This is a genomic window from Aliisedimentitalea sp. MJ-SS2, from assembly GCF_032586155.1.
In the GTDB taxonomy this organism is placed as follows: domain Bacteria; phylum Pseudomonadota; class Alphaproteobacteria; order Rhodobacterales; family Rhodobacteraceae; genus JAWHTC01.
Window position 1 is genome coordinate 847,907 of sequence record NZ_JAWHTC010000001.1, and the last position, 53,852, is coordinate 901,758.

The 53,852-nt window shown below is 60.8% G+C and carries 61 protein-coding genes and 2 tRNA genes (2 of these 63 running past the window's edge); 31 read left to right on the top strand and 32 right to left on the bottom strand.

All coding sequences use genetic code 11. From position 1 onward, the window contains the following. The 7 genes from RXV86_RS04120 to RXV86_RS04150 form a co-directional block, all read right to left on the bottom strand. On the bottom strand, positions 1–228 hold the 5' portion of the coding sequence (locus RXV86_RS04120) for an FAD-binding oxidoreductase (RefSeq protein WP_316297686.1). It extends 1,083 nt beyond the left edge of the window; 228 of the gene's 1,311 nt are visible here — the first part of the coding sequence; its start codon is at positions 226–228; its stop codon lies off the left edge, out of view. Then, positions 225–1,595, bottom strand: a complete 1,371-nt coding sequence (locus RXV86_RS04125) for a glutamine synthetase family protein (protein ID WP_316297688.1) — start codon at positions 1,593–1,595, stop codon at positions 225–227. The genes RXV86_RS04120 and RXV86_RS04125 overlap by 4 nt, the downstream gene beginning before the upstream one ends. Next, positions 1,592–2,281, bottom strand: a complete 690-nt coding sequence (locus RXV86_RS04130) for a type 1 glutamine amidotransferase (protein WP_316297690.1) — start codon at positions 2,279–2,281, stop codon at positions 1,592–1,594. Before RXV86_RS04130 ends, RXV86_RS04125 begins: the two co-directional genes overlap by 4 nt. 48 nt (positions 2,282–2,329) lie before the next feature. Then, positions 2,330–3,646 (bottom strand): glutamine synthetase family protein, encoded by a 1,317-nt coding sequence (locus tag RXV86_RS04135; protein WP_316297692.1) that lies wholly within the window; start codon positions 3,644–3,646, stop codon positions 2,330–2,332. Between the two features lie 274 nt (positions 3,647–3,920). Continuing rightward, the gene (locus tag RXV86_RS04140) at positions 3,921–4,499 is read right to left on the bottom strand and encodes a TIGR02281 family clan AA aspartic protease (protein ID WP_316297693.1); all 579 of its coding nucleotides are present in this window, start codon (positions 4,497–4,499) and stop codon (positions 3,921–3,923) included. 18 nt (positions 4,500–4,517) lie between these two features. Continuing rightward, positions 4,518–5,159 carry a MarC family protein gene (locus tag RXV86_RS04145; RefSeq protein WP_316297694.1) on the bottom strand — a complete coding sequence of 214 codons (642 nt, stop codon included), beginning with the start codon at positions 5,157–5,159 and terminating at the stop codon, positions 4,518–4,520. A 66-nt stretch (positions 5,160–5,225) separates the two neighbouring features. Continuing rightward, positions 5,226–7,070: an ABC-F family ATP-binding cassette domain-containing protein gene (locus RXV86_RS04150; protein ID WP_316297695.1), complete on the bottom strand. Its 1,845-nt coding sequence runs from the start codon at positions 7,068–7,070 to the stop codon at positions 5,226–5,228. Between the two features lie 292 nt (positions 7,071–7,362). On the opposite strand from RXV86_RS04150, the gene RXV86_RS04155 reads away from it, so the two are divergent. Together RXV86_RS04155 and ndk are read left to right on the top strand one after the other, a co-directional pair. Then, complete coding sequence (locus tag RXV86_RS04155; RefSeq protein ID WP_316297698.1) at positions 7,363–8,556, top strand: multidrug effflux MFS transporter; 1,194 nt, start codon at positions 7,363–7,365, stop codon at positions 8,554–8,556. A gap of 91 nt (positions 8,557–8,647) precedes the next feature. Further along, positions 8,648–9,070 (top strand): nucleoside-diphosphate kinase, encoded by a 423-nt coding sequence (gene ndk / locus RXV86_RS04160; RefSeq protein ID WP_316297699.1) that lies wholly within the window; start codon positions 8,648–8,650, stop codon positions 9,068–9,070. Positions 9,071–9,135: 65 nt separating this feature from the next. Here the strand turns inward: ndk and RXV86_RS04165 are convergent, their stop codons facing one another. Beyond that, entirely contained in the window at positions 9,136–9,432 is a 297-nt protein-coding gene (locus tag RXV86_RS04165) for a hypothetical protein (RefSeq protein WP_316297700.1), read from the bottom strand. A gap of 173 nt (positions 9,433–9,605) precedes the next feature. Between RXV86_RS04165 and RXV86_RS04170 the strand changes: the two genes are divergently transcribed. The 3 genes from RXV86_RS04170 to RXV86_RS04180 all read left to right on the top strand — a co-directional run bounded on the left by RXV86_RS04170 (position 9,606) and on the right by RXV86_RS04180 (position 10,745). Then, positions 9,606–9,818 carry a hypothetical protein gene (locus tag RXV86_RS04170; protein ID WP_316297702.1) on the top strand — a complete coding sequence of 71 codons (213 nt, stop codon included), beginning with the start codon at positions 9,606–9,608 and terminating at the stop codon, positions 9,816–9,818. Between the two features lie 86 nt (positions 9,819–9,904). Beyond that, positions 9,905–10,435: a hypothetical protein gene (locus tag RXV86_RS04175; protein ID WP_316297704.1), complete on the top strand. Its 531-nt coding sequence runs from the start codon at positions 9,905–9,907 to the stop codon at positions 10,433–10,435. A gap of 10 nt (positions 10,436–10,445) precedes the next feature. After that, complete coding sequence (locus tag RXV86_RS04180; protein WP_316297706.1) at positions 10,446–10,745, top strand: hypothetical protein; 300 nt, start codon at positions 10,446–10,448, stop codon at positions 10,743–10,745. Between the two features lie 16 nt (positions 10,746–10,761). Here RXV86_RS04180 and RXV86_RS04185 read toward each other — a convergent pair whose 3' ends face one another. Then, positions 10,762–11,100: a TfoX/Sxy family protein gene (locus RXV86_RS04185; RefSeq protein ID WP_316297708.1), complete on the bottom strand. Its 339-nt coding sequence runs from the start codon at positions 11,098–11,100 to the stop codon at positions 10,762–10,764. 27 nt (positions 11,101–11,127) lie between these two features. Further along, positions 11,128–11,268 carry a hypothetical protein gene (locus tag RXV86_RS04190; protein WP_316297710.1) on the bottom strand — a complete coding sequence of 47 codons (141 nt, stop codon included), beginning with the start codon at positions 11,266–11,268 and terminating at the stop codon, positions 11,128–11,130. A 282-nt stretch (positions 11,269–11,550) separates the two neighbouring features. Here RXV86_RS04190 and RXV86_RS04195 point away from each other — a divergent pair. After that, positions 11,551–11,627: transfer RNA gene (locus RXV86_RS04195), tRNA-Asp, on the top strand. A 55-nt stretch (positions 11,628–11,682) separates the two neighbouring features. Here the strand turns inward: RXV86_RS04195 and RXV86_RS04200 are convergent. Next, entirely contained in the window at positions 11,683–12,150 is a 468-nt protein-coding gene (locus tag RXV86_RS04200; protein WP_316297712.1) for an Lrp/AsnC family transcriptional regulator, read from the bottom strand. 105 nt (positions 12,151–12,255) lie between these two features. Between RXV86_RS04200 and RXV86_RS04205 the strand changes: the two genes are divergently transcribed. Further along, complete coding sequence (locus RXV86_RS04205) at positions 12,256–13,692, top strand: aminotransferase class V-fold PLP-dependent enzyme (protein ID WP_316297714.1); 1,437 nt, start codon at positions 12,256–12,258, stop codon at positions 13,690–13,692. Positions 13,693–13,849: 157 nt separating this feature from the next. On the opposite strand, the gene RXV86_RS04210 is transcribed toward RXV86_RS04205, so the two are convergent. Continuing rightward, complete coding sequence (locus RXV86_RS04210) at positions 13,850–15,349, bottom strand: mannan-binding lectin (RefSeq protein WP_316297716.1); 1,500 nt, start codon at positions 15,347–15,349, stop codon at positions 13,850–13,852. 369 nt (positions 15,350–15,718) lie between these two features. Here RXV86_RS04210 and RXV86_RS04215 point away from each other — a divergent pair. Continuing rightward, a tRNA-Asp gene (locus RXV86_RS04215) sits at positions 15,719–15,795 on the top strand. A gap of 36 nt (positions 15,796–15,831) precedes the next feature. Next, positions 15,832–16,062 carry an RND transporter gene (locus tag RXV86_RS04220; protein WP_316297718.1) on the top strand — a complete coding sequence of 77 codons (231 nt, stop codon included), beginning with the start codon at positions 15,832–15,834 and terminating at the stop codon, positions 16,060–16,062. On the opposite strand, the gene RXV86_RS04225 is transcribed toward RXV86_RS04220, so the two are convergent. Next, complete coding sequence (locus RXV86_RS04225) at positions 16,047–16,829, bottom strand: hypothetical protein (RefSeq protein ID WP_316297719.1); 783 nt, start codon at positions 16,827–16,829, stop codon at positions 16,047–16,049. The genes RXV86_RS04220 and RXV86_RS04225 overlap by 16 nt on opposite strands. 148 nt (positions 16,830–16,977) lie before the next feature. On the opposite strand from RXV86_RS04225, the gene RXV86_RS04230 reads away from it, so the two are divergent. Beyond that, positions 16,978–17,853 (top strand): glycosyltransferase family 2 protein, encoded by an 876-nt coding sequence (locus tag RXV86_RS04230; protein ID WP_316297721.1) that lies wholly within the window; start codon positions 16,978–16,980, stop codon positions 17,851–17,853. A 124-nt stretch (positions 17,854–17,977) separates the two neighbouring features. Then, positions 17,978–18,550: a DUF3365 domain-containing protein gene (locus tag RXV86_RS04235; protein WP_316297723.1), complete on the top strand. Its 573-nt coding sequence runs from the start codon at positions 17,978–17,980 to the stop codon at positions 18,548–18,550. A gap of 34 nt (positions 18,551–18,584) precedes the next feature. Here the strand turns inward: RXV86_RS04235 and RXV86_RS04240 are convergent, their stop codons facing one another. From RXV86_RS04240 to pdhA, 6 genes are all read right to left on the bottom strand, one after another. Then, positions 18,585–18,779: a hypothetical protein gene (locus RXV86_RS04240; protein ID WP_316297724.1), complete on the bottom strand. Its 195-nt coding sequence runs from the start codon at positions 18,777–18,779 to the stop codon at positions 18,585–18,587. Positions 18,780–18,930: 151 nt separating this feature from the next. Continuing rightward, positions 18,931–20,229, bottom strand: a complete 1,299-nt coding sequence (locus RXV86_RS04245; protein WP_316297725.1) for a pyruvate dehydrogenase complex dihydrolipoamide acetyltransferase — start codon at positions 20,227–20,229, stop codon at positions 18,931–18,933. Further along, positions 20,219–20,644 carry a hypothetical protein gene (locus tag RXV86_RS04250; RefSeq protein ID WP_316297726.1) on the bottom strand — a complete coding sequence of 142 codons (426 nt, stop codon included), beginning with the start codon at positions 20,642–20,644 and terminating at the stop codon, positions 20,219–20,221. Before RXV86_RS04250 ends, RXV86_RS04245 begins: the two co-directional genes overlap by 11 nt. A gap of 6 nt (positions 20,645–20,650) precedes the next feature. After that, entirely contained in the window at positions 20,651–22,018 is a 1,368-nt protein-coding gene (locus RXV86_RS04255; RefSeq protein WP_316297728.1) for a pyruvate dehydrogenase complex E1 component subunit beta, read from the bottom strand. 3 nt (positions 22,019–22,021) lie between these two features. Beyond that, positions 22,022–22,414 carry a VOC family protein gene (locus tag RXV86_RS04260; RefSeq protein ID WP_316297731.1) on the bottom strand — a complete coding sequence of 131 codons (393 nt, stop codon included), beginning with the start codon at positions 22,412–22,414 and terminating at the stop codon, positions 22,022–22,024. 3 nt (positions 22,415–22,417) lie between these two features. Further along, positions 22,418–23,413, bottom strand: a complete 996-nt coding sequence (gene pdhA / locus RXV86_RS04265; protein WP_316297734.1) for a pyruvate dehydrogenase (acetyl-transferring) E1 component subunit alpha — start codon at positions 23,411–23,413, stop codon at positions 22,418–22,420. Between the two features lie 174 nt (positions 23,414–23,587). On the opposite strand from pdhA, the gene RXV86_RS04270 reads away from it, so the two are divergent. Next, positions 23,588–24,283 carry an isoprenylcysteine carboxylmethyltransferase family protein gene (locus tag RXV86_RS04270; RefSeq protein WP_316297736.1) on the top strand — a complete coding sequence of 232 codons (696 nt, stop codon included), beginning with the start codon at positions 23,588–23,590 and terminating at the stop codon, positions 24,281–24,283. A gap of 6 nt (positions 24,284–24,289) precedes the next feature. Here the strand turns inward: RXV86_RS04270 and RXV86_RS04275 are convergent, their stop codons facing one another. Continuing rightward, the gene (locus tag RXV86_RS04275; RefSeq protein WP_316297739.1) at positions 24,290–24,601 is read right to left on the bottom strand and encodes a septum formation initiator family protein; all 312 of its coding nucleotides are present in this window, start codon (positions 24,599–24,601) and stop codon (positions 24,290–24,292) included. A gap of 170 nt (positions 24,602–24,771) precedes the next feature. Between RXV86_RS04275 and RXV86_RS04280 the strand changes: the two genes are divergently transcribed. The 8 genes from RXV86_RS04280 to yidD all read left to right on the top strand — a co-directional run bounded on the left by RXV86_RS04280 (position 24,772) and on the right by yidD (position 30,770). Next, positions 24,772–26,394 (top strand): acyl-CoA dehydrogenase family protein, encoded by a 1,623-nt coding sequence (locus RXV86_RS04280; protein ID WP_316297740.1) that lies wholly within the window; start codon positions 24,772–24,774, stop codon positions 26,392–26,394. After that, on the top strand, positions 26,391–26,828 hold the full coding sequence (locus RXV86_RS04285) for a PaaI family thioesterase (RefSeq protein WP_316297742.1): 438 nt from the start codon (positions 26,391–26,393) through the stop codon (positions 26,826–26,828). The genes RXV86_RS04280 and RXV86_RS04285 overlap by 4 nt, the downstream gene beginning before the upstream one ends. A 207-nt stretch (positions 26,829–27,035) precedes the next feature. Further along, entirely contained in the window at positions 27,036–27,542 is a 507-nt protein-coding gene (locus tag RXV86_RS04290; RefSeq protein WP_316297744.1) for a peptidylprolyl isomerase, read from the top strand. A 145-nt stretch (positions 27,543–27,687) separates the two neighbouring features. Beyond that, positions 27,688–28,176 carry a peptidylprolyl isomerase gene (locus RXV86_RS04295; protein ID WP_316298445.1) on the top strand — a complete coding sequence of 163 codons (489 nt, stop codon included), beginning with the start codon at positions 27,688–27,690 and terminating at the stop codon, positions 28,174–28,176. Between the two features lie 88 nt (positions 28,177–28,264). After that, on the top strand, positions 28,265–29,230 hold the full coding sequence (locus tag RXV86_RS04300) for a DUF3179 domain-containing protein (RefSeq protein ID WP_316297746.1): 966 nt from the start codon (positions 28,265–28,267) through the stop codon (positions 29,228–29,230). Positions 29,231–29,318: 88 nt separating this feature from the next. Then, a complete protein-coding gene (locus tag RXV86_RS04305) occupies positions 29,319–29,651 on the top strand; it encodes a hypothetical protein (RefSeq protein ID WP_316297748.1) in 333 nt (110 codons plus the stop codon). A gap of 574 nt (positions 29,652–30,225) precedes the next feature. Further along, positions 30,226–30,453 (top strand): hypothetical protein, encoded by a 228-nt coding sequence (locus RXV86_RS04310; RefSeq protein ID WP_316297750.1) that lies wholly within the window; start codon positions 30,226–30,228, stop codon positions 30,451–30,453. Further along, the gene (gene yidD / locus RXV86_RS22050; RefSeq protein ID WP_367575552.1) at positions 30,450–30,770 is read left to right on the top strand and encodes a membrane protein insertion efficiency factor YidD; all 321 of its coding nucleotides are present in this window, start codon (positions 30,450–30,452) and stop codon (positions 30,768–30,770) included. Before RXV86_RS04310 ends, yidD begins: the two co-directional genes overlap by 4 nt. A 48-nt stretch (positions 30,771–30,818) precedes the next feature. Here the strand turns inward: yidD and RXV86_RS04315 are convergent, their stop codons facing one another. After that, positions 30,819–32,591: an SLC13 family permease gene (locus RXV86_RS04315; protein ID WP_316297752.1), complete on the bottom strand. Its 1,773-nt coding sequence runs from the start codon at positions 32,589–32,591 to the stop codon at positions 30,819–30,821. A gap of 479 nt (positions 32,592–33,070) precedes the next feature. On the opposite strand from RXV86_RS04315, the gene RXV86_RS04320 reads away from it, so the two are divergent. After that, positions 33,071–33,811: a YebC/PmpR family DNA-binding transcriptional regulator gene (locus tag RXV86_RS04320; RefSeq protein WP_316297754.1), complete on the top strand. Its 741-nt coding sequence runs from the start codon at positions 33,071–33,073 to the stop codon at positions 33,809–33,811. Next, complete coding sequence (locus RXV86_RS04325; RefSeq protein WP_316297755.1) at positions 33,811–35,307, top strand: hypothetical protein; 1,497 nt, start codon at positions 33,811–33,813, stop codon at positions 35,305–35,307. The genes RXV86_RS04320 and RXV86_RS04325 overlap by 1 nt, the downstream gene beginning before the upstream one ends. 6 nt (positions 35,308–35,313) lie before the next feature. On the opposite strand, the gene RXV86_RS04330 is transcribed toward RXV86_RS04325, so the two are convergent. After that, entirely contained in the window at positions 35,314–36,198 is an 885-nt protein-coding gene (locus tag RXV86_RS04330; RefSeq protein WP_316297757.1) for an ArgP/LysG family DNA-binding transcriptional regulator, read from the bottom strand. Positions 36,199–36,297: 99 nt separating this feature from the next. Here RXV86_RS04330 and RXV86_RS04335 point away from each other — a divergent pair, with 99 nt between their 5' ends. Continuing rightward, complete coding sequence (locus RXV86_RS04335) at positions 36,298–36,897, top strand: LysE/ArgO family amino acid transporter (RefSeq protein ID WP_316297759.1); 600 nt, start codon at positions 36,298–36,300, stop codon at positions 36,895–36,897. Between the two features lie 61 nt (positions 36,898–36,958). After that, complete coding sequence (locus RXV86_RS04340; protein WP_316297761.1) at positions 36,959–37,864, top strand: DMT family transporter; 906 nt, start codon at positions 36,959–36,961, stop codon at positions 37,862–37,864. A gap of 210 nt (positions 37,865–38,074) precedes the next feature. On the opposite strand, the gene choV is transcribed toward RXV86_RS04340, so the two are convergent. The 5 genes from choV to choX are packed head-to-tail and all read right to left on the bottom strand — an operon-like array spanning position 38,075 to position 42,132. After that, positions 38,075–39,100 (bottom strand): choline ABC transporter ATP-binding protein, encoded by a 1,026-nt coding sequence (gene choV, locus RXV86_RS04345; protein WP_316297763.1) that lies wholly within the window; start codon positions 39,098–39,100, stop codon positions 38,075–38,077. Then, positions 39,097–39,930 carry a choline ABC transporter permease subunit gene (gene choW, locus RXV86_RS04350; RefSeq protein WP_316297765.1) on the bottom strand — a complete coding sequence of 278 codons (834 nt, stop codon included), beginning with the start codon at positions 39,928–39,930 and terminating at the stop codon, positions 39,097–39,099. Before choW ends, choV begins: the two co-directional genes overlap by 4 nt. 39 nt (positions 39,931–39,969) lie before the next feature. Further along, a complete protein-coding gene (locus RXV86_RS04355; RefSeq protein WP_316297766.1) occupies positions 39,970–40,473 on the bottom strand; it encodes a hypothetical protein in 504 nt (167 codons plus the stop codon). Between the two features lie 42 nt (positions 40,474–40,515). Beyond that, the gene (locus tag RXV86_RS04360; RefSeq protein ID WP_316297767.1) at positions 40,516–41,151 is read right to left on the bottom strand and encodes a hypothetical protein; all 636 of its coding nucleotides are present in this window, start codon (positions 41,149–41,151) and stop codon (positions 40,516–40,518) included. 51 nt (positions 41,152–41,202) lie between these two features. Beyond that, entirely contained in the window at positions 41,203–42,132 is a 930-nt protein-coding gene (gene choX / locus RXV86_RS04365) for a choline ABC transporter substrate-binding protein (RefSeq protein WP_316297769.1), read from the bottom strand. 185 nt (positions 42,133–42,317) lie between these two features. Here choX and betI point away from each other — a divergent pair, with 185 nt between their 5' ends. The 5 genes from betI (at position 42,318) to RXV86_RS04390 (ending at position 47,636) form a co-directional block, all read left to right on the top strand. Then, positions 42,318–42,902, top strand: coding sequence for a transcriptional regulator BetI (betI, locus tag RXV86_RS04370; protein WP_316297771.1), 585 nt, complete (start codon positions 42,318–42,320; stop codon positions 42,900–42,902). After that, positions 42,899–44,407, top strand: coding sequence for a choline-sulfatase (gene betC, locus RXV86_RS04375; protein ID WP_316297773.1), 1,509 nt, complete (start codon positions 42,899–42,901; stop codon positions 44,405–44,407). The genes betI and betC overlap by 4 nt, the downstream gene beginning before the upstream one ends. Before the next feature lie 152 nt (positions 44,408–44,559). Continuing rightward, positions 44,560–46,218, top strand: a complete 1,659-nt coding sequence (gene betA, locus RXV86_RS04380) for a choline dehydrogenase (RefSeq protein ID WP_316297775.1) — start codon at positions 44,560–44,562, stop codon at positions 46,216–46,218. A gap of 65 nt (positions 46,219–46,283) precedes the next feature. Next, entirely contained in the window at positions 46,284–47,291 is a 1,008-nt protein-coding gene (locus tag RXV86_RS04385) for an amidohydrolase family protein (protein WP_316297777.1), read from the top strand. Between the two features lie 96 nt (positions 47,292–47,387). Beyond that, positions 47,388–47,636: a YdcH family protein gene (locus RXV86_RS04390; RefSeq protein ID WP_316297778.1), complete on the top strand. Its 249-nt coding sequence runs from the start codon at positions 47,388–47,390 to the stop codon at positions 47,634–47,636. A gap of 10 nt (positions 47,637–47,646) precedes the next feature. On the opposite strand, the gene RXV86_RS04395 is transcribed toward RXV86_RS04390, so the two are convergent. The 3 genes from RXV86_RS04395 to RXV86_RS04405 all read right to left on the bottom strand — a co-directional run bounded on the left by RXV86_RS04395 (position 47,647) and on the right by RXV86_RS04405 (position 51,166). Next, entirely contained in the window at positions 47,647–48,441 is a 795-nt protein-coding gene (locus RXV86_RS04395) for an alpha/beta hydrolase (protein ID WP_316297780.1), read from the bottom strand. Positions 48,442–48,445: 4 nt separating this feature from the next. Further along, positions 48,446–49,849: a short-chain fatty acyl-CoA regulator family protein gene (locus tag RXV86_RS04400; protein ID WP_316297781.1), complete on the bottom strand. Its 1,404-nt coding sequence runs from the start codon at positions 49,847–49,849 to the stop codon at positions 48,446–48,448. Positions 49,850–49,912: 63 nt separating this feature from the next. Then, a complete protein-coding gene (locus tag RXV86_RS04405) occupies positions 49,913–51,166 on the bottom strand; it encodes a DNA polymerase IV (RefSeq protein WP_316297783.1) in 1,254 nt (417 codons plus the stop codon). A gap of 153 nt (positions 51,167–51,319) precedes the next feature. Here RXV86_RS04405 and RXV86_RS04410 point away from each other — a divergent pair, with 153 nt between their 5' ends. Both RXV86_RS04410 and RXV86_RS04415 read left to right on the top strand, forming a co-directional pair. Next, the gene (locus RXV86_RS04410; protein ID WP_316297784.1) at positions 51,320–52,213 is read left to right on the top strand and encodes an SPFH domain-containing protein; all 894 of its coding nucleotides are present in this window, start codon (positions 51,320–51,322) and stop codon (positions 52,211–52,213) included. Beyond that, positions 52,213–52,500 carry a hypothetical protein gene (locus RXV86_RS04415; RefSeq protein WP_316297785.1) on the top strand — a complete coding sequence of 96 codons (288 nt, stop codon included), beginning with the start codon at positions 52,213–52,215 and terminating at the stop codon, positions 52,498–52,500. Before RXV86_RS04410 ends, RXV86_RS04415 begins: the two co-directional genes overlap by 1 nt. A 66-nt stretch (positions 52,501–52,566) precedes the next feature. On the opposite strand, the gene pyrF is transcribed toward RXV86_RS04415, so the two are convergent. Both pyrF and RXV86_RS04425 read right to left on the bottom strand, forming a co-directional pair. Then, the gene (gene pyrF / locus RXV86_RS04420; RefSeq protein WP_316297786.1) at positions 52,567–53,265 is read right to left on the bottom strand and encodes an orotidine-5'-phosphate decarboxylase; all 699 of its coding nucleotides are present in this window, start codon (positions 53,263–53,265) and stop codon (positions 52,567–52,569) included. A 72-nt stretch (positions 53,266–53,337) separates the two neighbouring features. After that, on the bottom strand, positions 53,338–53,852 hold the 3' portion of the coding sequence (locus RXV86_RS04425; protein ID WP_316297787.1) for a methyltransferase. 205 nt of this gene lie beyond the right edge of the window; only the last 515 of its 720 coding nucleotides appear in the window; its start codon lies beyond the right edge, outside the window; the stop codon is at positions 53,338–53,340.

The following is a 53,852-nucleotide window of genomic DNA, read 5'->3' on the forward strand; positions in this document are numbered from 1 at the left end:
GCCCGAGGCGCCGAAGCCGATGCGGTGGGCATCCAGAAGCGCAACGTCGAGCCCAGCCTCGGCCAGGTGCAGTGCCGCCGAGAGGCCGGTGAAGCCTGCGCCGATGATGGCGACATCTGCCGTCGTCGCGCCCTTGAGCGATGGGTGACGGGGCGCGTCGTGGGCGGTGGCGGCATACCAGCTGTCCGGGTGCTCACCACGTTTGTCGTTTGAAAACAGAAGGTTCATACGTTCAACAGCAGGTGTTCGCGTTCCCAGGGCGAGATCACGTGAAGGAACTCTTCATACTCGCTGCGTTTGACGATGGAGTAGACCCGGGCAAATTCGCGGCCGAGCACCTCGTGCAGGTCGGTGGCCTCGTCAAACAGGTCGAGAGAGGCGCCGAGCTCGCGCGGGAAGGCGTCTTCGCCAGCATAGGCTTCGCCCTTGCGCTGTTTGTCGGGGCGTTCCTGTTCGATCAGGCCGAGATAACCGCAGGCAAGGCTGGCGGCGATGCCGAGATAGGGGTTGCAGTCCATGCCCGCCAGCCGGTTTTCAACCCGCCGCGCCGCAGGCGGCGAGAGCGGCACGCGCAGGCCCGCAGTGCGGTTGTCGCGGGCCCATTCCAGGTTGACCGGAGCGGAATGGTCGCGGACATAGCGGCGGAACGAGTTCACATAGGGCGCGATGACGGCGATCGCGCTTGGGAAATGGTTCTGCAGCCCGCCGATGAAGTGGAAAAACGCATCGGTTTCACCACCTTGCGGGCCGGAGAACAGGTTCTGGCCGGATTCGATGTCGATCACCGAATGGTGGATATGCATGGCCGAGCCGGGCTCTTCGGCGATGGGTTTGGCCATGAAGGTGGCATAGCAGTCGTGACGCAGGGCGGCCTCGCGGATGAGGCGCTTGAAATAGAACACCTCGTCGGCAAGTTTCACCGGGTCGCCGTGGCGCAGGTTGATTTCAAGCTGACCGGCGCCACCTTCCTGGGTGATGCCGTCGATCTCGAAGCCTTGTGCTTCGGCAAAGTCGTAGATGTCGTCGATCACCGGGCCAAATTCGTCGACCGCGGTCATGGAATAGGCCTGGCGGGCGGCGGCGGGGCGGCCCGACCGGCCCATCATCGGTTCGATTTTCTTGGCGGGATCGAGATTGCGGGCAACGAGGTAGAATTCCATCTCGGGGGCAACGACCGGCTCCCAGCCCTTGGTGCGGTAGAGTTCAACCACGCGTTTCAAAACGTTGCGGGGCGCGCTTTGCACCGGCTCGCCGTTGCGATCATAGGCGTCGTGGATCACCTGCAGCGTCCAGTCGGCGGTCCAGGGCGCGGCGCTGGCCGTGTCCATGTCGGGTTTGAGGACCATGTCGCGTTCGATGAAGCCCTCGTCCCCTGCGGCTTCGCCCCAGCCGCCGGTGATGGTCTGGAAGAAGATCGAATCCGGCAGGTGGAAATAGTCCTGGCGGGCGAATTTCGAAGCCGGGACCGCCTTGCCCCGTGCAATGCCGGGCAGGTCAGCGATGATGCATTCAACCTCGTCCAGGCGATGGCCTTCGAGATAGTCCTGGGCAGGCTGCGGCAGCGAGGTAAGCCAGTTTTTCGGGTGAGTTTTCATGAGGGTGCTCGTTGGTTGAAGAATGTGGTCATCATAGAGGCAAATGTGCCGCTGTCATCGGGGCCAGCTGCGTCAATCTTGTCTTGCGCTGCGCGGAGCAGTTCGTTGGGCACCACGCCTCGGCCGCGCTTGTCGATCAGATCGGCGACGAAGGAAGCCGTAAACTCGGGGTGGGGTTGGATCGTGAGAATGTTGTCGCCAATCACCAGCGCGGCGTTGGCGCAGAAATCGTTCGAGCCGATGACCTGTGTGTTGGGCGGCAGTTCGGTGATCTGGTCCTGATGCCAGGCGTTTAAGGTCATGGTGCTGCCGTCGATTTCGTATTGCTGCTGGCCGATGGCCCAGCCGCCCGAGAATTTCTCGACCTTGCCACCGAGCGCCTGGGCGATGATCTGGTGGCCGAAGCAGACTCCGATCAGGGGTTTGCCGGAGACGGAGATCTGACGCACCAGTTCTTCGAGCGGCGCAATCCAGTCGTGGTCTTCATAGACGCCATGGCGCGAGCCGGTGATCAGCCAGCCGTCGCAGGTATCGGCGCTTTCCGGGAAGATGCCATCGAGCACGGCGTAGGTATCGAACTGGTACCCTTGACCGGCCAGAAGCCTGGCAAACATTTCGTCGTAATCCCCCGATTGGGAGATCAGCATGTCAGGGGCGCGGCCGGTTTGCAGGATGCCGATTTTCATGGGTGTCGCTCTGGGTTTTGATCAAATTGAAGGGTTCGAGTGGCGCGATCAGACGGTTTCGAGATAGACCTTCCAGCGATCTTCCACTGGCAGGGCGTCGATGCGGCGGATTTCCTGGCGCTTGGTGTAACATAGGTTGCGGATCACTTCGCCTGGCAGGATGCGGGCCATGAATGGATCGGTTTCGAACGCGGTAAGGGCCGACTGCCAGTCTGGTGCCAGTTGCGGCAGGTCTTGGTCATAGGCATTGCCGGTGATCGGTGCGGGTGGGGTGGCACCGTCCTCGATTCCCGCCAGCGCGGCGCCGAGGATGGCGGCGAGCGTCAGGTAGGGGTTGATGTCGCCGCCCGAGACACGGTGTTCGATACGACGGGCCACCGGGGCACCGCCAGGAATGCGGACAAGGGCGGTGCGGTTGTCATAGGCCCAGGAGATACCGGTCGGGGCATGGGCACCGGGCACCAGCCGGTCATAGGAATTGGCGTGCGGGGCAAAGAGCAGGGTCGAGCCGTGGGCGGCGTTTAGACAGCCGGCGACCGCCTGTTGCAGCAGCGGTGTACCCGTGTCGGTTCCATCGTTGAAGACATTGTTGCCGTCGGCATCGAGCACCGAGAAATGCACATGCATGCCGTTGCCTGCGTCATCGCCAAAGGGTTTGGCCATGAAGGTGGCAGCCATGCCGTGACGCCGCGCCAGCCCTTTGACAAGCGTCTTGAAAAGCCATGCGTTGTCGGCGGCACGCATGGCGTCGGCGTGTAGGATGTCAATTTCGTATTGGCCGAGACCGGCCTCGGAAATGGTACTTTGGGCAGGGATGTCCATCAGCGCGCAGGCATCGTAAAGCGCCGTGAAGAAGCCATCAAATGCATCAAGCTGGCGCATCGACAGAATGGCATGCGAATTGATACGCCGGTTCGAGAGCGGGTTGATCGGCGGGGTGAGCGCCTCGTCGCTGTCATCGACGAGGTAGAATTCCATCTCAGTGGCAGCCTGAACAGTCCAGCCACGCGCCTGGTAGCGGGCAAGCACGGCGCCGAGCGCATGGCGCGGGTCCCCTTCGTAAGAGGTGCCGTCATCGTGGTAGAGGGACATGGGCACCATGGCCGAGGGGTTTTCCAACCAGGGCATCGGAACGGGGCCGCGTTCGGTAGGCAGGGCCATGCCGTCGGCATCGCCGCTTTCGAACACCAGCGGGCTGTCTTCGATATCGCTGCCCCAGATATCGACATTGAGCACCGAGTAAGGCAGGCGCACGCCGCCCTGGTCGAGCTTGGAAGCCGAAATGGCGGGCAGGCGTTTGCCGCGCATCTGGCCGTTGAGGTCACAGGCGACGGCGCGGAAGGTTTGCAGATGGTTGAGGTCCATGGGGGCTCTCATTGGGGGTCTCGTTCTGAATTTGATCAAATTATCGACGGGAGCGAACTGAATGTCCAGCAGTTTCCGTTGGCGCGGGCGGATTCGATCGCCGCCCTCGGGCGTCTCCCGCCCATAAAAGGTGGGGTGTTGCGACTTGTGTCGGGAACGCCCACCCCCGACGCGCTCGGGTGGCAATAGGGGTATTCTGGTTAACAGGTTGTGGGCGTGGCGTTGCTGCGCTGTTGAGTATTTGGGCAAAGAAAGAGGGCAAGAGTGCGAGGCATCAGCGGGTCAGGGTCAGGGCACCGTCGGTGATTTCGATCTTGGTGTAGCGCTGCAGGTAGCTCATGCCCAGGAGCGAGCCATCCATTTCACCTTCGTTGACGAAAGCGCGCAGGCCGCTGTCGCGGATATCGCCGATGGCGAAGTCATCCAGGCGGACGGGGGCGGTGCGGACTTCGCCGTTGGCGGTGAAGGCGCGGCCGATATAGGCAAGGTTGGCGGTGTCGATCCCGGCGGCGCGGGCGTCGGCGTCGGTGAGCACGATCTGGGTGGCACCGGTGTCGACGGTAAAGCGGATTGGGGCACCGTTGACCATGGCGGTGACGTAGTAGTGGCCGTCGCGAGCGCGCGGCAGTTCGATCCGGCCCTGGTCGGCAAACACCGATTGCTGCGGCGTGATGGCGCCCGAGATGTCATCCCAGAGCGCCACGACAGCCATGGCGCCGGCAAAGATCAGCGCCCAGGCGAGGGCCTGTTGGGTGAGTTTGCCTAGCGAAACACGGTTCTGGGTGATGAACCAACCTGCAATGGCACAGAGCAGCAGGACGAGATAGACGAGGCTGGCGGGATCGTTTTGCATGGGATTGATATAGGGGCCCTAGGTGCCGCCTGCAATTCCGCCGGCGAATCCGAATGCGGCGAGACCGTCGAGGATGAATTGCACCGCAAGGGCGGCGAGCAGCATGCCGAGAAGCCGGGTGGCGATGTTGATGCCAGTTTTGCCCAAGGCGCGTTCGAGAAGGCCCGAGGCGAGAAAGAAAACGAAGACCACGAGAAGGACGGCGGCGGCGACGCCAAGGATGGCGACGAGACCGAACACGTCGTCCTGTCCACCGGCCAGAAGAATCACCGTTGCGATCGAGCCGGGACCTGCGATGAGGGGCAGCGAGAGGGGGAAGACGGAAGGATCCGGGGCCTCGGCCGCACCACCTTCAGCTTGATCCTCGCGCCGCTGGGTGCGGCGCTCAAAGAGCATGTCGAGAGCGGTGAGAAAAAGCAGCGCGCCGCCGGCAACGCGGAAGGCGGGCATGGAAATACCGACAAAGCCAAGCACCGCCTCACCGAAGATGGTGAAGGCAGCGAGAATGGCGAAGGCGATGAGACAGGCGCGCAGCGCAATGGCTCGGCGGGCGCGGGTTTCGGTTCCGTGGGTGAGGGTGACGAAAAGCGGAGTCAGGCCAATCGGGTCGATCACCACGAAGAGCGTTGTGAAGGCGGTGATGAGGAAGGCGCTGTCCATGGTAGAGTGCTAGGGGGTTATAGCGAGGCTGGCAAGGTGCTCGTAGGTCCCGAAGTCCCGTCCCGCCTATGCCTGCGCGGTTTCGAGCTTTTCCAGCGCAGACATCCAGAGCCCCTCTGCACGGTCCAACCCGTCCATGATTTCGGCGTATTTCTTTTGCCAAACGGCGGCCTCTGCGGGGTTGTCGTAAAGCTCGGGTGCGGCCAGTTTTGTGGCAAGCTTGTCGCGCATTTCATTCAGTTTATCAACACGTTCTTCGCATTTCCTCACCTCGCTGCGCAGAGCGAGCAGGGCATCTCGGGAGGGCCGCTTGGGTTTGGGCTGTTTCGGTTTTTCCGCGGTTTTTCCGGCGCGCTTTTCCGGCGTGAGCAGCATCTGGCGATAGCTTTCCAGATCGCCATCATATGGGGCAACTTGACCGTCTTTGACCAGCCAGAGGCGGTCGGCAACCAGGGAAAGAAGGTGCATATCGTGGCTGACCAGGATCACGGCACCGGAATAGGCGGTGAGGGCTTCGACCAGCGCCTCGCGGGACTCGATATCGAGGTGGTTGGTGGGTTCGTCGAGGATCAGGAGGTGCGGTGCGTCGATGGTGGCGAGCATCAGCGACAGGCGCGCCTTCTGGCCGCCGGAGAGTGAGCCGACAAGGGTGTCGGCCTGTTCGGCACCGATGCCGAAGCCACCGAGGCGGGCGCGTAGACGGGCCGGGGTTTCAGAGGGGCGCAGGCGGCGGATATGATCAAGCGGGGTTTCGTCGATGTGCAGCTCGTCAACCTGGTGCTGGGCGAAATAGCCGACGCGCAGTTTCGACGAGGTGGTCATGCGCCCCTGAATAAGATCAAGTCTGCCGGACAAGAGTTTGGAAAGAGTGGATTTTCCTTCACCATTGCGGCCCAGGAGAGCGATGCGGTCGTCCTGGTCGATACGCAGGTCGAGGCGCGAGAGCACCGGCGTGCCATCATAGCCGACATTGCCCATCTCGACCCGGATAATCGGCGGTGAAAGCTTTTCGGGTTCGGGGAAGGTAAATGCGCGCAATGCGGCCTCTTGCGGGGCAGTGATAGGTTTCATCCGCGCCAGCGCCTTCAATCTTGATTGCGCCTGCTTGGCCTTGTCAGCCTTGTAGCGGAAGCGGTCGACGTAAGACTGCAGGTGGGCGCGGCGGGCTTCCTGTTTCTTGGCTTCGGCCTCTTGCGCCAGAAGGCGGGCAGCGCGGGTTTCGGCGAAGCTGTCGTAATTACCCTGGTAGAAGGTCAGTTTACGGTCTTCCAGATGCAGGATGCCGCCAACGGCGCGATTGAGAAGGCCCCGGTCGTGGGAGACGATCAGCACCGTGTGAGGGTATTTCGCCAGGTAGCTTTCAAGCCAGAGCGCGCCTTCGAGGTCGAGATAGTTGGTCGGTTCATCGAGCAAGAGCAAATCGGGGGCAGAGAACAGCACGGCAGCCAGCGCAACGCGCATGCGCCAACCGCCGGAAAAGGCGCTGCACGGCATGTGCATTTCGCCAGCGGTGAAGCCCAGGCCGCGCAGGATCGACGAGGCGCGGGCCTCGGCGCCCCAGGCGTCGATATCGGCCAGCCGGGTCTGAATCTCGGCGATGCGGGTGGGGTCTTCGGTGTCTTCAGAGAGAAGGGCGGCCCGTTCTGTGTCGGCGGCAAGCACGGTATCGAGGAGGCTGACCTCATTGCCGGGGACTTCTTGCGCAACACCGCCGATACGGGCGCGGACCGGCAAGGAGATGTCGCCGGTTTCCAGCGCCAACTCGCCCCGGATCAGGCGAAAGAGGGTGGTTTTGCCGGTGCCATTGCGACCGACAAGACCGACCTTGTGGCCGGTGGGAATGGTGGCCGAGGCGTGCTCGATCAGGGGGCGCCCTGCCACGGAGTAGGATATGTCGTCGAGCCTGAGCATGAGGGCGTGGGTGCCAGAGGGGGCGGGGGGTGTCAATGCACCGGATTGGTTCACGAGGGAGGACGGTTGGGGCGGGTTTTCGAATTGCTTTCGCAATCCGACCGGCCGGGGGCCAGCCGCCCCCAGATCCCCGGAATGTTTTCGGTCAGATGACGCGGGAAGGGCTTGGGATTGGTCGGCACGTGGTCTGGGGTCACAGATCTTGCGGGAAAACTTCTGCCGTCACGTATCGTCTTGTGGTCAGGGCGTCCCGGCGTTACCGCTTGACCATTCACATGTGAACGGATGCCCCATGGCCCCCGCGAAATCCCCTCCGAAGATGCTGACGCTGGTGCTTCTGACCTCGCTTAGTGTCTTGTCGCTCAATATGTTCCTGCCGTCGCTCAAGCAGATCGCGGCGGAATATGGCGTGGAATACGGGGTCGTGTCGCTGGCCTTGGGCGGCTATCTGGCGATGTCGGCGCTGTTGCAGATGATTCTGGGGCCGCTGAGCGACATGATCGGGCGCAGGCCGGTGATGCTGGCGGGAATCGGGGTGTTCGCCATTGCCTCGGTGGGCTGCGCGCTGGCCGAGAATGTCTGGGTCTTCCTGGGGTTTCGCATGGTGCAATGCCTGGTGGGCGTTGGCATGGTTCTGAGCCGCGCAGTGGTGCGCGACATTGCCCCCAAGGAAGAGGCGGCGCGTCTGTTGGGGATCATGGGGACGGCGATGGCGCTGGCGCCGCTTCTTGGGCCGGTTTTCGGCGGCTACCTGGACGAGTGGCTCGGCTGGCGCTCGACCTTCTGGTTCTTTGCCGTCGGCGGTGTGGCGCTTTTGGTGCTGACCTGGGTCGATATGGGGGAGACCAACCAGAACCCGTCGGACAGTTTCGGCGCGCAGTTCCGGTCCTACCCGGAGCTGTTTCGCGAGCGGCTGTTCTGGGCCTATTGCGTGCTGTTGGTGTTTTCGGTCGGCGGGTTCTACGTCTTTCTCGGCGGGGCACCACAGGTGGGGGAGGAGGCCTACGGTCTGACGCCGGGCTTGTTAGGGCTTGGCATGGGGTCGATTTCAGGGGGCTTCATGCTGGGCAATATCATCAGCACGCGGATGACCCGGTCTTGGGGGATCGTGAAGCTGATGACCCTGGGTCGGATTGTCGGGACCGTGGGGCCACTGGTGGCGCTGCTCTTGACCTTGGCAGGACTATCGCATCCGTTTGTGATGTTTGGCGGGGCGATTTTCATCGGCTTCGGCAACGGGTTAACCCTGCCGGGAGCAAATGCCGGGGTGATGTCGGTGGCGCCGCATCTGGCCGGGTCGGCCTCGGGGCTGAGCGGTGCGCTGACCCTGGCAGGAGGGGCGGCCATTTCGACGCTGGTGGGGGCGTTGGTGGCGGGTAGTTTCGGGGTTTACGTGCTGCTGACGGCGATGGTGATCACCTCGGCAATTGGGTTGGCGGCGGCGATTTACGTGGGCCGGTTGGAGGCGCAGCGTCCCGAGCTGTAAAAGGGGCCGCGAATGCCCACTTTTCAAAGGTGTCAACGCGTGGTAGCAGGGCGCCAAATCACTGACACAACTGCAAACAGGAGCCCCTATCATGGCACTCGAACGCACTTTCTCGATCATCAAACCCGATGCAACCAAACGCAACCTGACCGGCAAGATCGCCGGCATGCTGGAAGAGGGCGGCCTGCGCATCGTTGCCTCCAAGCGTATCCAGCTGACCCTCGCCCAGGCGCAGCAGTTTTACGGCGTGCATGCCGAGCGCCCGTTCTTTGGCGAACTGTGCGAATTCATGATTTCCGAGCCGATCGTCGTGCAGGTTCTGGAAGGTGAAAACGCCATCGCGCGCAACCGCGAAATCATGGGCGCCACCAACCCGGCAGAGGCTGATGAGGGCACCATCCGCAAGACCTTCGCCCTGTCGATCGGCGAAAACTCGGTTCACGGCTCGGACGGGCCGGACACTGCAAAAGAAGAGATCGCGTTTTTCTTCTCGGGTCTGGAACTGGTGGGCTAAACTGCCCCGGGTTTTGCAACCCCTTGAAACTAAAGGCCTCCCGAAAGTGTTCGGGAGGCCTTTTTCTATCGCCGTTCAGCGTTTGCGCGGTGTTCCTTGAGACGTTCTTCCATCTCAGCCGCGCGGCGTTCGGCCTCTTCGGCCTCCTGCTCGGCTTCGTGGAGTGCGTAGGCTTCGCGACCGGCTTCGACGGTTTTCAAGACCGCGGTGCTGGCCGCGCCGGTCAATGCCCCGACGCCGGCTCCGGCCAGCGACTTGCTGACACGCCCGCCAATGGTCGCGCCGGCAACGGCGCTTTTGAACGTATCTGCTGCGTGTTCCTCAAGGCTTTCCTTGACCGTTTTGGGTGGTTTTTCCGACATCTGCTTTCTCCCGTTCGGGGGCATGGCCAGAGGCGGTGCCCCTGTTGAGACGCGCGCAAAGGCACTATATCACAGGTTGAGAGTTTCCCCTATTGGGGATGTCCTGACTTGAAAAATCCCTTAATACGTGTTATAAAGTACGTATGGTAACCAATTGAAATTGGGAGATTTCCATGGCTGATGAATTTGAAGAACAAATCCGCAAAGCAGAAGAAAAGCAACAACGCCAACGTGACCGTGACGCCTTTGAGCGCGGCAAGGCGCGGCGCAAGGCCGATCACGACAATCCTGCCAATGACGGCTCGCCGGGCAAGGATGGCTATGGTTCGATGACCGGTAGCGAAAAAGAGGCGTACAAACGCGGCTTCCGCGGCGAGAAAAAGTGACCTACAGGGCGATCCGGCTGAGCGCCGGATCGCCACCCGGTGCGCCGGGATTGATTTGAATTCCAAATGATGAAGAGGAGGCGTCCATGTCGGATTTCATGCGCGCGTTTCTTGGTTTGCATGTTGGTGACGAGTTCGAACCTGGGCAGACGATTTATGCACTGTGCGGAGCGGTACCCCTGCCAGGGTGGCCCGAAGAGCTTCCGCCGGAGGTCTTGAATCCACTGATCAACGCGGCGGATACCAGTGCGACTGCCGTCCTGATGGTCACGGATGACTATGTGATGCATGTCGTCGACGAAGCCATGACACGGCTGATGAAATCCTTTGTGTTCGAATATGCGCCGATCCCGAGAGCCATTAGTGATTTGTGGTCGGGGCTGATCGACGACGAGGACAACATCATGCGATGGCCACGCAGCGAGATCGTCGAGGCGGGCACCTACCGGTACGATTACGAGGCCAGCAGTTTCTTTGGCACCAAGACCATTCCGCTTTTCTATCACGTGATCCGGGACAGCACCGGCTATTACTACTTGTTCCTGCAACAGAACCTGCGCGGTGCCGAACAAAAGGCCGAACAGATGGGCACGCAGCTCAATCTGATCGCAGCATAGGGGAACGACCATGCAGGCACAGGATTTTTCGGGTTTTACCGCTGATCTGCCGCGGCTGTTCAGAATTCCGACACTTGCAGTGGGAGTGGTTCTGCTGAGCTACGGGATGGGGTCGCCCATTGTCGGCGGCCAGTATCCGTCACCGGACGAGTCGCTTGTCATGGGGGCGGGGCTTGGCCTGCTTGGGCTGCACGGACTTGTCACCAACGTAAAGCGGGTTGGGATTCTGCGCCGGCTGCTGAGTTATTTCAGCGGTGCAGCAGGAGGTGTGTTGAGCTTTAACATCGCGCAGATGATGGGCGTGTTCTAGCGTTGATGTGGCTTGGTTAGCTGGCGCTGGGCGGTTCGATGACGCCGATCTGGTTGAGGAGCGCCTCTAGGTCGGAGCGACCCTTGTCATGCCGTTCGGCTTTCAGAGCGTCGAACTTGCGGCGCAGGGCCGCCTTTTCCGCGCCCTTGCAATCGTTCCACGGGCGACCTTGAAGCCCCATGACCAACACGTAATATCCGATGAAATGCGGCCGGTGGCCATTTTCGAGAAGGCGGCCATAGGCGGCATCGGCGCCCAGGGCGCGCAGTTCGTCCGCAGTGTGGATGCCAACGCGGGCAAAGGCGGTCTCCATTGCGGGACCGAGATTACGGATCGATGAGATGGGCGCGCTCATGCGCCCGATCTTAAGCGGATCGGCGGCTCAGAGCGAGGCGTAATCGGTGATGATCGGTTTGGGTTTCGGTGTTGTGGACGCGGCGGGTTTCGGCGTGGGTTCCGATTTGGGGGCGATACCCGCGGGTTTCGGTGCGGGGGCGGGTTTGGGCGGTTTCGACGTTGCCATGACTGGCTCCTTTACCTCGATGAAAAGGCGCCTTGCCGGCCTCGCGCCGGTGGCGCTTTTGTTGGTATTGCTGGAACCCTTGCACGGAAATCTGCCGCTTTGGTGCCGGTTTGATGCCGGGATCAGGGAAAAATGCGGGCGCTGTGACCGTTGGGACTCGGGTCATGGTAAATTCGTGCAAATTTTTTCGTCGAAACCGGGGCAACAGGCGCTTGACGCCCCGCGCGACCGGGCATACATACAGCGCCACGCCCGGACCGCAGGTCAGGGTGTCGGCAGTGAGCGGTTGTAGCTCAGATGGTTAGAGTACCGGCCTGTCACGCCGGGGGTCGCGGGTTCGAGCCCCGTCAACCGCGCCACCGCTGCCTGGAAAGAACGCCCTCCTAATTTGGGGGGCGTTTTTCGTTTGCGGGATCAGTTGGGAAGGGCCAGAGGGCGGTCCGAGAAGATCGGCTCCATCGAGAAAAACCCCGTCACGTTGTCCAGTTCGAACCCGGTGATCAACTGGCGGTAGACCCGGTCATATCCTGCCATGCCGTCCGTCACGATTTTCAGCATGTAATCCCAGTCGCCGCCGATCCGATGCAGTTCGACCACTTGCGGGATGCTCTCCACATGGGCGCGGAAGCGGTCGGACCAGTCCATCGAGTGATTGCGGGTCTTGATCATGACAAAGATCGTGAGATCAAGGCCAAGTGCGGCGGCATCAACAACGGCGCGCGTGCCCCTCAGGATGCCGATCTCAGAGAGGCGCTTCATCCGCCGCCAGCAAGCGTTTTGTGATAGTCCAACCTGTTCGGCAACTTCGCGTTGGGACAGGTTCCCATTCCGTTGCAGAAGGTCGATGATGCGATGATCGATTTGATCTATTTTTGCTTTCATTGTTCTATCATATGATAGAAAGTTCATTGAGCAAGGGGTGTAATTGATAATGATTTTGCATCTCTTTGGTGGTCTTTTCAGCATGAGTTTTAAGGAGGCCACACCATGTTCGATGACCAAAACCGCCAGGAAAAAGGTTTTTCCGAGCTTGCGCAGTTCGAGAAAGGGCTTTGTGAGTGCCCAGACCTGCGGGCGTCGTTGAAGGCGGGGCTGGTGGGAGGTAATGCGCAGATCACCGGACGGTTTGGCAAGCGCAAGCTGGTCTATGCCGATTATGTGGCGTCGGGGCGGGCGCTCAGGCAGGTGGAAGAGTTCGTTTTTGAGAACGTGCTGCCTTTCTATGCCAACAGCCATACCGAGGATTCCTATTGTGGTGGCGTCATGACCCGGATGCGTGAAGAGGCACGGCAGGTGATCCTGGAGAAATGCGGCGGCGCGGCGCGTGATCATGCGGTTGTGTTTGCCGGGTCGGGTGCGACGATGGCGCTGAACAAGCTGGTGCATCTTCTGGGACTGCGCGAGGCGCTGGCACGGGGCGAAGAGGTGTTCGTGCTGGTTGGTCCCTACGAGCATCATTCGAACCTGCTGCCCTGGCGCGAAAGCGGTGCACAGGTGATCGAGATCGAAGAAGCAGAAGCAGGTGGTCCCGATCCGGTGCATTTGCAGTCGGTGCTGGACGAGGTGGCGGAACGTGGCCCTGTTGTCGCCGCGTTTTCGGCGGCGTCGAACATAACCGGTATCGGCAGCGATGTGGCGGACCTGACCCGGATCGTGAAGGCTACGGGGGGCAAAGTGGTCTGGGATTTTGCCGGAGGCGGGCCCTATTTGCCGGTTGATATGAGCCTTGAAGGTGTCGAAATCGACGCCGTGGCGCTGTCGCCGCACAAATTCCTCGGAGGACCGGGGGCCTCGGGTGTGCTGATCGTGCGCCGTGATGCGGTGGTGGCGGAACGGCCCAGCGTGCCGGGTGGCGGAACGGTGGCCTTTGTCAACGATCACATGCAGGACTATCTGGCCCGGATCGAGGAGCGGGAAGAGGGCGGCACCCCCAATATCGTTGGAGATATCCGTGCAGCGCTGGTGATGATCGTCAAGGATGCGTTGGGGCAGGACTTCATCACCCGGCGCAATAGCGAACTGACCGAACGCGCAATTGCCGCTTGGGAGGATGTGCCGTCGATCCACCTTCTTGGCGGCCTGCGTCGGGATCGGTTACCGATCTTCAGCTTTGTGGTGGACCCGGTGCCGGGCAAGGGGTTTGACTATCATCTGTTCACCCGTGCGCTGAGCGATCTTTACGGCATCCAGGCACGGGGAGGCTGTGCCTGCGCCGGGCCTTATGTGCATCGGTTATTGCAGATTGATGCGGAACAGTCCGAGGCGCTGCGGGCCGAAATTCTGGCGGGGGATGAGAGCCACAAGCCGGGCTTCGTGCGGTTGAACCTGAGTGTGCTGATGAGCGCCGAGGAGGTGGCATTTGTCCTGTCGTCGGTCAGCGATCTGGCCAATCGGTTTGACGAGGTGGCGAAAGCCTATGCCTGAATGATTGGGGTTCGCGCGTCAGGCCATTCCGGGTTGGTGACTGCGCAATCCGCTATGAGTGGATGATAGAAGCAGTGAAGCCACGTGATACGTGGCGCAACCAGTTCAAAGCAGCACGCGGAGCGGACGGCCCGGTAAACGGGCCGCCTGCAGTTACTTAATTTCCAACGCAGGTATTGCAGCCGCAGGCCGATACCGATCCGGGAACAAGGTTGATCCAGTTGCCGTTCCAGTTGGAAGCGCTGCCGCAGGCCAACGGGCATTGTGCCTCGGCTCCTGATTGGTCATAGAAATCCGCTTTGACATTGCATCGGTTCATCAGACCCGGCGCGGCGCCCGGTTCGGATGTCAGCAAATGCGAGGCCTCGGCGGTGTTTTGCGGTGTGGCTCCGCCATGGCAGCTGAAACAGCCGGTGTCGAAAAACGAACTGGAGTTCGAATTGGGTTGTGAAAAGCTTTCCATCGACGAATTGGCCAGCGCGTGCGACCCGGCCATATCCGAATTAAACGGGTCGGTTGAACTCATGTCAAAACTCGACATGTCGGTCCAGACTGCCCCGGCAAGGAAATAGTTTTGCAAAACGTTCATGTCGGTAGAGCCTTGTGTGGCAATCAGACCGCCAGGTCCGGCCAGCAAGGTGTTGAGGAATTCGATATTGTCGATGTTGGTCTGGGCACCGCTCTGGGTCGACGAGGTGCCGAGATATTCGACCAGACAGATATCGGACGGGGTGCCTTTGATGATCGTGTTGCCATTGCTGTCAACCTGCGGCAGCGGCTGTACCTTGTTTGACGGGTTCCAGTCGCAGGCCGACGCGCAGGCGGTTCGCAAGTCGGTGCCGTCGGCGTAGTTTTTGGCGACACATGCATTGCAGGTCGGCCCAACCAGATTCCACCCATCTGCGGGCTGAGGTCTGGTGTATCCGGTGCCGGTGTTGACCGTGCAGTTGGGCGCGTTGCTGACGTGTTCGAAGGTGGCCCAGACAAACTCGGGGTGAATGGCGGTGTTGACCACGATGTGGGCCCCGATCAGCCCCAAAAGCAGATCGCCTTCGCCCTCAAGCGCGACGGTCTGGGTGTAATAGCTGCTGTTGTCCACGGACGGGTCGAGGATTTGCCAGGAGGTTTTTAACTCGACCACCTGATCCTTGCCGGTTGGAAATCCGGCATTGGCATTTCCGGCGTCGGGGAAGTTGCCATTGGCGAATATCCCGCATTCATTCGCTGTGAAGCTACGATTGTAAAAGACGATATTGCCGTTTTTGTCATAGAGCGCATTGCCGGTCGCCTGGTCCGGAATATCGGGCTGTTTCGCCAGACCCACAGTGACACCGCCATGCGACAGGACAGGATGCGCGGCCGTTTGCAGCGAGGTGCAGGTGTCCAGATCGACAACCGGATAGATCGCCCGGTCTTCAAAGTTACGCTGATCGGTCTGGCCCAGGGGGTTCAGCAGATAGGTAAACCAGCGCCATGAATAGATGTGGAAATCACAGTTGTTGGCGTCGATGCCGTTGGGCACTTCGGCCAGAGATGTAGGATCAGGGGCAAGCCAATCGGTGGTGGTGATGCCGCTGACATCGCAGTTATTGGCAGCATGCGCCTGGGTCGTGATGCCGACCAGGCACAGAAAAAGATAGGCAATCAGATGTCGCATTTGGATACACTTTCTTTCTTAAAATGAGAGTTCAACACAGGAAAAAGCGCTCTGTGTGAACAACTGTTCGCAAGATCATGCTATCAACCCAAGGTAATTCGGGCAAGGGCACCCTCACCATTAGCGAGACTGCGGTTGTGACCCGGAACCCCAGAAGCGGCCCAAGATTGCGGATGGCCTGCGAGGAAACCTCAATTCGCTGGAAGGCTGAGAGCAGTGAATGCGTGCGCCAGAGCCACATTTGGGAGGGCTCAACATCCTTCGATGTTGCTTCGAGCTGTTGATGACATGGTAAATTCAATCTTGCTTGCGAAAGCTGCAAATCGGGATTGACGGGGGCGGGGGCCTGCACTATCAGACGCTTCACGCGCGGTTGTAGCTCAGTTGGTTAGAGTACCGGCCTGTCACGCCGGGGGTCGCGGGTTCGAGCCCCGTCAACCGCGCCACTTTCCCCCCGCAGTACGAAACCACATGAGGCGGACATGCGCTTTCTCGATTCTCTTCCCTGGGGCACCTTGATCATCGTGGCGGCCCTGCTGGGCCTGGCTCCGTTTACGCCCGAGCCGCATGTCTGGGAAAAGCTGAAGATGCTGGCGGCTGGGGAGTTGTCGGAGCCGATCGACATTTTCGACCTGCTGATGCACGGAACACCTTGGGTGTTGCTGATACTCAAAGGGGTACGCGAAGCAATCCGCGGTCAATCCAGCGAATAATCGTAGCCCAGGGCGGTTTCCATTTCGAGATCGAGGGTCTGCATCATGAAGGCGTAATCCGCATCCGAGATGTCGGTTGGCGTGTCCACATCAACCGAGCGATTGAAGCGATTGCCGAGGCGCTGGGCCACGGGTTTGATCCTCAGCCCTTTGAGCGGCAGGTCAAAATGCTCGATCATCCAGGCGATGAAGCCGACCTGGTCAATCTGCACCAACTCGGCCTTGACCACCAGCACATTGCAGTCGCGATTGAGCAGCCCGAGATAGGCCGCCTGTTTCAGATTGCGCAGCTCAAATAGGTTGGCAAAGCGTTTGCCAGTGATCGGGTGGCGGTCATATTGCAGTTCGGCCCCGGCGACATGGGGGACAAGCTCGGGATGGAGTTCTTCGAAATCCGAGGCGCGGTCGACGATGGAGCGCCATTCGGCGCGGATGAAATCGGAAAACTCCAGCGCCTGCAGGTCGGGGTGGGAATGCCAAGGGCGTTTGTGCATCGACAGGGCCCAGCTGGCAGCGTTGCGGACGGCAACGACAATCAGGGTATTATCGGGGATGGCCACCATGTGTGGCACCGCGTGCTTCCAGCCAAAGCCCTCGGTCCGTTCCAGTTCGACGTTTTTCTCGACCGCCTTGCGCACCATGTTGGTGCCGCAGGCCCTTTCACCCAGAACCTGGAACTGGGTCAAAGGCGCATCGTTGGCGCGGTGCAGGAACCAGCCGCGTTCGGAGAAATGGGGCGTGAAATCGTCAGGTAACATCTGGATCATTGCGGGCTGCTCTTGCCTCGGTTGGCGCCATTCTGCCCGGAAAATCCCGTCCACGAAAGGTGGATTTTCGTTCCCGCTAGGCGCAAAAGGCGCTAGACAAGGTCAAAGCCCCGCAAAAAACAGGGGCAGGTAACGAGAGTACGGGCAGATGCAATCGAAAGTGGCCGCGGTGACGATGGTGCGCGAGGATTTGTTTTTCCTGCGCGCCTGGCTGCATCATTATGGCGAGGTCCTGGGGCGCGAGAACTGTTACATCGTCAACCATGGCCGGGGACAGGATGTGGCGGATCTGGCCAAGGGCTGCAACATCATCGGCATCCCCGGTGAGGCGCACAAGAATTTCGATATGAAACGCTGGCGGCTCTTGAATAACATCGTGATGGGGTTGCGCTCGTATTACGATCATGTCGTCGTCGGCGATGTGGACGAATTAGTGGTGGTGGACCCGGCGCGGGGGCAGAATCTGCTGGAGTATTTGTGGGACGCGCCCATTCGTCGGGTGCTGACGCCGCTGGGGTTGGAGGTGATCCACCGGATCGATGTCGAACCCGAGGCGATCACCGACCGTATTCTGGGGCCGCGGCGGCACGTGCGGCTGGCGCCGCATTACTCGAAACCTTGTGTGATCTCGGCAGGCACAAAAATCGCCCGCGGCGGACACTTCACCCAGTATGGCAAGCTGTTCGCGCCCGACGATCTGTACCTGTTTCATCTGAAGTTCTGTGATTTCCCGGAATATGTCTCGGCGATGAACCGGCGCAACGCGGTAACGCAGGAGATCGGGGCCGGCGTCAGGGAAACCGCCATCGGGCGACACTGGTTTGCCGAAGCGCGCGGCGAGGACCAGGCGACCTTCGAGGCCTTCGCCGAGCTGGAGACGGTCGAAGGTTTCGATTTGGGTGCCTATCGTACCGAAATGCGTGACACGTTCCGACCGCGTGGCGATACCGGGTTCTACCAGTTCGACCGGCCGGACTATGCGGTGCAGTTCGAATTGCCGGAGCGGTTCAACGGCATTTTCTAAAGCCTGTCCGCCGCCGAAACCATGATCGGCGGAGCATGTTGCCCATCGCGACAATAAGGCGTTTGCCTCGTGCCGTGGGGACGCACTAGCCTAGGATGCAATCAGACAGACGGGGAGAGTGATCATGAAAATGAAGCTTACAGGTGTGACACTGGTGGCCAGCCTGGTCGCAGGAATGGCGATGGCGGCGGACAAGGCGGCCCTGGTCGAAGAAGGCAAGGGCGTGATGAAGGCTTTTGGCGGGACACTGAAAAAAGAGCTTCTGGCAGCGGTTGAACAGGGCGGACCGGTCAAGGGCATCGAGGTGTGCAACGTCAAAGCGCCGATGATCGCTGACAAGGTTGGCGGCGATACCGGGTGGATCGTGGCCCGTTCTTCGCACAAGCTTCGCAATCCAAAGAACGCGGCCGATAAATTTACCGCCTCGGTGATTCAAGAGTTCCTGGACCGCGAGGCCAAGGGTGAAATGGCGGCCGACATGGCCAAGGCGGAAATTGTCGAGGAAAATGGCCGCAAGGTGTTCCGTCTGGTCAAGGCGATCCCCACCGGCAAACTCTGCATGAACTGCCATGGCGGTGAAAACGTGAAGCCGCAGGTGGTCGAGGCGCTGGCGACGCTCTACCCCGACGACAAGGCACGCGGGTTCAGCGAAGGCCAGATGCGGGGCGTGTTCACCTTGCAGAAGGTTCTCGATTGAGGACGAGTTTGGTCGGGTGAAACTCCACGCTACATCAGTTTGACACGATCCAGCCGTTCCCCAACCGATCGCGGACAGCGCCGGTGAGCGGCGAAATGGCAACTTGCGGCGCGCGGGCGAAATGGGCCTGCGTGTCGTTGTAGCCCTGGCTTATGGGAAAGTGGGCCACGGCCAGCCCGGCAATCGAAAGGGCGCCGAGCATGGTGGTGATCTGAAAGAGGGGTTTCATCGCGTTGTCCTTTCCTGTCGCCGCTGAGCCAGCGAAGACTGCTGACTGAGACGAAGAAAGGTGTTTGGGCGATGTTTAACAATAACAGCCCGTGCAGGACGGACTGTTATTCAATATCAATCGGGTAAGTCGCTGATATTTAGTGTTTTTGTCAAGCCAACAAGGCGAGAGGGTTTTCCAAGCCGTCAACGATGGCCTGCAGCAATTGCGCACCAAGCGCACCGTCGATAACCCGGTGATCGACGCTGAGCGTGACGGACATGACGGTGGCGACCTCGAGTGTGCCGTCCTTGCCGGCAACCGGTTTCTTGACCCCGGCACCTACGGCGAGGATAGCGCCATGCGGCGGGTTGATCACAGCGTCGAAATTGTCGATTCCGAACATGCCGAGGTTGGAAATGGCAAAGCTACCACCCTGGTATTCATGCGGCGCCAGCTTGCGGTCGCGCGCGCGGGCGGCCAAGTCTTTCATCTCGGCGCTCAGAGTTGATAGCGACTTGGTGTCGGCGTCCTGGATGACGGGGGTGAAGAGCCCGCCTTCGATGGCGACGGCGACGGCCACGTCCGAGGGTTTCAGTTTGAAGATACGATCCCCGGCCCAGACGGCGTTGGCGTCCGGCACCGATTGCAGAGCGTTGGCGCAGGCCTTGATGATGAAATCGTTGACCGAGAGCTTGATGCCGCGGGCCTCGAGCCCGGCGTTCATTTCGCTGCGCAGTTTCAGAAGCGCATCGAGACGGATGTCACGGCGCAAGTAGAAATGCGGGATGGTTTGCTTGGCCTCGGTCAGGCGGGCGGCGATGGTCTTGCGCATGCCGTCGAGCGCGACCTCTTCGATTTCCCGACCCTCGTACATGCGGGCGACGGTGGCGCTGTCGGCGGATTGCGCCATCGGGGCGGGGGCCGGCGCCGCTGGGGCCGGGGCTGGCGCGGCGGTGGCAGGCAGTGCGCCCGGCGTAGCGACCTCGACATCGGCCTTGACGATCCGGCCCTTGGGGCCTGTGCCCTGGACCTGGCTCAGATCGAGCCCCTTGTCGGCGGCGATGCGACGGGCCAGCGGGCTGGCAAAGACCCGGCTGCCATCTGCGGTTGCCGGTGCGGCGGGCGCAGGGGCAGACGGCACCGCTGCCGCCGAGGCTTCTTCCGGCTCTGACGTGCCAATCTCGGCAGGTGTGGCGGTGGGTGCCGCGATGTCATCGGCGCTTTCACCGTCTTCAAGCAGCACGGCGATGACAGTGTTGACCTTCACGGCTTCTGTACCTTCGGCCACCATCAGCTTGCCGATCACGCCTTCGTCGACGGCTTCGAACTCCATGGTTGCCTTGTCGGTCTCGATTTCGGCCAGAAGGTCGCCGGATTGCACGGTATCGCCTTCCTTGACCAGCCATTTGGCCAGTGTGCCTTCCTCCATCGTGGGGGACAGGGCAGGCATGAGGATTTCAGTGGGCATTTTCGGTGTCCTCTTTAAGTGCCGGGGTCTCAGCCTCGACTTTGATCTGGTAGTTCGGGCTTGCGACGAAGCTCAATTCATGTTCGCGCAGTTGTAGCCGGTAATGTTGATGTTCGCCCATCTCGGGCGCGGCGCGGGTGGTGTCGGCCATCGGGCTGGCATGGGCGGTTTGAAAGAAGCCCTGGCGGTCCGTTTTGGGTTCTTCGTAACCCGCCGGGCGGGCCGGCGGGCCATATAGGTCTTCGCGCATGGTGAAACCGACAACGTCCGAGAAGCGCAGTTCCCCGCAATCGCCCGAACCGGGGGCGAAGATCCGCACCACCAGTTCACCATGCTCGAAATGAAAGCTCTCGAGCAGGATGAAATTGCCGTGAAGGGCAGAGGTGCGGATATCTACGGGGATGGTTTCGAACATGGTCGCTTACCGGTAGGTCACCTCTTTGACCGCCGCGATCACCTCTTGGGTGGTGACCAAGGCGTGTTTCTCGAGGTTGGCGGCGTAGGGCATGGGCACGTCCTTGCCGGTGCAGCTGATCACGGGCGCGTCGAGGTAATCGAAGGCGCGGGTCATGATCGTCGCAGCGAGATGGTTGCCGATGGACCCCACCGGCCAACCTTCCTCTACGGTGACGCAGCGGTTGGTTTTCATGACGCTGGCAATCACGGTGTCATAGTCGATCGGGCGCAGGGTGCGCAGGTCGATGACCTCGGCACTGATTCCATCTTCGGCAAGTTTTTCAGCGGCTTCCAGCGCGTATTGCATGCCGATGCCGAAGCTGACGATGGTGACATCAGAGCCCTCGCGCCAAATCCGGGCTTTGCCGAAGGGCACGGTGAAATCATCCATCACGGGCACATCGCCGGTGCGGCCGTAGAGGATTTCGTTTTCCAGGAAGATCACCGGGTTCGGATCGCGGATCGCGGTTTTCATCAGGCCTTTGTAATCAGAGGCCGAATAGGGCATCACCACCTTCAGCCCTGGGATTTGCGCGTACCAGGCGGCGTAGTCCTGGCTGTGCTGGGCGCCGACGCGGGCGGCGGCACCGTTGGGGCCGCGGAAGACGATGGGGGCACCCATCTGGCCGCCGGACATGTAAAGCGTCTTGGCCGCCGAGTTGATCAGATGGTCGATGGCCTGCATGGCGAAGTTGAAGGTCATGAATTCGACAATTGGTTTCAGGCCGCCAAAGGCCGCACCAACGCCGATCCCGGCAAAGCCATGTTCGGTGATCGGGGTGTCGATCACGCGTTTCGCGCCGAACTCGTCCAGCATCCCCTGGGAGACCTTGTAGGCGCCGTTATACTCGGCGACCTCTTCGCCCATCAGGAAGACGGTGTCATCGGCGCGCATTTCCTCGGACATGCCATCACGCAAGGCCTCGCGGACGGTTTGTTGTTTAAGCTCGGTGCCTTCGGGCCAATCCGGGGTGAGATCAGGGGCGGGCGCGTCAGCCATTGCCGGAGCGGCAGGGGCAGCAACCGCAGCGGGGGCAGGAGCCTCTGCCACCGGGGCGGGAGCCGATGCGACCACATCGTCCATGCTTTCACCTTCCTCGATCATCACGGCGATGGCGGTGTTGACCTTGACGCCCTCAGAGCCTTCGGGGATCAGGATCTTGCCGAGGATGCCTTCATCGACCGCCTCGAACTCCATCGTCGCCTTGTCGGTTTCGATTTCGGCGAGGATGTCGCCGGATTGAACTGTATCGCCTTCCTTGACGAGCCATTTAGCCAGCGTGCCCTCTTCCATCGTGGGGGACAGGGCGGGCATTAGAATTTCGGTTGCCATTTCTCAACTCTCTCCCGTTGCGGGTGTAATCATTCCGACGATGTTTCCTTCGCCGTCTTCCACGTAGGCGCAGCGTCCTACGCCCGGGTAATCTTGGGGCGGCAGGGCTTCGGACCCGCCGTTTGAAAGCGCCCATGCATAGCTGTCATCGCAGTCTGCGACCTCGAAAGTCATGGTGCCGCCTCGGACTGGGGACCCAGGGGAAGGTGCGTCGCCCATGCGTCGCATCATGCCACCGGTCAACCCTTTGCCGCTGCCGATATGGTCGCCCTCGATCAGGTGGTAGTCTACTTCCTCACCCCCGGGCATGGTGTTGAAATTCCAGCCAAACAGGCCGGAATAGAATGTCTTGGCGCGCTCGACGTCGCTGACATGAATTTCGAAATGACCGCTCATTCATCAGGCCTCGGCATAGATGTCGGTCCAGAGCTCGTCGAGCGCCGGTTCCGGGCTTTGGCGGGCGAACTCGGCAGCGTCGTTGACGATCCCCTTGATCTCCTTGTCTATCGCCTTGAGGTCGTCTTCGGTGGCGTGACCGCCGGTGGTGAGCAATTCGCGCACGTGTTCGATGGCATCGGACTTCTCGCGGACGCGCTGAACCTCTTCGCGGGTGCGGTACTTGGCCGGGTCCGACATCGAATGGCCACGGTAGCGGTAGGTCATCACCTCGAGGATATATGGGCCTTTGCCGGCACGGCAGTGGGCGACGGCCTTTTCCCCGGCGGCCTTGACCGCCAGCACGTCCATGCCGTCGACGGTTTCACCCGGAATGCCGAAGGCTTCGCCGCGGGTGTGGATGTCGGGGGAGGAGGTGGAACGCTGTTGCGCGGTGCCCATGGCGTATTTGTTGTTTTCGATGACAAAGACCACCGGCAGGTCCCAGAGGGCGGCCATGTTGAAGGTCTCGTAAACCTGACCCTGGTTGGCGGCCCCATCGCCGAAATAGGTGAAGGTGACGCGTCCGTTGTCCTGATACTTGTCGGCAAAGGCGAGGCCGGCACCAAGCGGCACCTGTGCGGCAACGATGCCGTGGCCGCCGTAGAAGTGCTTCTCTTTCGAGAACATATGCATCGAGCCGCCCTTGCCCTTGCTAAGGCCGCCTTCACGTCCCGTGAGTTCGGCCATGACGCCGCCCGGCTCCATGCCACAGGCCAGCATGTGGCCGTGATCGCGGTACGAGGTGATGCGCTTGTCGCCTTCCTCGGCGCTGGCCTCGAGGCCCACGACAACCGCCTCTTGTCCGATGTAGAGATGACAGAAACCGCCGATCAGGCCCATGCCGTAGAGCTGACCGGCCTTTTCTTCGAATCGCCGGATCAGCAGCATGTCGCGGTAATAAGCTTTGAGCTCGTCGCCGGAAGTGTTTGATTTCTTGGCAGGTTTCTTTGCGGCCATTGGGTGGGGCCTCCATCTGAAAGAAAGTAGTTTAGTGTTAAACTATTTACTACAGCATTTTCTAGAGGGAGGCGAGTGAATTTTCGCGCGAAGTCGCGACTTGCGGTCGGCTGGACCGCGCTTACCCTGCCAGATACGGTGAGGTGACCCCATTAAACATGACAGGATGGCTGGATGTTTATCGTAAAAGCCTTGCTTGCCAGTTCGTTGCAATTGGCGATTATCGCGGCGTTGCTCATTCTTCCGGCGGGGTTGGCCGCCGGCGATTGGGGTTGGGCGTGTGGTTGGATATATCTGGCGGCCTACGCCGTCGCGCTTTACGGCAGCACGGTTGTTCTGGCGCTATGGGCTCCGGCCAGCCTGGAGGCACGGATGCAGGCCCCGACGAGCGAGGCGCAGCCACGGGATGACAAGATTGCGACTACCATCCTGTTGTCGGTACTGGTGGGATATTTCATCTTCGTACCACTGGATGCGCTGGTCTGGCAGATATTGGGCGTGCCCGCGGAGCCGGTGTCGTGGATCGGGCTGGTGGCGTCCTATTTCGGGTATTTCTTCGTCGTCTGGACGATTTTCACCAACAGTTTTGCCAAGCCCATAGTTGAAGATCAGAGCGACGAGGGGCAGATGCTGATCGACAGCGGACCTTATGAAATGGTGCGTCACCCGATGTATCTGGGGATGTTGGTGATGCTGGCCGGGATGGGGTTGTGGCTGCAAAGCCTGGCGTCGTTGCCGCTGATCGGGGTGGTTGTTGCGGCGATGGCGTTGCGGATTGTTGTGGAAGAGCGGGTGCTGTTGCAGACACTGGAGGGGTATCGCGATTACCAGGCACGGTGCCGAACCCGGTTGCTGCCATTTGTCTGGTAGTGGGGGTTAGCGAATGACGATCTCGTCGGCGCGAATGAGCCCGAGCACGTCGCGGGCCTGTTGATCGAGCAAGTCAAGATCAAGATAGGTGTCTGACAGGCGTTTGGTCAGGTTTTCCATCTGGGCGACTTCGATTTTCAGCGCGTCAAGCTCGGCTTGCAAGTCGGAGCGTTCGGCGATGATTTCGGCCCGGCGAAACAGGCCGTAGTCGCCCTGAACGGCAGCAAAGGTGAAGTAGAGCCCAAGCGAAAAGGCGAGCGCAAAAAACGCCATACCGCCAAGTGCCGGCGTGTAACCTTTGGATACGCGGATTTTCATCCTGCTTCTGCCTAGTCTGCTCTGCCAAATCGGGGCTTTTTCGCCCTCATTGTTGGATGCGTCCAGCAATGTGACGCAAGGAAAATACTGCCACAGGAGATTCGCGATGTGAATCCCTCTTTTGTAAATCACGGCGATTTGCTCAGATCAGGGCAAAGGGAGGGACCAAAATGACACATTCACCGCCGCGCAGCGAATTGGAAAGCCACGAGGTGGAGAACCAGCCGCGGGTGCGGGACGGGTTCGATCTGTGGAAGAGCGATCCGGTGTTGCGTGATCATCTGGCGCATGGGTCGGCAGATGCGACTGTGCTGGCCGGGTTCGGGGCGCGGATGGGATCGGCCGAGATGCGGAAGGCGGGGCGCGATGCCAACCGGTTTCCGCCGGAGCTTGAGTTGTTTGATCGGTCCGGGCGCAGGCTCGACGAGGTGACGTTTCATCCCAGCTATCATCAGTTGATGGACGAGGGGTTGTCATCCGGCATCGCGGCGGCGGCCTGGGACGGGTCGCCCGGCGGGCATTCGGCCCATGCCGCGATGTGTTACATGACCAGCCAGGTCGAGCCGGGCGTGACCTGTCCGATGGTGATGACCTATGCGGCCGTGCCGGCGCTGGCGCACGCGCCGGATTTGGCGAAGGAGTGGGTGCCGAAGCTAACCGCGCGGGATTACGACACGGCCCGTGCGCCGGTTGGCGAGAAGCGGGCAGTCACCTTGGGCATGGCGATGACCGAAAAGCAGGGCGGGTCGGATGTGCGCGCCAATACGACTGTGGCGGTGCCGGATGGCAAAGCCTACAGGCTGCGCGGGCACAAATGGTTCTGCTCGGCGCCGATGTGCGACGGGTTCCTGACATTGGCGCAGGCCGAGGGGGGGCTGACCTGTTTCCTCGTGCCGCGCTGGCTGGATGGGGAGCGCAATGCGCTGCATGTTATGCGGTTGAAGGACAAGCTGGGCAATCGGGCCAATGCCTCTTCGGAGATCGAGTATCACGATACGCTGGCGTATCGTGTGGGCGAAGAGGGGGCGGGGGTGAAGACCATTATCGACATGGTACATCACACGCGGTTGTCGACCTCGGTGGCGCCCGCGGGGTTGATGCGGGCGGCCTTGGCAGAGGCGAAATACTGGATCGAGCATCGCAACGCGTTTCAGCGGCGGTTGATCGACCAGCCGATGATGCGCGCCGTGCTGGCCGATCTGGTGCTGGATTTCGAAGGCGCTGCGGCGCTGGCGTTCCGGTTGGGCAGAGCATTTGACGCGGACAGTGAGGCGGATCGCGGGCTGGCACGGGTTGGAGTGGCGCTGGCCAAGTTCCTGGGCAATAAGCTGTGCCCAAGCGTGATCTACGAGGCGATGGAGTGCCTTGGCGGGGTTGGCTACACCGAGGAATCGCCGCTGCCGCTGCTTTACCGCGAGGCACCGCTCAATTCGATCTGGGAGGGATCGGGCAATGTGATCTGCCTGGATGTGTTGCGGGCACTTTCACGCGATGCGGCGGCGCGAGAGGCGTTGGCGGCGGAGTTGAAGGCCGCCGTGGGCGCGAGCAGGGCTTACGACGCTGCACTTGCCGCGCATCAGGCGCGCTGGCCGGGATTGCCGGATGAAGGCGAAGCAAGGTGGTTTGTCGAGAGTCTTGCGACACTTTTGACGGCGAGCGTGGTTTTGCGGTTTTCACCCGCGGCCGTTGGGGATGGTTATACCGCTACACGGTTGGATGTTGGCGCGCGGGGCCGCGTTTACGGCGCTGTCAGCGGGCTTGATACCGGGGCGATCATGGAGCGGTTGGGATGAAGCTGAAGACCTTTGGCGACTACGAGGTGAGGGTGCGTGAGAGTTTCGCCCGCCAGCCGACGATGAAGACGCTGGGAGTGACGCTGGAACATGTGGCGCCGGGGGAAGTGGATCTTGGCTTTGCCTTTGATACCCGCCTGACCCAACAGCACGGATTCATCCATGCCGGGATCATGACGACCGTCTTGGACACCGCGGCGGGGTTGGCGGCATTTTCGCTGATGCCTGAGGAGGCGGGGGTGTTGACGATCGAGCTTAAGGCTTCGCTGATGCGGCCTGCGAAGGGGGCGAGGTTCCTGTGCAAGGGACGGGTGTTGAAGCCCGGGCGGACGATCGTTTTTGCCGAGGCGGTTGGTTACGCTGACGATGTAGAGATTGCCCGGATGAGCGGCTCGATGATGGTGGTTGAGGGGCGCGAAGGGGTCAAAGGGTAGGGGTCTGATCCGGTGGTGCGCTGCGCGCGCAGGTTGGTTTGCGTTCAGGCCACGGAGGCCTTGTGGGCGTCGCCATTGTCGCTCTGACCAATGCGCTCCAAAGGCGCCCCCCCAAAAACCCGGAGTATTTCCGGCAGGAAAGAGGCGCTTGTGGATTGGGTGTCGGGCGCTTAGGTATCCCTCGACAGTTAATGACAGGAGGGCCCGATGGCCGAGATCAAGGATCCCGAAAACACGATACTGATGGAGTTGAACGGGGGCACCGTCACCATCGAACTGCTGGCGGATGTGGCACCGGAGCATTGCAAGCGGATGAAGGAGCTGGCGCGGGCCGGGTCCTATGACAACGTGGCCTTTCACCGGGTGATCGACGGGTTCATGGCCCAGACCGGCGACGTCCAGCACGCCAACATGGAAAAGGACTATAACCCGCGCATGGCCGGGACCGGCGGTAGCGAGCTGCCTGACCTGCCGGCAGAGTTTTCGCGCATTCCGCATGCGCGCGGGTCGCTTGGTGCGGCACGGTCGCAGAACCCAAATTCGGCCAACTCGCAGTTCTTCATCAACTTCAAGGACAATGATTTCCTCAATGGCCAATATACCGTTTATGGCCAGGTGATCGAGGGCATGGAGCATGTCGATGCGATCACTCGGGGCGAGCCGCCTGCGAACCCTGATCGGATGATCAGCGTGAAGGTGGCGGCTGATGTCTAGGCTGGTTCTTGCACTCGCCGCGGTGATTGCTGCCGCGGCGATTGCCTTTTTTGCATTCAACCAATTCCGCAGTACGCCGGTGAAACAGGTCGCGCCCGAACCCGCAGCAGAGCCGCCGCAGGCAGTTGCGCAGGGCACGAGTCTGATGATCGAGGTTGAGGGTGAGGGTGCCAATGGCGTGATCACCATCGACCTGTTGGAGGAGATCGCGCCGAACCATGTGGCCCAGATCGTGGCGCTGGCCAGCGACGGGCAATATGATGGTGTCGTCTTTCACCGTGTGATCGAGGGTTTCATGGCCCAGACCGGGGACGTTGCAAACGGTCGGATGGGCATGGACATGCGCTATGCCGGAATGGGCGGATCGGACAAGCCGGACTTGAAGGCCGAGTTTTCGGACGTGCCGTTTGATCGTGGGGTCGTCGGCATGGCGCGGTCGCAAAGCCCGGATAGTGCCAATTCGCAATTCTTCATCATGTTCGACGAAGGCCACTTCCTGAATGGGCAATATACCGTTGTGGGCAGGGTTACCGGAGGCATGGACGTGGTCGACGCGATCAAGCGCGGGCATCGTCAGTCGGGCGCAATCACCGGCAAGCCAGACATGATGAAAAAGGTCACTGTGACCGAATGATGTGAACACCGCCGCTCAACTCTGCGTGTGCGGGGCTGGGCAGGTTCGAGGATATGGGCCATCCTTTCCGCGATACGGAGGATGGCCCATGTTTTTTCGGATTCTGGCAATTTATGCGTTGATGTTGGCAGGGGCGGCACAGGCCGATCCCAACTTCTGGCGCCATGAATGGCCGCAGACGAATTTTGATCGCACCAATGTTCCGAGTTGGACTGAAATCATATCGGGCGGGCCGGGCAAGGATGGGATCCCGGCGCTGAGCGCCCCTGAGTTCCTGGCTGCGGCGCAGGAAAAGGGCATTGCCGGTCGCGAGCCGGTGATCACCGTGGAGATCGCCGGTGAGGTGCCGCGCGCCTATCCGATCCGTTACCTGACTTGGCATGAGATCGTGAATGACGTCGTCGGTAAGGTGCCGGTCGCGGTGACCTTCTGCCCGCTGTGCAATTCGGCGCTGACCTTTGATCGGCGGGTGAAGGGGCGGGTGTTGACATTTGGCGTCACCGGCAAGCTGCGCAATTCCGACATGGTGATGTATGACCGCGAGAGCCAGAGCTGGTGGCAGCAGGCGATTGGCACCGGGATTGTGGGTGAGATGACCGGGGTGGAGTTGACATTGGTGGCGAGTTGGATGGAAAGCTGGGATCAGTTTCGGAACCGCAATCCGGACGGTCTGGTTATGGCGGAGCCGCGCCATTCCAGGCCCTACGGGCGCAATCCTTATCGTGGCTATGACAGTTCGGCCCGACCGTTTCTTTATTCCGGCGAGAACCCGCCACATGGGATTGACCCGCTGGCACGTGTTGTCCGGGTTGGCAAGCGAGCCTGGCCGATGGAGCGGTTGCGGCTGGCGGGTGAAATTCGTGAAGGCAACGTGGTCATTCGCTGGGAAGCGGGGCAGGCCTCGGCCTTGGATCATGGCACCATCGGCAAGGGGCGCGACGTGGGCACGATCCGGGTGCAGGATGGTGCGGGTCTGGACGTGGCGCATGATGTGATGTTTGCCTTTGCCTTTCATGCCTTCTGGCCGGAAGGCACCTGGATGTTGGGCAACTAGACTCCGGGTTTGACGGGAATCAAGGCGGGTTTCAGCCGGTGAATAGCTTTGCCGCATGAGGTGCCTTGCAGCAGTACGCCCGCGTAGAGTGGTGATCGTATTGCTTGCCACCATGCTTGGCTTGCTGGCCCAGATGGCGCTGTCAGAGGTGCCAAAACGCAACGTCTATGTATTTTGGCAGGAGGGCTGCCCGCATTGTGCCCGGGCCATGGACGGGCTGGCCCGGACCGAGGTGGAGACCGGTGATTTCCGGTTGGCGCCGATTGAGTTGGGCATGTCCAAGGACAACGACGCTCTGTTCCACGAGGTGATCCGCCAAATGGGGGCGGATTGCGCGGCGGTGCCCCTTGTCGTGGTGGGGCTGATCATACCGTCGGCTTTGCCGGCGGCGGCCTGTCGTTCAATCGGTATCGTGAATTGATCAAGCGGTGTCGCGAGGTGCCTTGTGTAGACCTGGTGGGGCTCTTGTTGACGTCTGAGACGGATGCGCCCGTGGCGACGCTGGCGCTTGAGCCTGCGGTGGTGCGGGCCAGGACGTGGACCGGGTAACTCTGCCTTGGGCGGTGTCTTCCGGCTGGCTACGGGCGTGATGTAATTCGCTATGATGGCGGCGTGGCTGAATGTGATGCTGTGGCTGGGCGCGGTGGGGTGGTTTTGTTGGCGCTGGGTGTGGTGACTGTGCTCAGGCCTGACTTGTTGGATTGACCCCCTAGAGCGGCCAGAAGAGCAGGATCAGTGGTGTGATTTGGCAGCGATGAAGCTTTTCAAGGGAAGGCCCACGACGATCGCCGCCAAGAGGCAGGTATTACTGAATTCGTAATCTTGAGAAAGGCGCTCGAGAGAATCCGAATTCATATGAGAGCGCTGCACTCGGAAACAACCTATGATCATCTAACTTAAAAGAAGATTAGCAAAGTTCATTTTTCCGAATTTTTAACAAGGATTGACAAGCAAAGGTATTGCCCGTCTCTTGATCGTAATATAGGGGGAAAATCATGGAATTTAAAAGCGTCGCATTCGATCCGGCCGTTGGAACGGGCGGGTCTGCAGGATCTGTTGCCAGTGATTTGCAAAGATTGATTTCGTCGGAGGTCAGCAGTGGGTGGGAGTTTGTTGGCGTTCAAAACCACAGCACTGTCGTTCCCGGTTCTAACGGTTGCTTTGGTTTTGGAGCTACTGCACCTTACCCGAAAACCTTTTCGATTGCAGTTTTCAAGCGTTGAGAGCCTTTTTAATCGGTATTGTCTTGCTTTATCAAAAGCTGGCGCCGTCAAGTATTCGAGAACGGTGTTTGTTTCATACCAGTTGTTCAAATTATGTTTTGGACGGACTAAGGCAAAAAGGTATCAAATCTGCGACCAAGCGATTTTTTCGGAGGATTCGTCAATGCCGTCCCGGGTATTACCCAATAGAAATTGAGATGAATGACTCGTCCCAGGAACGGTTTTTAAATTTAGCAGACGGATCCACTATTCCAGAAAAAGATATTTCTTCGCGGGTGCTTTGTGAATTGGGTTGGGAATCTAGAGTCGAAACGTAATCAGCTTAAAGACTGTGTCAGTATTCACGGATTGGACGCTGTCGATCCCTATAACGGCCAGAAGAGCAGGATCAGCGGGATGGAGATGGCGACCACGAGGATTTCCAAGGGTAGCCCCATGCGCCAGTAATCACCGAAGCGATAGCCGCCGGGGCCGAGGATCAATGTGTTGTTCTTGTGGCCGATCGGAGTCAGGAACGCGCAAGAGGCGGCCACGGCGACGGCCATCAGGAACGGGTCCGGCGAGACGCCGAGTGTCTGGGCCATCTGGATGCCGATCGGGGCGGCAACAATCGCAGTGGCAGTGTTGTTGAGCACGTCCGAGAGCGTCATGGTGACGACCATCAGCACGGTCAGGATCGCCCAGGGGGCCCAGCCTTCGGTCAGGCCGATGAGGGAGTTGGCAATGAGTTCAGTGCCGCCGGAGTCCTCCAGTGCCGCGCCAAGTGGAATCATCGAGCCGAGAAGGACCACGACGGGCCACTCTATGTGGTCGTATAGCTCGCTGAGCGGCAGGATGCGCAACAGGACATAGGCGATCACGACGATCCCAAGCGCGATGGGCAGGTACAAAAGGCCAAAGCTAGCGGCAGCGACAGCGGCCGCAAAGAGGCCGATGGCGGCCCAGGTCTTGGTGTTTTCGGTTACCGCAAGGCCGCGTTGCGCCAGCGGCAAGCAGCCGAGCCAGTCGGTTACATCAGGGCCTGCACCCTTGGGCACCAGCAGCAGCAGAATGTCGCCGGGGCGCACCACGGTCTGGCGCAGGCGCTTGGTGATACGTTTGCCCTGACGCGAGATGCCCATGACGATGGTGCGCTGGCGCCAGTTGAGCCCGATGGCCTGGGCGGTCTTGCCGGCGATGCGGGCCTCGGTGGGGACCACGACCTCGATCATATCGAGGCCCTCACCAGCGGCCTTGATGCGCTCTTCACGTTCGGTTTCGGAAAAGGCGAGGTTGAGGGCAGAGCGAAATTCATCGAGCGCCTCGGGGGTGGCCTCGAGCACCAGGGCGTCACCGGCGCGCAGGATGGTGTTGCGTGCGGCGCCATAGCGGCGTTTTCCGTCGCGGATCAGGCCGAGCAATGCGACATCTGCCTTTTCGGCCTCGGGCTGAAGCTCGGCCAGGCGGGTGCCGATATGCTTGTTGTCCTCCGGAACCGTCAGTTCGGCGATATAGGCACCGAGGTCTTCGACCGCCTTCAAGGCGTCCTCGCGTTGTGGGATCAGGCGCCAGCCGATCAGGGCCACAAAAGCCAGACCGATTATGGCGGTGAGGGCGCCTACCGGGGCGAAGTCGAACATCTTGAAGGATTCCCCCAAGGAATCCTCGCGGATCGCGGCGATGATGATGTTGGGCGGTGTGCCGATCAGGGTGGCCATGCCGCCGAGAATGGTGGCAAAGCTGAGTGGCATCAGCGACAGCGACGGTGGACGCCCGGCCTTGCGCGCGGTCTGGATATCGACGGGCATCAGCAGCGCCAGAGCGGCCACGTTGTTCATGAAGGCCGAGAGGATGCCGCCGACACTGCCCATGATGGCGATATGGCTGCCAAGCGCACGGCTGCGGTCCACCAGCGTACGGGTGATCAGGAAGACTGCGCCCGAGCGCACCAGCCCGGCTGAGACTACGAGCACCAGCGCCACCACCAGCGTGGCCGGATGGCCGAAACCGTCGAAAGCGTGTTTGGTGTCGACCACGCCCAGAACGACACCGGCCATGAGCGCGGCAAAGGCCACGAGGTCATAACGCCAGCGGCCCCAGAGGAGCAGGGCAAAGACGGCACCGAAAAGCGAAAACAGGATGATTTGATCGTTCGTCATGGGGGCAGAGTAGCGGCGTTCCGAACCCGGGGCGATGGGGAATTCCCGGAATGTGAGCTCGATTGTGGGGGAACTGTTCGGATGCAAGTCGGTTTTGCCGGGATTCTTCATACTCTGCTAACCTTTGGCACGGCAGGTTGGCACCGGGAAAACGCGTAAGCAAAGGAGTCGACGCCATGACAGTCCCCCCAGATGTTTCTCAGAGACGATCCCCACGATTCTTGTATGCCGAGGAAAGCGGACTCGCTTTGTTCCAGAATCGGCAGACGGGGCGAAAATTCTGGATCGACGGAGAGCATTGGAACGATTTGGTGGAATGCTTGCAAACGGGATGGGCCCCGAACATTGGTTCTTTGGGCAGGCAAGGAAAGGCGACGGGCTAGGGCGATTTACACGTTGGCCCATAGGCCAAGGCTTGAACCCTTGCCCGCCCATCGCATATAGAGGCGCGACCAGCAATTTTCCTGTCGGGAGGCACCATGGCCGGCCATTCTAAATGGGCAAATATTCAGCACCGTAAGGGGCGTCAGGACGCGGCGCGTTCGAAACTGTTCTCGAAGCTTTCGAAAGAGATCACCGTGGCCGCCAAGATGGGCGATCCGGATCCCGATAAGAACCCGCGCCTGCGGCTGGCAGTGAAGGAAGCCAAGAGCCAATCGGTTCCCAAGGACGTGATTGACCGCGCGATTAAGAAATCGACTGCGGGCGAGGGCGATGACTACGAGGAAATCCGTTACGAGGGCTATGGCCCGAACGGGGTGGCGGTGATCGTCGAGGCGATGACCGACAACCGCAACCGCACCGCCTCGACCGTGCGTTCGACCTTTTCCAAGAACGGCGGCAACCTCGGCGAGACCGGCAGCGTCGGTTTCATGTTCGAGCGCAAGGGCGAGGTGAGTTATCCGGCCGACGCGGGCGATGCGGACACGATTTTCGAGGCGGCGATCGAAGCCGGCGCCGAAGACGTGGAAAGCAGCCAGGATGGCCATATCATCTGGTGCGAGGATTCAGATCTGAACGAGGTGTCGAATGCGCTTGAGGCGACGCTGGGCGAATCCGAGTCGACCAAGCTGGTGTGGAAACCCACCACCACCACCGAGATGGACCTTGAAGGCATGCAGAAGCTGATGAAGCTGGTGGATGCGCTGGAAGACGATGATGATGTGCAGCGCGTGACCACCAATTTCGAAGCCACGGACGAGGTGATGGACCAGCTCTGATGCGGCTGCTTCGGCATTGGGCCGCGGTGGCTCTGGTCGCCGCGATGGCTTTGGGCTTGCCTGGGGCAGGGCAAAGCCAGATGACCGTGCCGGACTATGACGTGATTGCCGGGGTGGCGGGCACCGCCGCGGGTGGCGGCGCCGCCACCTGGGCGCAGTTCCTTGGAGAGCAACCGAATTGGGCTGGGCCGCTCAACCATGCGGTTGTCGCGATCCAGATTCATGAACGTCTGGAGAACGGGGACACGACAGGTGCGCTGAACGCATTCGGCACCTATTCCGGTGGGTTGCTATTGCAGGCCTGGCAGGATGCGGGCGGGGCCCCGTGGGGGTCGGCGGCGACAATGTTCCAGGGTTGGGTCGCGGCCAACGAGTTGGTGCGCGACACATTCTTCCTGCCGCAACTGGTCGAGGCGGTCTACGCGCCCTATGAGCAGGCGCGCCTGGTAACCAGGAACGTCAAGAATGCCGAGCAGGCCTCGAAAATGGCCTGGGCGCAGACCCGGCATGCGAAGGGAATGAATGCGGTCCTCGGCGAAGTCAAACGCACGGTCATTCGCCCGAAACTGGGGCTGGATCCGGATGATCCGATCCTTTCACAGGCGATCCGCAGCGAGTTTGCCAAGGTGGCCGGTAAGGAGCTGCGCGTCACATGGATTCCGGAGGACAAATGGCAATTCGGCCGGCCGATCCTGATCCGCCACAAGGCGAAATCACCCGGGGGCGTTCCGTTGTTCTCGCGCCGGATCGAGGTTGAGCTGACCGGGGATGCCGCAGGCCTTCAGGACCGGCTGATCTATGAGATCATTCGCCTGAACGAACGGTATCGCGATGTGCCCGGCTATATGAGTGCAAGCGAGCTTGCGGTAGTAGAAACGGCGCTGGGGGGCATGTTGCAGGCGTTGGCACGGGGTCCCTCGGATGCCGAGGTGGGGCGGCAGATTGACGACATGGCCGCCGAACATGTCCGCAAGGTGCTGGAGGGACGATTTGCCCGCAAGCATCTGGTGGATGCGGTTGAAGCGGCGGCGCAACGTGGACAGAACACGGCGGGCCGGGCCATGGCGGCCTATCGAGACTGGCTGGCCGAACAGGATCCGATTGAGGAGCCCGAGGGCACACCGTTCATGGACATGGAGTGCTGTCGTTGGTGGGAGGTCAACGAGGGCGGCCGCCGGGTCAAGGGGTGGTATGTCAACAAAGACGGCGACAAGGTCGCGTATACGTCTGCGCCACTGGCGATGTTCGACCCGGGTTTTGCTGGGCTTTTTGCCGGGGCTTCGGGTAATGGCTATCACGTTTATCGTACCGGCACGCCGGGCAAGACAACGCATATGATTGCCGTGCGCCTTGGGCTGCAGCCGGAGACGCTGTTTGATCAGACGGTGTCGACCTGGAACTGCAAGCCGCTGATCGGTGGTCTGAGTTGCGCCTGGACCATTCGCGATGACAGCGGTCAGACAGTTCTGGACAGTGGCGTCGTCAAGATGCGCTGAACCGGGTCACTTAATGAGCACTTTGCCGGCATGTTCCTCGATGGACGCGGTCAATGGTTCCAGCACAGGGGCCAGCATGCGGCTGACCTGCCAATAGAGCGGGGTTTCCAGCATGGCGTCCTCTTTCAGGGCTACGATATGGCCGCGGCGCAACTGCCGCCAGATTAGAGGTAGGGGATTCATTCCCCAGCCGATGCCGCGCTGAGAGGCTTCGACAAAGGCGCGGGTCGAGGGGATGCCCTGGGTTGGTGGGGTGAGCCCGCGAGAGAAATGCGCGGCCAACCATTCGGATTGAAGCCCGTCCTTTTCGTTGAACAAGAGCATCGGTGCCCGGGCGAGGGTTTTTGCGTTGACCCCATCTGAGAACCAGCGCTCGTGAAACGCCGGGCTGGCAGTGGCGACATATTGCAGACGGCCCAACGGGAGAACATCACAACCCTGAACCGGGCGGGCATGGCTGGTGACGGCGGCCATCACTTCGCCCCGGCGCAGCCAGTCGGCGGAATGGTCCTGATCGTCGATCACCAGATCGAAGATCAGACCTTCGACTTCTTCCAGAGCTGAAAGAAACCAGGTTGCGAGACTGTCGGCGTTGACGGCAACGCGCACCCGTAGCGGGCCGTCCGATGGCGTGGCCTTGCCCAAATCGCGGCTGACCTGACCTTCCATCAGTGCCACAGCCTCTGCATGGGCCGCCAAACGATTGCCCGCCTCAGTGCCGCGGCAGGGGCTTTCGCGCAGGACCAGCACACACCCCATCTGTTCTTCGAGCGATTTCAGACGCTGGGAAATCGCCGATTGCGTAACCCCAAGTTCCTGGGCGGCGGCCTCGAAGCTGCCAAGGCGGAGAATTGCGGAAAGGGCGGCCAGTTGCCGGCTGTCGAATTGCATTAGCGCCTCTTATTCTTGGTCATAATCTTTAATTGGACCTAGCGCGATTTGGACGTTAGGCCAAGGGAAACTTGTAATAAGCATGTGGGAAACGGGCAGATGACAGGAGCATTTCCGGCGGGGTTTACCCTTGGATTGTCGCTGATCCTGGCGATCGGGGCGCAGAATGCCTTTGTCCTGCGCCAGGGACTCAGGCGTGAGCATGTGTTGGCGACGGTACTGATCTGCGCCGTGTCGGATGCGATTTTGATTGCGTCCGGGGTGGCCGGGTTCGGGGCGCTGGCCGAGGTGGTGCCGGGAATCGAGGCGGTGATGCGATATGGCGGGGCGGCGTTCCTGATCTGGTACGGGGCGATGAATTTCCGGGCCGCGTGGCGTGGCGGCGAGGTGCTGGATAGTGGCGGAGAGGCACGGCACAGTTTGCGCGGCGTGGCGTTGACCGTGCTGGCGCTGACCTGGCTCAACCCGCATGTCTATCTGGATACGGTCGTGCTGCTGGGGTCGATTTCGTCGCAGTATGAAAATCGGCTGGGGTTTGCTCTGGGTGCGATGAGCGCGAGTTTCGTGTTCTTCTTCTCGCTGGGTTATGGGGCGCGGCTGTTGGCGCCGCTGTTTGCGCGGCCCACGTCCTGGCGGGTACTGGACCTGGTGGTCGGGGCCACGATGTGGGCGATTGCGGGCAAGCTGATCCTGGGGTGAGGGCGTAACGTTAACATGTTCGCGTCTTGCGGGCCCGCGCCTTTCGTGAGCAGATGAGGGCATGAACACGCCTCCCGCCTCCAATCCCGTGACAGGGGTCTTATGGATGATCGTCACCGGACTTCTGTTCGTCGGGGTCACGGCGGTGGTTAAGGTGCTGGGCACCCGCGTTCCGGCCCCCGAAGCGGCCTTTCTACGCTATGCACTTGGGCTGGTGTTCCTGATCCCGATGTTGCGGCCGCTGATGAATGCGCGTCTGACCAAGCGGCAGTATCGGATATTCACCTTGCGTGGTGTTGCCCATACGGCCGGGGTGTCCCTGTGGTTCTTTGCCATGGCGCGGATACCGATCGCGGATGTGACGGCGATGAATTATCTCTCACCGGTTTACGTGACGCTGGGGGCGGCTCTGTTTCTGGGGGAAACATTGGCGCTGCGCCGTATCCTGGCGGTGGTGGCGGCCCTGGTCGGGGCATTGATCATCCTGCGCCCCGGCTTTCGCGAGATCGGCATGGGGCATTACGGGATGTTGATCGCGGCGGTGTTTTTCGCGGTTTCCTACCTGACCGCCAAGCGTATGGCGGATGAGACTGGCGCCGCGGTGACAGTGGCGATGCTGTCGATCACGGTGGCGATCGGGCTGGCGCCGCTGGCTTACATGAATTGGGTGACGCCTACCGGGTGGGAGGTGTTTTTACTGTTCATCGTTGCGGCGCTCGCAACTGCCGGGCATTACACGATGACCCTTGCGTTGGCCGCGGCGCCGGTGACAGTGACCCAGCCGGTTGGGTTTCTGCAATTGGTCTGGGCAGTGCTGTTGGGCGCGCTGGTGTTTGACGAGGGGCTGGATGTCTGGGTGATCGTTGGCGGCATGGTGATCGTGGGCGCGATCAGCTTCATGACCTGGCGCGAGGCGGTGCTGAAACGGCGGTTGCGGACGCCGGTGGCACCGGCGACCAAGCTTTGATGAACATAAAACGGCGATCATGCCGACGAGGGTAGAAGTGGGGGCCAGCCCCCACACCCCCGGAGTATTTGTTGCAAAATGAAGAGGTGAATCAGGTAGTAAAGCGTTTCGAGAAAACCTGAATCAAGGGGTGTCTCGCAACGCGCGAAACCTCTCGATATCGTGGGCGCTTCGAAACAAACTTGTTTCTCAAGTTTATTCCGAAATGCTTTAGCTGCGCGGATCGAGCAGCTTGGCCAGCACCCGGTCCTTGGAAACTTGACCAACCAGCGTGCCACCCTCGTCCACGATGCCCACGGGGGCGCCGCTGTGTCCGACCTTTTCCATCACCTCGCGAATATCGGTGTCAGGGCCGACGGAGATGTCGGGTGTGCCTTCGACCGGCTCCATCACGTCGCGGGCGCAAAGCACCCCGAGCGGGTTCATGTGGGCGACGAAATCGGCGACATATTCGTTGGCGGGGTTCGAGAAGATTTCCTGCGGGGTGCCACATTGCACGATCCGTCCACCCTCCATAATCGCAATGCGGTTGCCGATCTTGAACGCCTCGTCGAGGTCATGGGAGACGAAGATGATGGTGCGGTGCAGGCGTTCTTGCAGCTCCAGAAGCTCGTCCTGAAGCCGGGTGCGGATCAGCGGATCGAGCGCCGAGAAGGGTTCGTCCATCAACAGGATGGGCGCATCCGTGGCAAAGGCGCGCGCCAGTCCGACGCGCTGCTGCATGCCGCCCGAAAGATCGCCCACCTTGCGATCAGCCCAGTCGCTGAGGCCCACGGTGGCAAGCTGTTCATCGACCTTGGTGCGGCGTTCAGAGGCAGGCATGCCACCCAGCTCCAGGCCGAGGCCGACATTTTCGCGCACAGTGCGCCACGGCAAGAGGCCGAATTGCTGGAACACCATTGCGATTTGGGAAAGCCGCATCTCGCGCAAGGTCTTGGCGTTTGCATCGGTGACATTGATCATCTCATCACCGCGCCGGACATGGACCGCGCCACGCACCACCGGGTTCAATCCGTTGACCGCGCGCAGAAGGGTGGATTTGCCCGAGCCCGACAGTCCCATCAGGACGAGGATCTCGCCGGCCTCGACCTCGAGCGCGCAATCGTGCACGCCGAGGACCTGGGCGGTCTCAGTCTGGATTTCCGGGCGCTCCATTCCCTTGTCCATCAGGGGCAGAGCGGTTTCGGGGGCATCGCCAAAGACGATGGAGACATTGTCGAAAACTACAGCGCTCATTTGTTTTCAATCCTCAGCATACGGTCCAGCATGATGGCCACCACGACGATGATGAAACCGGATTCAAAGCCCAGGGCAGTGTTGACCTGATTGAGGGCGCGCACCACCGGTACGCCAAGCCCGTCGGCGCCGACAAGGGCGGCGATCACCACCATTGAAAGCGAGAGCATGATGGTCTGATTGAGGCCGGTCATGATTTGCGGCAGGGCGAAGGGCAGTTCGACCTTCCACAAGACCTGGCGTTTGGTGGCGCCGAAGGCCTGTGCCGCCTCCAAGAGAGGTTGCGGTGTCGAGGTGATGCCCAGATGGGTCAGCCGGATCGGCGCGGGCAGGACGAAGATTACCGTGGCAATGAGACCCGGGACCATGCCGATGCCGAAGAACACAATGGCCGGGATCAGGTAGACGAAGGTGGGCAAGGTCTGCATCAGGTCCAGTACGGGCCGCATCCAGGCGTAGAGCCGGGGGCGGTGGGCGGCGGCGATGCCGATGGGCACGCCGACGGCCATGCAGACGACGCAGGAGCTGAGAACCAGCGTCAGGCTTTCGGTGGTTTCCTCCCAATAGCCCTGGTTGAGGATGAAGAGGAAGCCGAGCACCACCAGCAGCGGGGTCTTCCAGCCGCGTTGCAGGAACCATGTGAGTGCGGCGAAGGCCGCGACCACGATGAGTGGGTGCGGGGTTTGCAGTACCCACAGGATCGCCTCGATCAGCAGTTCCATGACCCAGGCCAGCCAGTCGAAGAACGGCTCGCCTGTTTCCTGCAGCCAGTCGAAAAACGTCTTGGCAGTCTTTCCGATCGGTATCTTGTCCTCGGTGAGCCATTCCATTTGCTCGCCTCCCTCCCATAAGTTCAGTGCCGTGCCGGGTTATTCCCCGATCTCGGCGGTTTTTCCGGCCCACTGATAGGCGTAGACCGGGGTTTGGTTTCCATCTGCGTCAGTCGCGCTGGCGGCCAGCACCAGGTCGAGTTCGGGTGCATAGGCCATCAGGAAGACCGCACCGGTGCCGCCACGATCTTTGAGTGATGAGGTCACGTTCCAGACCTCGAAGCTGCACTCGCCGACTTGACGGGTTTCGGCCTCGATAAACGTGATCTCGACATGGCCGGATGGGGAATGTTCGCCGGACATCACCAGCCCGTGGCGGCACAGCGCCATGGTGGACCGGGTCGCGCTGCCGACCTCCATCACCCGCTGTTCGACAAAGCCATCGGGGGTGGATTTGAAATCCGAGCGCATGAAAAAAGGCGTGTTCTGCGCAAGGGTGATGCCGTCTTTCTTGTCACTGCCGGTGGGGCATTCCGCCAGCGCGTTGGTGCCGGTGAGCGCAAAAAGGGCCGTGGCGGTCGAAAGCGTTGTGATCCTGTGCATCTGGGTGTGGGCCTTGTCTTGGACGTCTGTCACGTGTTGAGGCTAACGCTTGATATCGGCCTTGGTACCGATCCAGGTGTAGCTGAAAACCGGGATGACCTTGCCGTCATCCGTTAGGTGCCGCGCACTCAACACGATGCCCAGTTCCGGGGAATAGTCCAGATGCAAATGTTCCGGTCCGTGCCCGGCGCTGGTGATTTCATGGCTGAGACTCCAGACGACATAGGGGCATTCCTTGAGATGGTAGCGATGCTGTTCGATGAAGCGGACATGCAGGGTAAATTCGCGATGTTGGCCGGTGTTGTCGGTGGCGGTGCCGGCGAGCGAGACCTGGGTCAGCACGTCGAGCCGATCAAGTTGCGATAGGTCGCCGTGGTAACTGTGGCGCCACGTGCCGTCCGGGCGGATTTCCTCGATCGGTGTTAGCCCATGCAGGTAGAGCGACGCGCTGCGGCCCAAACCGCCTCCGACGCGATTCTGGCGAGTTTCGGTCAGGCCCAACGGGGTGTTCTGGAAATCGGCACGGCGGAAATGCGGGGCGTTCTGGACCAGGGTGATGCCCTCGGTCAGATCAGCACGGGTGGGGCAGGCGGCGTGCGCTGCCCATGGGAGCAGACAGAAACACGCAGTGAGGAAACGAAACATCGCGAAGGCTCCGGTTGCGGCGGGATGGGTCATGCGTTCAGTGTCGCAAGACACGGTTAACAAATCCCGCCGCAACCGTTTTGCTTACATGCCCAGTTTTGCTTTGACAGCGGCAACGGCATCGCCGCCGTCCATTGTGGTCACACCATCGAGCCACGCCATAAAGGCGTCCGGGTTGGCTTTTAGCCAGGCGGCGGCGGCCTTCTGAGGGTCTTCGCCGTCGTTCAGAATTGCGCCCATGATCTCGTTTTCCATGGCGAGCGAGAACTTGAGATTGCCCAGCAATGCACCAACGTTTGTGCACTCGGCGGAATAACCCGCGCGGGTGTTGGTATAGACAGTGGCCCCGCCAAGGTTGGGGCCAAAATAGTCATCGCCACCGGTGAGGTAGCCCATGTCGAAATTGGCGTTCATCGGGTGGGGTTCCCAGCCGAGGAAGACGATCGGATCGCCCTTCTTGGTGGCGCGGGCGACCTGGGCCAGCATGCCCTGTTCGCTCGACTCGGCCACTTCCAAGTCCTTCATGCCGAAGGCGTCGGCGTCGATCATCGATTGGATCAGCCGGTTACCGTCGTTGCCGGGCTCGATGCCGTAGATCTTGCCACCAAGGGCATCGGCGTGTTTGGCGATGTCAGCAAAATCCTTGATGCCCATGTCCATCGCGGCCTTGTTGACGGCCAGCGTGTATTTAGCGCCTTCGAGGTTTTTACGCACGGTGTCGACGGTGCCGGCTTCGCGATAAGCGGCGATGTCGCCTTCCATCGTCGGCATCCAGTTGCCGAGGAAAATGTCGACGTCACCTTCAGCCATGGCGGTGTAGGTCACGGGCACCGAAAGCACCTTGATGTCGGTGTCATAGCCAAGTGCCTCAAGCACGTAGGTGGTGGCCGCCGTGGTTGCGGTGATATCGGTCCAGCCGACATCCGAGAATGTGACGTTGCCGCAGTCAGCAAGAGCCGGGGTGGCCAGCGCAGCCGAAAGGGCAAGGGCGGATAGAGTTGTCTTCAAAGTCATGTGTCGCTCCCTGAAAGTTGTGCGTTGTGTTTTTGTTAAGCCATGGGACCCCTTGAACCGCAAGACCGGATTGGTGCGGTTGGAGGCTTGGCGCGTTATTGCCGGGGATCGTGTCTTTTATTGATTGACGAGTCAATTAAAAAACATCAATGTCGCGATGAATTGTTGAAATACAGGGGGCAAACATGCCGAAGCTGGGAATGGAGCCGATCCGCCGCGAGGCGCTGGTCAAGGCAACCATTGCCGAGATCGGGCGGGCCGGATCGCTGGATGTGACGGTGAGCCAGATCGCCAAACGGGCCGGCATGTCGAGCGCGTTGGCGCACCACTATTTCGGTGGCAAGGACCAGATTTTCCTGGCGGCCATGCGGCATACGTTGTCGTTGTACGGGGCCGAAGTGCGGGGGGCGCTGATCATGGCCGACAGCCCCGGGGATCGGGTGAAGGCGATTGTCCGGGCAAGTTTCTCGGCCAGCCACTTCAAGCCCGAGGTGATTGCGGCCTGGCTGAATTTCTACGTGTTGGCGCAAAGCTCGGACGCGGCGAAACGGTTGCTGAATGTCTATCAGCGTCGGTTGAAATCCAATCTGGCGTATGGGCTGCGGCCCCTGATCGGGGCGCGGGCGGGCCATGTCGCCGAACGGATGGCGGCACTGATTGACGGAGTCTACCTGCGCCAGGGGTTGGCACATGATGCCCCGGACGCCGAAGGTGCCGTTAGCGTGGTGCTGGATTGTCTGGATCTGGAGCAGGAAAGGAAATCAGCGTGAGCAAGCCCAATATCCTGATTTTCATGGTGGATCAGCTGAACGGGACTTTCTTTCCCGATGGTCCGGCGGACTGGTTGCACGTGCCGAACCTGCGTGCCCTGTCTGAGCGTTCGACGCGGTTTGTCAACGCCTATACCGCCAGCCCGCTATGTGCGCCGGGTCGTGCGGCGTTCATGTCGGGACAGTTGCCAAGCCAGAACGGGGTCTATGACAATGCAGCCGAGTTTGCGTCAAGCATCCCGACCTACGCCCACCATCTGCGCCGGGCGGGGTATCAGACCTGTCTTTCGGGCAAGATGCATTTTGTCGGGCCGGATCAGCTGCACGGATTCGAGGAGCGTCTGACCACCGACATCTATCCGCCGGATTTCGGTTGGACCCCGGATTATCGCAAGCCGGGTGAGCGGATCGAGTGGTGGTATCACAACATGGGCTCGGTCACGGGTGCGGGTGTGGCCGAGATTTCCAACCAGTTGGAATTCGATGACGAGGTCGCGTTTCATGCAGTGCAGAAGGTCTATGACCTGGCGCGCGGCAAGGATGAGCGGCCCTGGTGTCTGACGGTGAGTTTCACCCATCCGCATGATCCGTATGTGGCGCGGAAGAAGTATTGGGATCTCTATGAAGATTGCGAACACCTCGACCCGGCAGTCCCGGCGATGGATTACGACGATCACGATCCCCATTCGCAACGTATTTTCGATGCCAACGACTGGCGCTCCTATGACCTGACTGACGAAATGGTGCGCCGTTCACGCCGGGCCTATTTCGCCAATATCTCCTATCTCGATGACAAGATTGGGGAAGTGATGGCGGCGTTGGAGGCGACGCGGCAGGAGGCAATCATCCTGTTTGTCAGCGACCATGGCGATATGCTGGGCGAGCGGGGCTTGTGGTTCAAGATGTCGTTTTACGAGGGTTCAAGCCGTGTGCCGCTGATGATCGCGGCACCGCAGATGGCACCCGAGCGCGTCGATACACCGGTCAGCAATATCGATATCTGCCCGACGCTGTGTGATCTGGCCGGGATAAGCATGGATGATGTGATGCCCTGGACCACCGGAGAAAGCCTGGTGCATCTGGGGCAGGGTGGTGAGCGGACAAGCCCAGTTTCGATGGAATATGCCGCCGAGGCGTCTTACGCGCCAATGGTGTCGCTGCGCTATGGCAAGTGGAAATTCAACCGGTGCGCGCTGGATCCCGATCAGCTTTTCGATCTGGAGTCCGATCCGCATGAGCTGCGCAATCTGGCGGGAGTGCCGGAGCATGCAGGGACACTGACGCAGTTGCAGGCCAAGGCCGAGGCGCGCTGGGACCTGGAGGCATTCGACGCCGCCGTGCGGGAAAGCCAGGCGAAGCGCTGGGTGGTTTACGAGGCCTTGCGGCAGGGCGGGTATTTCCCCTGGGATTACCAACCGCTGCAAAAAGCCAGCGAGCGCTACATGCGCAATCATATGGATCTGAATGTGCTGGAAGAAAACCAGCGTTTCCCGAGGGGCGAATGATGGGGCGCCGGTTTTTTGGGCGCGCCCGCCCGTCCATTCCGCACCGAAAAACCGGCTGGGGATGGGGTTGCAAGCGTGGCGTTTGATGGGGCCGCGGGACGCTCTGCGGGGAGTATTTTGGGCAAAATGAAGTGTGGGCCTGGGGAGTGAACATGGAAGCAGATTATGTGATCGTTGGGGCTGGCAGTGCGGGGTGCGCCATGGCCTATCGGTTGTCTGAGGCGGGACGGTCCGTGCTGGTGATCGAGCACGGGGGCAGTGATGCGGGGCCGTTCATCCAGATGCCGGCGGCGTTGAGCTACCCGATGAACATGGCGCGCTATGACTGGGGCTATATGACCGAACCGGAACCGCATCTTGGCGGGCGCCGTTTGGTGGCGCCGAGGGGCAAGGTGATCGGTGGATCAAGCTCGGTTAACGGGATGGTTTACGTGCGCGGTCATGCGCGTGATTATGATCATTGGTCTGAAAACGGCGCGGCGGGATGGGGCTTTGCCGATGTGCTGCCCTATTTCAAACGGATGGAAAACTGGCACGACGGCGGACATGGGGGAGACCCGGCGTGGCGTGGCAGTGACGGGCCGCTATATGTAACCCGCGGGCCGCGGCGCAATCCACTGTATCACGCCTTTGTCGAGGCCGGGGCACAGGCCGGGTATCCGGTAACCGGTGACTATAACGGTCAGCAGCAGGAAGGGTTTGGGCCCTTTGAGCAAACGGTATGGAAAGGCCGGCGCTGGTCCGCGGCGAATGCGTATCTGAAGCCTGCGTTGAAACGTGAGAATTGCGATCTGGTGCGGGGATTGGCGACCCGCGTGGTGATCGAGGACGGGCGGGCGAAGGGCGTGGAGATCGAACGCGGCGGCAAGCGCGAGGTGATCCGCGCGCAGGCCGAGGTGATTTTGGCCGCAAGTGCGTTCAATTCTCCCAAGCTGTTGATGCTATCGGGCATCGGTGCCGGGGCGCACCTGGCCGAGCATGGCATTGACGTGGTCGCCGACCGTCCCGGGGTGGGGGCCAATCTGCAGGATCACCTGGAGGTTTATTTTCAGATGGCAGCAAGCCAGCCGATCACGCTTTACAAGCATTGGAACATCTTGTCCAAGGCGCTGATCGGGGCGCAGTGGGTGTTTACCGGTAAGGGGCTGGGAGCGACGAACAATTTCGAAAGCTGCGGTTTCATCCGCTCGCGGGCCGGGGTGGAATACCCCGATATCCAGTTCCATTTCCTGCCCTTTGCCGTGCGCTATGACGGCAAGGCGGCAGCCGAGGGGCACGGGTTTCAGGCGCATGTCGGGCCGATGCGCTCGCCCTCGCGCGGGGCGGTGACGCTGCGGTCGAGTGATCCGCACGAGGCCCCGAAGATCTTTTTCAACTACATGAGCACGGATCAGGATTGGTCTGACTTCCGGCAATGTCTGCGCCTGACGCGTGAGATTTTCCAGCAGGAGGCGTTCGAACCGTTCGTGCGACACGAAATCCAGCCCGGCGACGGGGTCGAGAGCGACGAGGCGTTGAATGATTTCATTCGCGAACACGCCGAGAGCGCCTATCACCCCTGCGGCACCTGCCGGATGGGGGCGGCGGATGATCCCATGGCCGTGGTTGACCCGGAGGCAAGGGTGATCGGAGTGGAGGGGCTGCGGCTGGCCGACAGTTCCATTTTCCCGCGGATCACCAATGGCAACCTCAATGGTCCGTCAATCATGGTGGGAGAAAAGGCGGCAGATCATATCCTTGGGAAAAGCATGCTGCCTGCGGCCAATGACGAGCCGTGGATTCATCCGGAGTGGCAGACGCAGCAGCGTTGAGGCCGTCGAACGGTTTGCCAATGCATGGGGTTGGCGCGTAGCCTTGTTCCGAGGGGGAACATGTTATGCGCTATCCGGAAAACCTGAATGCCTGGCACGGGCAGGTGGTGGAAGAGGTGATTGATCCCGGTCAGGAGATCACCGATCCGCATCATCACCTGTGGCCCGAGCGGTTGGGTAGTCATTACGAGATGGAAGAACTGTGGGCCGATACCGGGGCCGGGCACCGAGTGACCAAGACCGTGTTCATTGAATGTGGTGCCGGGTACCAGCGGGGATCACCCGAGCCGATGGCGCCCGTGGCCGAAACGCGGTACGTGGCGGGGCTGGCGGCGGAGGCGGCAAAGCATCCGGAGCGGGCGCAAATTGCCGGGATCATCGCGCATGCAGAGTTGCGATTGCCGCTGGATGTGTTGAATACCGTTTTGGATGCGCATGAGGCAGCCTCGCCACTGTTTCGGGGTATCCGCCACGCCGGAGCATGGGACAAGGAGCGTGACAAATTCATGTTTGCCGGACAAACGGTGCCGCATCTTTATCTCGACCAGGATTTCCAGCGTGGGGTGCGGGCGCTGGCGGAGCGGCGGCTGACATATGACACCTGGCATTTCCATCCGCAGAATGGTGAGTTCCTAACGCTGGCGAAATCCTGTCCCGAGACTACGATCGTGCTGGATCATTTCGGCACACCGATCGGGACCCATCGGTTCGCTGGGCAGCGAGAAGATCGCTTCGCGCAGTGGCAGGACGAGATGGCGGCGATTGCCGAATGCCCCAACGTGGTTGCCAAATTGGGCGGGCTGGCAATGCCGGTGAATGGGTTCGGCTGGGACGGGCGCAATGTTCCGCCAAGCTCGGACGAGTTTGTCGCGGCGCAGGGGCATTACTACCACCACATGATCGACGTGTTCGGGCCCGAGCGCTGCATGTTCGAGAGCAATTTTCCGGTCGACAAACTGTCGGTGGGATATGCGGTCTATTGGAACGCAATGAAGAAAATTGCCGCGCGCTATGACAGGGCGGCGCGCGAAGCGCTGTTTCGTGGCACGGCGGGGCGGATTTACCGGATTTGAATGGGTTCGTGGCGCATCTTTTGATCAATATCAAAGTGCCTACATGCGACAGCGCGATAACTTGTGATGCAACCAACGGAATGAGGAGTTACGCGCATGTCCCACACCCCCCACGAGCTGAACGACGATTTTCCTGAACATGCCGAAAAGATCGCCGCGTTGAAAGCGTCAGACGCGCATTTTGCCAAGCTGTCGGATGAGTATCACGAGATCAACCGCGCCGTGCATCGTGCCGAGACCGACGTCGAGCCGACCGACGACGTACACCTGACCGAGATGCGTAAGGAACGCGCCTTTCTGAAGGATCAGATCTATCACATGCTGACGCATGACGCGCCAGCCTGATTGACGGGCTTCAGCGGCGCTTGTCGATAAAGCGCCACAGGACGGGCAGGACGTCCGATCGCCATAAGTCGGTGTGATGCCCGCCCTCGACTTCGAGTAGACGTTTTTCAGTCGATGGGGCGGCAGCGAAGAGCTGTCGCCCCATGTCTATCGGGATCAGCTCGTCGCGGGCGCCGTGAAGAATCAAAAGCGGCGCGGTTGTTTCCGAGATGCGTGCCAGTGAGTTCCATTTCGATTTCATTCGGTCGATCAGGGGTTCAAGTTGAGGATAGGCGGTCAGCGCCACTTCCCGAACCGTGGTGAAGGGCGCTTCCAAAACCAGGGCGTCGGGCTGGGTGCCGGCGCGGTCTATGGCGGCCAGCGCCACGGCGCTGCCGAGGCTTTCACCGTAGATGATAACCTGGCCGCTCGCATAGTTGCCCATCCTTTTCAGTAGCCGCGCTGCGTCAAAAGCAAGGTATTTTTCGGAAGGGGAACCTTCTGATCCGGATGAGCCGCGATAGGCCAGGGCTACAAGGCCATAGCCACGTTCGAGAAACCGCTGGAAGCGCCCGGCGCGGGCAGCGAGGTTGCCCGCGTTGCCGTGGAAATAAAGGATCGTGGGCTTGCCGGGCTGCGCGGACCTGCGCCACAAGACCAGGCGTTTGCCGCCGCTTTCGAAGATTTCCTCGTCCAGTTTCAGCCCTATGTCGCGCGGGTCGACCCGGGTGGCGTCGAAAGGGTAGACCATTTCGCGTTCCAACCGGTCGAAGGCGAAGATGCCGCCCAAGGCGATGAAAAGGGCGAAGGAGAGGGTCTTCAGCATAGGCCTATCCCACCTCGTAGGGCAGTACACCGCGGGCGTTTTCGTCGATAGACAGGCGGCGCTCGAGCGGCGGGACCGAGCGTTGATGGCAGCTGATCCGCTCACAGATCCGACAGGATATCCCGATCGGTTCAAAGCTTTGCCGCTCGCTCACGTCCAGTCCGTCGGCATAGACAATCGCCCCCGCGTGGGCGACTTCGCACCCTAAAGCGATTGCAAAGCGGCGGACTGGGGCGCCGAAAGAGCCGCCCTGTTTCGACACGTCGCGGGCGATCGAGATATAGCGCACCCCGTCAGGTGTTTCGGCCAGCTGGCGCAAGAAACGGCCCGGGGTTTCAAATGCCTGGTGCACGTTCCACAGCGGGCAGGCCCCACCGAAACGGGCGAATTGCAGCCGTGTGGCCGAGTGGCGCTTTGTGATCGTACCCGCTTGGTCGACGCGGACGAAGAAGAACGGGATGCCCTTGGCGCCCGGTCGTTGCAGGGTGGAAAGCCGGTGGGCGACTTGTTCGATCGAGGCCCCAAAGCGTTGCGACAACCTTTCAAGGTCGTGGCGGGTGTCCTGTGCTGCCGCCAGGAAATCGCGATAGGGCATCAGGGCGGCCCCGGCGAAATAGTTGGCCAGCCCGATCTTGGCGATGGCGCGGGCCTCGCTGGATTGGAACCGGGCGAGGTCGAGCGTGGCCTCCAAAAGCGCGTCCTGATCCAGCAGAGCAAATTGCAACAGCAGCTGGAACACACGGGTTTCCGGGGCGGCGCGGGCCGAGAGCGTCAGGGTTTTGCGGTCGGGGTCAAACCGGCGCAGCGCTGCCTCGTCGCTTTCCTGCACTTGGATGCCAAGTTTGGTGAGCGCGCGCACTGCATGGGCCGCAATCCCGCCACCACCGGGGGCGGCGCCTTTGGCAAAATGTTCCGCCGCGCGGTCGACCGCATCGATGTAGTTATCGCAATAATGGAAAAAATCTCGGACCTCGTCCCAGGGGCTGGCCTGGGCACGGGCATCTTCGCGGCCCAATGCCTCGTCGAGACTTGCAAGGCGTTCGTGGGTCTGGCGATAGGCGCGATGCAGTTCGATGAAGGCCCGCGCGAGGCCTGGCGCGTTCGACGCGGTCAGGCGCAGATCGGCCAGCGGGGGCGGGTCATCGGCGAAAACCGGGTCGGCCATCGCCTCGCGCATGTCTGAGACAAGCCGTTCACTATCGCCAGAGCTGAGTTCCGTCACATCGAAACCGAACTCCTGGGCCAGCGCCAAAACGACCGTTGTAGAAACCGGCCGTTTGTTGTTCTCCATCTGGTTCAGATACGGCAACGAGACACCAAGCTTGGCGGCAAAGTCCTTTTGCGTCAGGCCAAGGCGGCGTCGGGTTTCTCGCAGCTTGGCGCCGGCATAGATTTTCGGGTTTGCCATGGTCGGGCTCCAGATATGCAAATCTGCAAACTGAATATTGCAAATGCGGGGATTCGCAAAGGCTCAGCGCAATGCCCGCCCCTTTAGGATTGCGTCGGAGCCGAATTTTTCTCGGATGGCGTCGGTGGCGCGTTCGGCGCTGGTGCGGCTGGCGGCCTGCGGGTCCAGCAGGTCGGCGGAGAGATCAGCTTGGTCCTCGGAGATCAGGTGCGAGATACCGACGCCGATGAGCCGATAGGGGCCTTCATTTCCAACCGCATCGAACAACCCGCGCGCGGTGTGATAGATCGTGTCAGCCATTTGGGTCCCGTCACGAAGGGACAACCGCCGGGTCAGAAGCGCGTGGTTGGCGCGCTTGAGTTTCAGCGTCACCACGCGGCCCGCAAGCCCGCGTGCCTTGGCCCGGTCCGAGACATTCTCGGCCAGCCGCCAGATGTGGCCGTCCAGAAGGTCGGGGTCGGAGGTGTCTTCGTAAAATGTGGTTTCGTTCGAGATCGACTTGATCGGCGCATTGGCAGACACGCGGCGATGATCCTGACCGCGGGCCAGTGAATAGAGTCGCTCGCCCATGGAGCCGAAGCGGGCGTGCAGGTCTTCCTTTTCCCATCTGAGAAGGTCAGAAAAGCGGTGGATGCCGGCCTTGTCGAGCTGGGCCTGGCCGACGGCCCCGACGCCCCAAATTATCCGCACCGGTTTGTCATGCAGGAAATCGGCGGTTTCGGCCTTGCCGATCACCGAGAAGCCGCGGGGTTTGTCGAGATCCGAGGCAATCTTGGCGAGAAACTTGTTATGGGAAAGGCCGATCGAGCCGGTCAAGCCAAGCTCGTCCTTCATGCGTTTGACCAGGCGGGCGAGCATGACGGCGGGGGGGTGGCCATGCAGGCGTTGGGTTCCGGTGAGGTCCATGAAGGCCTCGTCCAGAGAGAGTGGTTCCACGATGGGGGTGAGTTCGTCCATCATGGCGCGGATCTGTTTCGAAACCTCGGCATAGACCTTCATGCGCGGGCGGATCACCACGGCATCGGGGCATTTCTTGAGGGCCTGGAACATCGGCATGGCGGACTTCACGCCCCGGATGCGGGCGATATAGCAGGCAGTCGAGACCACGCCGCGTTTGCCGCCGCCGATGATCACCGGTTTGCCAGCCAGTTCCGGATTGTCACGTTTTTCCACCGAGGCGTAGAAGGCGTCGCAATCCATATGGGCGATGGAGAGGTCGAAAAGCTCGTCATGGGCGGTCAGGCGAGGGCTACCGCAATTTGGGCAGCGACGACTATCGTCAAAGGATTCAAGACAGGTGCGGCAGAGCGTGGGCATGGCCGGATTTTAGCCCTCAATTCGGGAAGCGGCAATTGACGATCTGGTGGCGTCAAAGGGAGCGAAATCGGACGTTTCCCGGCGGTTTTCCCTTTAAATTCTGGCGTGAACGCCCAATATGTGGCCCATGACTTTTACGGAAAGGTATTCTCCATGACCCCTGAAGAACTTGTTGGGCAGGCCACGAACGGATCGCTTGTCATCCTGCTTTTGGCAGCCTTCATCATTATCAGCATTTTCCTTGGGGTACGCATCGTGCCGCAATCGGAAAAACATGTGGTTGAGCGGTTTGGCCGTTTGCGCGCGGTTCTGGGGCCGGGGATCAACTTTATCGTGCCCTTCCTTGACAAGGTGCGGCACAAGATTTCGATCCTGGAACGTCAGCTGCCCAATGCCAGTCAGGACGCGATCACCAAGGACAACGTGTTGGTTCAAGTCGAGACCTCGGTCTTTTACCGCATTCTCGAGCCGGAAAAAACGGTATACCGGATTCGTGACGTGGATGCGGCGATTGCCACCACCGTTGCGGGGATCGTGCGGGCCGGGATCGGCGAGATGGACCTTGATGAGGTGCAATCAAACCGTCAGGAGCTGATTTCGCAGATCAAACAACAGGTGGCCGACGCGGTGGATGACTGGGGCATCGAGGTGACTCGGGCGGAAATTCTGGACGTGAACCTGGACCAGGCCACGCGCGATGCAATGTTGCAGCAGCTGAATGCCGAACGGGCGCGCCGCGCACAGGTGACCGAGGCCGAAGGGGAGCGCAAGTCGGTCGAGCTGAACGCCGACGCCGAGCTTTATGCCGCGCAAAGGGCCGCAGAGGCGCGGCGTGTACAGGCCGATGCCGAAGCCTATGCCACCGAGGTGGTGGCCAAGGCGATCCGCGAGAACGGGATAGAGGCGGCACAATATCAGGTGGCGTTGAAGCAGGTCGAGGCACTGATCAAAGTGGGCGAGGGCGCGGGTAAACAGACCGTGTTGTTGCCGGCCAACGTGCTGGATGCCTTTGGCGATGCGTTCAACATGCTGAAAGGGTCCAAATAATGTGGTGGCAGGAATGGTGGGTCTGGGTGGCTGGCGGTATTGCGCTGGCCATTCTTGAGATTTTTGCGCCCGGTTTCATTTTTCTGGGCTTTGCCGTGGGCGCGGTGGTGGTCGGGGTGCTGCTGGCCGTTGGGGGCGCTCTGAGCACGATGATGTCCGGGTCGGTGCCGATGATGCTCTTGGTCTTTGCGCTTAGCTCGCTTGTGGCCTGGCTGGTGCTGCGCCGGATGGAAGGCGTGCGCAAGGGCCAGAAGAAGCTCTGGGATACGGATATCAACGAGAATTGAAGCGCGAGGCCGTCGGTTGGGATGACGGATGATCGCCGCGCCGCTCGCCTACGTGCGCGTCTCGGTTCAGGGCAGTTCGGCCAGAACTGCGCGAGCAGCAGCAGCCGGGTCGGGGGCCTGCCAGATCGGGCGGCCGATGACGATATGGTCGGCGCCGTCGGCGATTGCCTGACCCGGGGTGGCGACGCGTTTCTGATCGCCTAGGGCGGCGCCAGTCGGGCGCACGCCAGGGGTGACAATCAGGCGGCCCTTGGAAGAGGGCAGCGCACGGATCAGGGCGGCCTCTTGCGGTGAGGCGATCACGCCGTCGGCCCCGGCCTCGAACGCCCTGTCGGCGCGCTCCAGCACCAGATCCTTGATGTCGCCGGGTTTGATCAGCCCCTGGTCGAGGTCGGCCCGGTCAAGCGAGGTCAGGATGGTCACGGCGAGGATTTTCAGATCTTTGCCACCTACGCCTTCCTTGGCGGCGCGCACCACATGCGGGTCGCCATGCACGGTCAGGAAATCCAGGTCGAACTGGGCAATTCCGCGCACGGCCTTTTCCACCGTGGCGCCGATGTCGAAGAACTTCATGTCGAGGAAGATGCGCTTGCCGTGTTCTGATTTGAGTTCGTTGGCAAGGGCGAGCCCGCCGCCGGTGAGCATGCCCAGACCGATCTTGTAAAACGACACCGCGTCTCCCAGCCTTTCGGCCAGTTGCAACCCTTCGAGCGCGTTGGAGACGTCAAGGGCAACGATTAGGCGGTCATCGGCGGGTTGAGACATGCTGGGCTCCTGTCAGGCAAATCGTCCGGGTAATGGCAGCGGTGACGAGGTTTGGCAAGGGGGTTGGTCTGCCTACGGGCCGGGCGCGTTCGCGATGCGCTCACCGTAAATCCACTCCATGTCCGGTTTTTCGGTGCAGTACATGTGCACCCAGATATAGGCATGTTGAAACAAGGCCACGACCAACGCATTCCACGAGCCGAACAGGAGCGCGATGCCCCAAAGCCCGAGGAAGGCCACGCCGTACATGGCGTTGGCGGTGAATCTGAACACACCCTTGTTGACGAGCGGCATTGCAGCGATCTCGTCGCGGAAATGATCGCCACCGAGGGCACGACGGATGGTGAAATGGAACAGCGTGGAGTGCAGCGCCCAGAGGGCAGGGGCCAAGAGCGCCAACCCAAGAACGATCTCCAGCGTGCGGTAAGAGGTGATGGGGGTAGCGTCGGCCCAGCCGGTCAGGATCAGGGTAATCGGACGGCTGATCAGCAAGGGCATGAAGAGGATGGTCCAGACCTTCATGTCGCGCTCGCCAAAGCGGCGGCTAAGAATGCTGCGATGCAGTTGCAGACGGAAGCCGATGGCAA

Bases quoted from the DNA above. Each gene is read 5' to 3' on its own strand.
- RXV86_RS04125 (WP_316297688.1), bottom strand. From the start codon at position 1,595: ATGAAAACTCACCCGAAAAACTGGCTTACCTCGCTGCCGCAGCCTGCC.
- RXV86_RS04130 (WP_316297690.1), bottom strand. From the start codon at position 2,281: ATGAAAATCGGCATCCTGCAAACCGGCCGCGCCCCTGACATGCTGATC.
- RXV86_RS04135 (WP_316297692.1), bottom strand. From the start codon at position 3,646: ATGGACCTCAACCATCTGCAAACCTTCCGCGCCGTCGCCTGTGACCTC.
- RXV86_RS04140 (WP_316297693.1), bottom strand. From the start codon at position 4,499: ATGCAAAACGATCCCGCCAGCCTCGTCTATCTCGTCCTGCTGCTCTGT.
- RXV86_RS04145 (WP_316297694.1), bottom strand. From the start codon at position 5,159: ATGGACAGCGCCTTCCTCATCACCGCCTTCACAACGCTCTTCGTGGTG.
- RXV86_RS04150 (WP_316297695.1), bottom strand. From the start codon at position 7,070: ATGCTCAGGCTCGACGACATATCCTACTCCGTGGCAGGGCGCCCCCTG.
- RXV86_RS04155 (WP_316297698.1), top strand. From the start codon at position 7,363: ATGGCCCCCGCGAAATCCCCTCCGAAGATGCTGACGCTGGTGCTTCTG.
- ndk (WP_316297699.1), top strand. From the start codon at position 8,648: ATGGCACTCGAACGCACTTTCTCGATCATCAAACCCGATGCAACCAAA.
- RXV86_RS04165 (WP_316297700.1), bottom strand. From the start codon at position 9,432: ATGTCGGAAAAACCACCCAAAACGGTCAAGGAAAGCCTTGAGGAACAC.
- RXV86_RS04170 (WP_316297702.1), top strand. From the start codon at position 9,606: ATGGCTGATGAATTTGAAGAACAAATCCGCAAAGCAGAAGAAAAGCAA.
- RXV86_RS04175 (WP_316297704.1), top strand. From the start codon at position 9,905: ATGTCGGATTTCATGCGCGCGTTTCTTGGTTTGCATGTTGGTGACGAG.
- RXV86_RS04180 (WP_316297706.1), top strand. From the start codon at position 10,446: ATGCAGGCACAGGATTTTTCGGGTTTTACCGCTGATCTGCCGCGGCTG.
- RXV86_RS04185 (WP_316297708.1), bottom strand. From the start codon at position 11,100: ATGAGCGCGCCCATCTCATCGATCCGTAATCTCGGTCCCGCAATGGAG.
- RXV86_RS04190 (WP_316297710.1), bottom strand. From the start codon at position 11,268: ATGGCAACGTCGAAACCGCCCAAACCCGCCCCCGCACCGAAACCCGCG.
- RXV86_RS04200 (WP_316297712.1), bottom strand. From the start codon at position 12,150: ATGAAAGCAAAAATAGATCAAATCGATCATCGCATCATCGACCTTCTG.
- RXV86_RS04205 (WP_316297714.1), top strand. From the start codon at position 12,256: ATGTTCGATGACCAAAACCGCCAGGAAAAAGGTTTTTCCGAGCTTGCG.
- RXV86_RS04210 (WP_316297716.1), bottom strand. From the start codon at position 15,349: ATGCGACATCTGATTGCCTATCTTTTTCTGTGCCTGGTCGGCATCACG.
- RXV86_RS04220 (WP_316297718.1), top strand. From the start codon at position 15,832: ATGCGCTTTCTCGATTCTCTTCCCTGGGGCACCTTGATCATCGTGGCG.
- RXV86_RS04225 (WP_316297719.1), bottom strand. From the start codon at position 16,829: ATGATCCAGATGTTACCTGACGATTTCACGCCCCATTTCTCCGAACGC.
- RXV86_RS04230 (WP_316297721.1), top strand. From the start codon at position 16,978: ATGCAATCGAAAGTGGCCGCGGTGACGATGGTGCGCGAGGATTTGTTT.
- RXV86_RS04235 (WP_316297723.1), top strand. From the start codon at position 17,978: ATGAAAATGAAGCTTACAGGTGTGACACTGGTGGCCAGCCTGGTCGCA.
- RXV86_RS04240 (WP_316297724.1), bottom strand. From the start codon at position 18,779: ATGAAACCCCTCTTTCAGATCACCACCATGCTCGGCGCCCTTTCGATT.
- RXV86_RS04245 (WP_316297725.1), bottom strand. From the start codon at position 20,229: ATGCCCACTGAAATCCTCATGCCTGCCCTGTCCCCCACGATGGAGGAA.
- RXV86_RS04250 (WP_316297726.1), bottom strand. From the start codon at position 20,644: ATGTTCGAAACCATCCCCGTAGATATCCGCACCTCTGCCCTTCACGGC.
- RXV86_RS04255 (WP_316297728.1), bottom strand. From the start codon at position 22,018: ATGGCAACCGAAATTCTAATGCCCGCCCTGTCCCCCACGATGGAAGAG.
- RXV86_RS04260 (WP_316297731.1), bottom strand. From the start codon at position 22,414: ATGAGCGGTCATTTCGAAATTCATGTCAGCGACGTCGAGCGCGCCAAG.
- pdhA (WP_316297734.1), bottom strand. From the start codon at position 23,413: ATGGCCGCAAAGAAACCTGCCAAGAAATCAAACACTTCCGGCGACGAG.
- RXV86_RS04270 (WP_316297736.1), top strand. From the start codon at position 23,588: ATGTTTATCGTAAAAGCCTTGCTTGCCAGTTCGTTGCAATTGGCGATT.
- RXV86_RS04275 (WP_316297739.1), bottom strand. From the start codon at position 24,601: ATGAAAATCCGCGTATCCAAAGGTTACACGCCGGCACTTGGCGGTATG.
- RXV86_RS04280 (WP_316297740.1), top strand. From the start codon at position 24,772: ATGACACATTCACCGCCGCGCAGCGAATTGGAAAGCCACGAGGTGGAG.
- RXV86_RS04285 (WP_316297742.1), top strand. From the start codon at position 26,391: ATGAAGCTGAAGACCTTTGGCGACTACGAGGTGAGGGTGCGTGAGAGT.
- RXV86_RS04290 (WP_316297744.1), top strand. From the start codon at position 27,036: ATGGCCGAGATCAAGGATCCCGAAAACACGATACTGATGGAGTTGAAC.
- RXV86_RS04295 (WP_316298445.1), top strand. From the start codon at position 27,688: ATGATCGAGGTTGAGGGTGAGGGTGCCAATGGCGTGATCACCATCGAC.
- RXV86_RS04300 (WP_316297746.1), top strand. From the start codon at position 28,265: ATGTTTTTTCGGATTCTGGCAATTTATGCGTTGATGTTGGCAGGGGCG.
- RXV86_RS04310 (WP_316297750.1), top strand. From the start codon at position 30,226: ATGGAATTTAAAAGCGTCGCATTCGATCCGGCCGTTGGAACGGGCGGG.
- RXV86_RS04315 (WP_316297752.1), bottom strand. From the start codon at position 32,591: ATGACGAACGATCAAATCATCCTGTTTTCGCTTTTCGGTGCCGTCTTT.
- RXV86_RS04320 (WP_316297754.1), top strand. From the start codon at position 33,071: ATGGCCGGCCATTCTAAATGGGCAAATATTCAGCACCGTAAGGGGCGT.
- RXV86_RS04325 (WP_316297755.1), top strand. From the start codon at position 33,811: ATGCGGCTGCTTCGGCATTGGGCCGCGGTGGCTCTGGTCGCCGCGATG.
- RXV86_RS04330 (WP_316297757.1), bottom strand. From the start codon at position 36,198: ATGCAATTCGACAGCCGGCAACTGGCCGCCCTTTCCGCAATTCTCCGC.
- RXV86_RS04335 (WP_316297759.1), top strand. From the start codon at position 36,298: ATGACAGGAGCATTTCCGGCGGGGTTTACCCTTGGATTGTCGCTGATC.
- RXV86_RS04340 (WP_316297761.1), top strand. From the start codon at position 36,959: ATGAACACGCCTCCCGCCTCCAATCCCGTGACAGGGGTCTTATGGATG.
- choV (WP_316297763.1), bottom strand. From the start codon at position 39,100: ATGAGCGCTGTAGTTTTCGACAATGTCTCCATCGTCTTTGGCGATGCC.
- choW (WP_316297765.1), bottom strand. From the start codon at position 39,930: ATGGAATGGCTCACCGAGGACAAGATACCGATCGGAAAGACTGCCAAG.
- RXV86_RS04355 (WP_316297766.1), bottom strand. From the start codon at position 40,473: ATGCACAGGATCACAACGCTTTCGACCGCCACGGCCCTTTTTGCGCTC.
- RXV86_RS04360 (WP_316297767.1), bottom strand. From the start codon at position 41,151: ATGACCCATCCCGCCGCAACCGGAGCCTTCGCGATGTTTCGTTTCCTC.
- choX (WP_316297769.1), bottom strand. From the start codon at position 42,132: ATGACTTTGAAGACAACTCTATCCGCCCTTGCCCTTTCGGCTGCGCTG.
- betI (WP_316297771.1), top strand. From the start codon at position 42,318: ATGCCGAAGCTGGGAATGGAGCCGATCCGCCGCGAGGCGCTGGTCAAG.
- betA (WP_316297775.1), top strand. From the start codon at position 44,560: ATGGAAGCAGATTATGTGATCGTTGGGGCTGGCAGTGCGGGGTGCGCC.
- RXV86_RS04385 (WP_316297777.1), top strand. From the start codon at position 46,284: ATGCGCTATCCGGAAAACCTGAATGCCTGGCACGGGCAGGTGGTGGAA.
- RXV86_RS04390 (WP_316297778.1), top strand. From the start codon at position 47,388: ATGTCCCACACCCCCCACGAGCTGAACGACGATTTTCCTGAACATGCC.
- RXV86_RS04395 (WP_316297780.1), bottom strand. From the start codon at position 48,441: ATGCTGAAGACCCTCTCCTTCGCCCTTTTCATCGCCTTGGGCGGCATC.
- RXV86_RS04400 (WP_316297781.1), bottom strand. From the start codon at position 49,849: ATGGCAAACCCGAAAATCTATGCCGGCGCCAAGCTGCGAGAAACCCGA.
- RXV86_RS04405 (WP_316297783.1), bottom strand. From the start codon at position 51,166: ATGCCCACGCTCTGCCGCACCTGTCTTGAATCCTTTGACGATAGTCGT.
- RXV86_RS04410 (WP_316297784.1), top strand. From the start codon at position 51,320: ATGACCCCTGAAGAACTTGTTGGGCAGGCCACGAACGGATCGCTTGTC.
- RXV86_RS04415 (WP_316297785.1), top strand. From the start codon at position 52,213: ATGTGGTGGCAGGAATGGTGGGTCTGGGTGGCTGGCGGTATTGCGCTG.
- pyrF (WP_316297786.1), bottom strand. From the start codon at position 53,265: ATGTCTCAACCCGCCGATGACCGCCTAATCGTTGCCCTTGACGTCTCC.